The following is a 56,045-nucleotide window of genomic DNA, read 5'->3' as shown; positions in this document are numbered from 1 at the left end:
GCCCGCGGCGGGTCCCGGTCCTGGTCGTCCCGCATGCCCGCAGCCTATGCGGCGGGCGCGGGAACGCGCCGGGCGGGTGGGCCGCGGGAACGCGCCGGGCGGGTGGGCGGGGAATGCACAGCGCGGATGGCGGGTTCGCACCGGCATGGACGTGGACCAGCGCACGGAAGACGAGACGGTACGGCGGATCCTCACCGGCGCCGGCGACACCTGGGCCGTGGTGGGCCTGTCGAACAACCGCGGGCGGGCCGCCCACGGGGTGGCCGGGGTGCTGCGGCGGTACGGCAAACGGGTGGTGCCGGTGCACCCGAGGGCCGAGACGGTCGGGGGCGAACCCGGGTACGCGCGGCTGGCGGACATCCCGTTCCCGGTGGACGTGGTGGACGTGTTCGTGAACACGCACCTGGCAGGCGCGGTGGCGGACGAGGCGGTGGCCGTGGGGGCGAAGGCCGTGTGGTTCCAGCTCGGCGTGGTGGACGAGGACGCGTACGCGCGCGTCCGGGCGGCCGGACTGGACATGGTGATGGACCGCTGCCCGGCCATCGACATCCCCCGGCTGGGGTGAGCCGGCCCGGTCCGCGCCAGGGGCCCCGTCAGACGCCCAGCCCGTCGACCACGGTGGCGCCGGGGAGCGAGGCCAGGGCCTTGCCGGGCAGGATGAGCTTGCCGCGGCGGCGCCCGCTGCCCACGAGCACCCAGGGCAGCCCGGCGACGGCGGCGTCCACCAGCAGCGGCCAGCCGACGGGCAGCCCGACCGGGGTGATGCCGCCGTACTCCATGCCGGTCTCGCCGACCGCGGTGTCCTGCGGGGCGAAGGACGCCTTGCGGGCGCCGAGCTCGCGGCGCACCGCCCCGTTGACGTCCAGCCGCGTGGTGGAGAGCACCAGGCAGGCGGCGAGGCTCCGCTCGCCGGCCCGCTTGGCCGCGACCACGACGCAGTTCGCGGAGGTCCCCAGCAGGTCGCGCCCGTAGGTCTCGACGAACACGGCGGTGTCCGCCCGGTCCGGGTCGGTGTCGACGTAGAGCACCTGGTCGGCGGGGACGGCGCCGCTCCAGTGGCGCACCGCCTCGGCCACCGGTCCGGTGAGCAGTTCGAGGCAGGCCGCGGCCGGGCGGGCGTCGGCGAAGTCTCCGATGGGGGCGCGCATGACGGCACGCTAGCAGGGGTTCAGCGGGGGGCCGGTACGGCGACCGCCATGGTCATCTCCACCGGCTCCGCCCCCTCGTTGCGGTAGCCGTGCGGGACGTGCGACTCGAAGCAGGCGGAGGTGCCGGCGGGCACCTCGTGAGTGGTGCCGTCGGCGGTAAGGGTGAGCACTCCGGCGGTCACGTGCACCAGTTCGGTGGTGCCCTGGGGGTGCGGGTCGGAGTCGCTGCCCTCGCCGGGCATCAGCCGCCAGGACCACAGCTCCAGCGGTCCGGGCGCCTCGGTGCCGGCGAGCAGGGTGCTGTGGCTGCCGGCGTCGGTCTGCCAGAGCCGTACCGCCTGTTCCTCGGGGACCAGTCGCACCTGGGGCTCGCGGTCGAAGTCGAGCAGGGTGGTGATGCTGACACCGAGCGCGTCGGCGACCTTGACCACCGTGCCGACGCTCGGGTTGGTGCGGGCCTGCTCGATCTGGATGAGCATGCCGCGGCTCACCCCGGCGCGGGCGGCGAGGGCGTCCAGGGTGAAGCCGCGTTCCTGCCGCCAGCGCTTGAGGTTGCGCGCGAGCGACTGCGTCAGGTGGTCGAGGTCCGTCACGTACTACCGCACCGTCCAATATTCTGTATGACAGGGCTCAACCTGCTGTACTACGGTGAGCTGGACTCAAGCGTTCACCACACTGTACTGCGAGGTGCCCTCATGACCGCAGCCCTGGCCCTGGCCACCAGTCTCCTGTGGGGCCTGGCCGACTTCGGCGGCGGGCTGCTCACCCGGCGGATGTCCGCGCTGACCGTGGTGGTCGTCTCCCAGACGCTCGCCGCGGCCGTCCTCGGCGCGGTGGTGGTGGCGACCGGCGGCTGGAGCGCCTGGGGGCCGCAGCTCTGGTTCGCCGTGGCCGCGGGCGTGGTCGGGCCGGTGGCGATGCTCGCCTTCTACAAGGCGCTCGCCCAGGGCCCGATGGGCGTGGTCTCGCCGCTGGCCTCCCTGGCGGTGTTGGTACCCGTGGGAGCGGGGCTGGCACTCGGCGAGCGGCCGGGCCGGCTGCAGGCCGTGGGCATCCTGGTCGCGGTGACCGGCGTGGTGCTGGCCGGGGGCCCGGAGCTGCGCGGCGCCCCGGTGCAGCGGCAGACGCTGCTGCTGACCCTGGTGTCCGCGTTCGGCTTCGGCGCGGTCATGGCCCTGATCGAGCACGCCTCCACCTCCATGACCGGGCTCTTCCTGGCGCTCTTCGTACAGCGGCTCTGCAACGTCGCGGTGGGCGGCGCCGCCCTGCTGACGCAGCAGCGGCGCGGCACGCCGGCGCTGCCGGACGGCGGCCGGGAGGCGCTGGTCGCGGCGGTGCCCGCGCTGGCCTTCGTCGGCCTGGCCGACGTGGCGGCCAACGGCACCTACATGGTGGCCGCGCAACACGGCCCGGTGACGGTCGCGGCGGTGCTCGCCTCGCTCTACCCCGTGGTCACCGCGCTGGCGGCGCGGGGCGTGCTCCGCGAGCGGCTCCGTGCGGTGCAGACCGCGGGCGCCGGGCTGGCCCTCTTCGGGACGGTGCTGCTGGCCTCCGGCTGAGGCTTCGCGGGCGCCCGTCTGCGCCCCCCGGGCTCCGTTTCCGGGCTCCCTACGCGCCGGGGGTCAGTACCGCCGCACCACGTACAGCAGCAGTGCGACGCCCTGGAGGGCGATCACGATCGCCAGCAGGATGCGCAGCGTGCGGTCGTTCACGTCGCTCCTCCTCGGCACGGCGGCACGGGCGCGGCGGGCTCCGGGCCGCGCCCGGCTCACTCCGGGGCGGCCGGGTCCACCGCACATTCTCCCAAGGCGAGCAGCTCGCGTGGGGTCACGCCGTCCGGGACCGGCACCGGGGGCGGAGTGCGCAGCGGCGGCCGCCAGCCCTCCCCGGGGTCCCAGCGCCGTACGACCCGGGCCGGCGCCCCCGCGACGACGGCGTGGTCCGGCACCTCGCCGCGGACCACGGAGCCGGCGGCGACGACCACGTTGCGCCCGAGCCGGGCGCCCGGCAGGATCACCGCGCCCGCCCCCAGCCAGCTCCCGGGGCCGATCTCCACCGGGGCGGTGCGCGGCCACTGCCGGCCGACGGGCGTGTGCGGATCGTCGTACGAGTGGTTGGTCGAGGTGATGTAGACGTACGGGCCGCAGAACACGTCGTCGCCCACCGTGATCGCGGTGTCGGCGATCACGTGGCTGCCGCGGCCCAGCACCACCCCGCTGCCCAGGCGCAGCACGGTCTCCGCTCCGAGGTCCAGGTCCGGCATCATCCCGGCGGTCAGCGTGACGTCCCGTCCGATGACGCAGTGGTCCCCCAGCTCGATCCACGGCGTCCCGAAGAGGGTGCCCTGGGGGAACGCCAGCCGGGTGCCCCGGCCGATGGCGCGGAAGGCGTACGCCCCGGGGTGCTCTGCGGTCACGGCGCCGTACCGCTCCGCCCGGCGCCAGAGGGCGTGCACGGCGCGGGACGCGAGCGCGGAGAACGCGTTGCTCAGCGGGGACACCCGGACACGGTAGCCGCGGCGGCGCGCGGCGCACCGGTGCGCCGCCTGTGATCTTCCCCCCAGCGAGGCGCCCGGCCGTCGTCACTCCCCCGGGGTCTCCCGGTGCAGCCGCGCCAGCTCCCGGTACATCTCCGCGTTCGCCGGGATGCCCGCTCGTTCCTCCGGGGTGAGCTCGCGCTTGATGCGGGCGGGGACACCCGCGACCAGGGAGCCCGGCGGTATGTGCAGCCCCTGCGGCACCAGCGCCTGCGCCGCTACCAGCGATCCTGCCCCCACGTGCGCGCCGTTGAGCACGGTCGCGCCCATGCCGATCAGCACCTCGTCCTCGACCGTACAGCCGTGCAGGACCGCGTTGTGCCCCACCGAGACCCCGTCCCCCACCGTCACGGGGTAGCCGGGGTCCACGTGGACCGTGCAGTTGTCCTGCACGTTGCTGTCGGCGCCCAGCACGATCGGCCCGCAGTCGCCGCGCAGCACCGTGTGGTACCAGATGCTCGACCCCGGCCCCAGGATCACCTCACCGACCACCACGGAGGTGGGGGCGGTGAAGGCCTGCGGGTCGAGCTTCGGCTCCCGGCCGCCCACGCCTCTGATGAACGCACCTTCCGCCATCGCCGTCTCCTCGCCTCGTCTCCCGGACCCGCGTCCGGGCACCGTATGCGATCGCCGGCCGCGGCGACCCGTCGGTACGCGTACCCGCGGCACCCCGGCTCAATGAACGGCCCGCCGCACCCGGGCCGGCGCCGGTGCCGCACAATGGCCCGGTGGACGACGAACCGGCACCCGTGAGCCGCGCCGTGGACGGCGGCACCGCCCGGCTCCTGCCCGATCTGGACCGGAAGCGCGCGTGGCTGCTCACCGTGGAGGGCGCGCCGCAGTCGTACGTCGATCTGGACGACCCCCGCTGTCTGGAGTTCGAGTACGCACAGCGGCTCGGCCACCTGCTGGACCTGGCCGGGCCGTCCGGTCCGCTCGACGTGCTGCACCTCGGGGGCGGGGGGCTGACGCTGCCGCGCTACGTCACCGCCACCCGCCCGGGCTCCCGGCAGCGGGTGGTGGAGGCGGACGAGGGCCTGCTGGACCTGGTGGCCGAGCTCCTGCCGCTCCCGCCCGCGAGCGGGATCGAGCTGCTGTGCGGGGACGCCCGCGCGGTGCTGGACACCGAGCCGGCGGGCTCGGCAGACGTGATCGTCGCCGACGTCTACGGCGGGGCGCGCGTCCCCGCCGGGATGACGACGGTGTCCTGCGCCCGTGCGGCGGACCGGGTGCTGCGGCCGGACGGGCTGTGGGCGGCCAACCTGGCCGACGCCGCGCCGTTCGCCTTCCTCGGCTCCCAGCTCGCGACGTTCGGCACCGTCTTCCGGCACCTCTGCGTGGTGGCCGAGCCGGCGGTGCTGCGCGGGCGCCGGTTCGGCAACATCCTGCTGCTCGCCGGGCAGCGGGAGCTTCCGCTGGGCGCCCTCGCCCGGCGCACCGCCGGGGACCCGTTCCCGGCCCGGGTGGTCCACGGCGCGGAACTCGACGGGCTCGCCGCGGACGCGCAGCCGGTGCGGGACGGCGCCGCGGTGCCCTCGCCTCAGCCGCCGGAGGGCGCGTTCTCCCTGGGCTCCCTCGGCCCCCCGGACTCCCCCGGCGCGCCCGGCTGAGCCCCGCCCGGGGCGGAATCCGGAGCCGGGTCCCGGCTCCGGCGCTCCAGCCGGCGTACGTCCGGCACGAGGAGCACCGCGGCGGTCAGCAGCACCACCAGCGCGGAGCACCCCCAGAGCGCCGCGGGCCGCCCGACCGCGGCGGCGACCGGTCCGGCGGCCGCCGTGGCGACCGGCACCAGGGCGATCGAGCCCAGCCAGTCGTAAGAGGAGACCCGGGAGAACTTCTCCTCCGGCACCTCCTGGTGCAGCGCCGACATCCAGGTCACGGCGAACACCTCGACACAGACCCCCGTCGTGAACATCACAGCCACCAGCGCGGCGGCGGACACCGGCACGGCCAGCGCAGCCGAGGGCAGGGCGAGCGGGAAGACGCTGAGCGCGCCGGCGAGCAGGATGCGGCGCGGCCGCCAGCGGGTCATCACCAGGGCACCGCCGACGGTCCCCGCGCCGAACGCGGCGAGTGCGAGCCCCCAGGGTCGCGCGCCCCCCAGGTGCTCCTCGGCCACCAGCGGCCCGTACACCGCCTCCGCGGCGGCGACCACCGCGTTGACGACGGCGAACTGCACCACCACGGACCACAGCCAGGGACGGCCCGTCACCTCCCGCCAGCCGTCGCGCAGGTCGGCGAGGAGACCCGCCCCGGGTCCCCGGCGCGGCATCCCGCTGAGGTCCAGGAACGCCCGCAGGGCTCCCGCGACGGCGAAGGCCGCGGCGTCCAGAGCGAGCACCCAGCCCGGACCGGCAGCGGCGACGAGCGCCCCGCCCAGCGCGGCGCCGCCGATGTGGGCGCCGTTCATCCCGACGCGGAAGACGGCGAAGGCACGGGCGGACTGCTCGGCGGTGACGCTGGAGAGCACCATGCCCTCGGCGGCGGGCGCGAAGAACGCCTGCCCGGTACCGCCGAGCGCGGAGAGCAGCACCATCTGCCAGAGCCGGGGCTCGCCGGCCAGGACCAGGGCCGCGAAGACACCCTGTGAGGCGCAGTTGAGGGCGTTGGCGGCCACCATCACCCGGTGCCGGGGCACCCGGTCCGCCACCGCGCCGCCCACCAGCACGAAGAGCACCAGCGGCACCGTACGGGCGGCGGCGACCAGGCCCACGTCGGTGCCGTCGCCGCCCGCGGCGAGCACGGCGAAGGCCGAGGCGATCAGCGCCCCGGAGCCGCCCAGTCCGGTGATCACGGCGGCCGCACTCAGCAGGGTGTAGTTGCGCCCCGCCCAGGCAGGCCGGGCGGGGCGGCGAGGGCCGGGGGCGCCGGCCGGCGGAGAGGGCGGGGTCACCCCGGGACTATGGCCACCCGGTGCGCCCGCCGCCAAACGGTTTCCCGGCGGGCGCCGGCCGGGCGGGGTCAGCCGCGCGGGTCGGAGCCCTGCCCCGGCTCGCCGTAGTCGCGCAGGCTGTTCATCATCTTCTTGATCGTCGCGTCCGGCACCTCGTCCTTGACGCCGGCGTCGGCGAGGAAGACCCAGATGGTCAGGTCCTCGTTCTTGTTGATCCAGGAGACGGTGACGGCCTTGGCGTCGGGCACGTCGCACTTGCCGTCCGCCGGCGCTCCGGTGACCGTGGCGGTGGCGGTGTGCCCCTTGATGCCGTGGTCGTTCTCGAAGGGCTTGGCGCCGGACTGCTTCAGGGTGCCCTTCTGGTCCTGGTCGTAGCCGGCGAGCACCCAGTTCCCGGCGGCGATCTCGGCCGCCTCCTTGGTGTTCCGGGAGCCCTGGCCGCCCTTGGTGCCGACCATCGCCCGGCTGCTGTCCTTGCACCAGTCCTGCTTGTAGAAGGCGGGTGCGGACATCCCGACGAGGAGGTCCTGGGGCTTGTCGTCGTCCGAGAAGCCGACGATGGTGCCGGAGCTCGCGAGTTCCCAGTCCTCGGTGCCGGGCACGTCGAACGCCGAGAAGTGCTTCGGGTTGATCACCGTCTGCCAGCCCTCGACCACCGGGGCGCCGGCGTCCTCGGACGGCTCGGTACTCGGCTGGGTGCTCGGCTCGGCGTCTCCCGAGGCGCCGCCGTCCGGCGTGGCGTCCCCGGAGGCCGCCGGGCTCCTGTCACCGTCCGCGGTCTTCTTCTTCTCGTCGTCCGAGAGCAGCACGACGCCGGTGACCACGGCGGCGGCGATCACCGCGACGGCGGAGACGATCGCGATGGCCGCGGTCCTGCCCCGGCCGCCGCCGCCCTTCGGGGACTGCGGCGGGCCGGGGGTGCTCCACGGCTGCTGCCCGGGCTGCTGCGGGTAGCCGCCCTGCTGCGGGTATCCCCCTTGCTGCCCCGGCCCTTGGCCCTGTCCCTGTCCCTGTTGCGGATAGCCGTACCCCGGCTGCTGATACGGGTTGGGCTGCTGATACCCCGGCTGCTGATAGGGGTTGGGCTGCTGAGGATTCTGCCCGCCCCCGTGCTGATCTCCTGGCCACATGGCCAGCAAGCCTATGAGGCGAGCCGGTTGGGAGCCACGGCCGCCCCGGTTTCGGTACCGAGCCGCTACACGCCGGAGGACGGAGCCGGACACTTCCGGCGACCACGACCGCCGCCCCGGCGCGCTCCCGCAGCCCCGCCGCCGTGCGTCCCCGCATCGCGCTCCCGGCCGCCGGGGCTTCCCGACCCTTGTTACCGAGTGGTAACCTCCGGCTCATGCCCGCAGAAGCCCTGCCGTCCACCGGCGACATGATGGCGGCCTCCGTGCCGATGGTCCGCACCCTGAACCTCGAGTTCACCGAGACCACCCCCGAGCGCGCCGTGGTCGTGCTTCCCGACCAGAGCGCCTTCCACAACCACGTCGGCGGCCCGCACGCCGGCGCCATGTTCACCCTGGCCGAGTCGGCGAGCGGCGCCATCGTGCTGACGGCCTTCGGGGACCAGCTCTCCCGCGCGGTGCCGCTGGCCGTCCGCGCCGAGATCGGCTACACCAAGCTCGCCATGGGGCCGGTCACCGCCACCGCCGAGCTGGGGCGACCGGCGGCCGAGGTGGTCGCGGAACTGGACCGCGGCGCGCGCCCCGAGTTCCCGGTCCGGGTGTCGATCACTCGCGAGGACGGCGCGGAGACGGCCGCGATGACCATCGTGTGGACCCTGCGCCCCCAGAGCTGACCCCACGCACCCGGTCCGTGACCGGGAGGTGAGCCCCCTCACGGTCACGGACAAAACGGACGGATCAAAGGGACGAAAAGGACAAATCGGTAGGCGAAACGTAACCCACGTCACATCCGAGAAGCGAGGACGTGGTTTGCCCGCTTCCGTTACTCTCGCAGAGATGTCCGTCCCCGCAGCGCAGCCCGTCCCCGCGGGTTTCCCCGCCCGCCTGGTGCAGTGGCTGCTCTCCCCCTGGTCCCGGCTCGGCCTGCTGCTCGTGCTGATCGGCACGGCGGCGGCCGGCATGCTCCTCTACGAACCGCAGCGGTTCATCACCGGCGGTCTCACCGCCGAGTTCTCCGGCGCGCTGGCGGTGTTGCTGTTCGCAGGCGCGTACGGAGCGTGCACACTCGCCTTCGTGCCCCGTCCGCTGCTCAACCTCGGCGCCGGTGCGCTCTTCGGCGCCCAGATCGGCGTCGGCGCCGCGCTCGCCGGCACGGTGCTCGGCGCCGCGCTCTCCTTCGGCATGGGCCGCCTGCTCGGCCAGGACGCGCTGCGTCCACTGCTGAGAAAGCGGTTCCTCAACAAGGCCGACCGGCAGCTCAGCGACCACGGATTCCGCTCCGTCCTGGCCATCCGGCTGCTGCCAGGCGTGCCGTTCGCGCCCTCCAACTACGCCGCGGCGGTCTCCCGGATGGGCTGGATCCCCTTCCTGTCCGCGACGGCCCTCGGCTCCCTCCCGAACACGGCCGCCTACGTGGTGGCGGGCAGCCGGACGGAGGCCCTCACCTCGCCCGCATCGATCGGCGCCTTCGCCGTGATCGCCCTGTCCGTTCTGGCGGGCGTGGTCGTGGCCTGGCGCAAGCGGTCCCGGATCCGGACCGCCACCGCCCCCGCGGCGGCCTGACGGGCGCCCCGGCACCGTGTCCCGGCCGGGGCGTGCCCCCGCGCACGGCGCAGGCCCCCACCGTCCGCACGGCACGGCCCCCGCCACTCCCCGGCCGCGCCGCCCCCGCACCACCCCGCGCCCCGGAGCCTTCCGCAGGCTCCGGGGCGCGGCCGTTTCGGCGCGGGGGCGGCGGAAACCCGCCCGGCATGACTTCTGCCAGCCCTGATCTCCCTCTTCCGGACTACGACGAGCTCTCCGCCGGCGACCTGGAGCACCGGATCCGGTCGCTCTCCCGCGGCGAGCTGACCCGGCTGCTGGAGTACGAGCGGGAGCACGGAGCCCGTACGCCCGTCGTCGAGCTGCTGAACGCGCGGATCGCCCAGCTCGACGCCGGGAGCGAGCCCTCCCCGGGCGGTGCGGCGCCGGAGACGCCCGGCGCCGGACGGCACGGCTCCCCCGTCTCCCCCGCCACAGAGGGCCAGCCGGTGCACCCGCCGCCGCACGGCACCCCGCAGACGTACGCCCGGCCCAAGGCCGACAAGCGCCACTGACCGGCCGCACCGTGCGGCCCAGGATCGCGTCCCGGGCCGGCCGCGCATGCCGGCACGGCCGCACGCGCAGGCGTGACCCGCGCCCCGGCGTCCGGGTTTTCCGCGGGGGTGCGGGGTTACCCGGTCGCACATGACGGCACCGACTTCCATGACCTACGGCTACTTCCTGGCCTGCGAGGACTACGACCCCCAGGAGCTGGTCGAACAGGCCCGGATGGCCGAGCAGGCGGGCTTCACCTCGCTGTGGATCTCCGACCACTTCCACCCCTGGACGAGCGAGCAGGGCCACTCCCCCTTCGTCTGGTCCGTCCTCGGCGCCCTGGCCGAGGCCACGTCGCTGCCGGTCGAGACCGCGGTCACCTGCCCCACCGTGCGCACCCACCCCGCGGTCGTCGCCCAGGCGGCCGCGACCTCGGCGGTGCTGCTGGGCGACGGCCGCTTCCGGCTCGGCGTGGGCAGTGGTGAGGCCCTCAACGAGCACATCCTGGGCACGGCGTGGCCGCAGGCGCCGGTCCGGCTGGAGATGCTGGAGGAAGCCGTCGGCGTCATCCGGCAGCTCATGACCGGCAAGGAGATCAGCCACTTCGGCAAGCACTACCACGTGGAGAACGCACGGCTGTACGACGTGCCGGACGAGCCGGTCCCGATCGACATCTCCGGGTTCGGGCCGGCGGCGGTGGAGCTGGCCGGCCGGGTCGGTGACGGCTTCATCACCATGGCTCCCGACGAGGAGGGCGTCGCCCGTTTCCGCCGGAGCGGAGGCGGACAACAGCCGGCCCGGGCCGGCACCAAGGTCTGCTACGACACCGACCGCGACAACGCCGTACGCACCGTGCACCACCGGTGGCCGAACATGTTCCTGCCCGGCGAGCTGTCGCAGGTGCTCCCCACACCCGCCCACTTCGAGCAGGCCGCACGACTGGTGACCGAGCAGCAGGTCGCCGATTCCCCCGTGGTGTGCGGGGACGACCCCGACGAGCACATCCGGGCGCTGCAGGAGTTCCGTGCCGCGGGCTTTGACGCCGTCCACGTCAACCAGATCGGGCCCGACCTGCGGGGCTTCTTCGACTTCTACCGGACCAAGGTGCTGCCGCAGCTCACCGAGTGACCCCCGCCGGGTCCGTCCGGCGGGCGGTCCGCCGGGCGGACGGGAGCGTCGAGCCGGACCTGGGGACGGGCGGCACGGGAGAAGACGCTACGCTGCCCCACGGCTGATGCGATCACCGTGCATCCGCCACGGCGTGAGCCGTCCCGTACCCCGTCCCTTTCGCCTGACGACCCGTCAGCCCGTCGCCACCTCCCGGATCGCATCGTCTTCATGTCTTGGTTCGAATCATTCATCCTCGGGCTCGTCCAGGGGCTGACCGAGTTCCTTCCCATCTCCTCCAGCGCGCACCTGCGGCTCACCGCGGCCTTCGCGGGCTGGGAGGACCCCGGGGCCGCCTTCACCGCGGTCACCCAGATCGGCACCGAGACCGCCGTGCTGATCTACTTCCGCAAGGACATCGCCCGCATCCTCTCCGCCTGGACACGCTCGCTCTTCGACAAGGCCATGCGCCGGGACCACGACGCGCAGCTCGGCTGGCTGGTGATCGTGGGGTCGATCCCCATCGGCGTGCTCGGCCTCACCTTCAAGGAGCAGATCGAGGGCCCCTTCCGTGACCTGCGGCTGATCGCCACCACCCTGATCGCCCTCGGTATCGTGCTGGGCATCGCCGACCGGCTGGCGGCACGCGACGCCCAGGGGGGCAGGCACCGCGCGGTCCAGCAGCGCAAGGGGCTGGAGGAGCTGACGGTGCGGGACGGCCTGCTCTACGGACTGGCGCAGTCGCTCGCTCTGGTGCCCGGCGTCTCCCGCTCCGGCGCCACCATCAGCGGCGGTCTCTTCATGGGCTACCGGCGGGAGGCCGCGGCACGCTACTCGTTCCTGCTGGCGATCCCTGCGGTGCTGGGCTCCGGGCTGTTCGAGCTGACCGAGATCGGCGAGGGCCATGTCTCCTGGGGGCCGACGATCTTCGCCACCGTGCTGGCCTTCCTGGTGGCCTACGCCGTGATCGCCTGGTTCATGAAGTTCATCTCCACCCGCAGCTTCATGCCCTTCGTGATCTACCGGGTGCTGCTGGGAGTGGCGATCTTCGTCCTGATCGCCCTGGGCGTGCTCGACCCGGACGCGGGCGAGGCCGCCAGCGGCTCACACTGACCGCAGGCCGGTCGGGGCCGCCCGCGCCCGGACGTCCCGTGCGGCGGCCCGCCGGGCGGCACAAGCCGCCGCGGGCCACCGCGGGAAGAGGGCCGGGGGCAGCCGGGTTCACTGGACGGCCACCGCGCCTGTCGTCATTCGCTCGTTCGGCGACAGGCAGCCGCCGCGCCGGGTGATGTCGTCGGGACGGACTGCTGTCTGCCCTCGGTGAACACCACCCCGAGCGGGCGCAACGGTCATTACCGTCCCCTCGCATGACGACGGTCACGACCCGTACGGTCGCATACCCGGCCGACAACCTGACGATGATCGGACACCTCGCGCTCCCGGCCGGTGCCGAGCGCCGGCCCGCCGTCCTGATCGGTCCCGAGGGGATGGGGCTCAGCGATGTCGAGCGCCGGCGGGCCGAGGCGCTGGCCGAGCTGGGGTACGTGGCGCTGGCCTTCGACCTCCACGGCGGACGCTATGTCGCAGACCCAGAGGAGATGTTGGCCCGCTGCATGCCGCTGCTCGCCGATCCCGACCGCATGCGAGGAATCGGTCACGCCGCGCTCAGCGTGTTGCGTGCCGAACCACGGGCCGACCCCGACCGGACCGCCGCCGTCGGTTACGGCACCGGTGGCGCAGTCGCACTGGAACTCGGTCGCGACGGCGTCGACCTGCGCGCGATCGGGACAGTCAACGCACTGACCACGGGCCGACCGGGCGAGGCGGCACGCATTCGCTGCCCGGTATGGGCCGGGGTCGGGTCGGAAGACCCGATCATGCCGCCCGCGCAACGGGAGGCGTTCACCGCAGAGATGCAGGCCGCGGGCGTCGACTGGCGCCTCGTGGTCTACGGAGGTGCCCTTCACGCCTTCCACCACCCACCGGTCGACCACGCCGCGCCTCCCGGCGTCGGCCACCACCCACGGCACGCACAGCGAGCCTGGCGTGACATCGTCGCCCTGCTCGCCGAGTGCCTGCCCGTCACGGATTGAGCTGGGCCCCACCTGGAACCTCGATGTCGATGACCATGACGAAAGGACTCGCTGACTGCCCGATGGGCAGCCTTCTGTCTGGAGTCAGCGGAAGCTCGCAGTCACAAGACGAGGTCACACAGCAGAGAGCGAGACTCCCGGACATCACTGTCCGTCACCTCCTCAGACCGTGAACACCCTCGGCTGACGCATACGCGACACCTCACCATGCGCGCTCACCAGTCCCGAGGCCGTCAGCGGCCCATGGTCAGGCCGTCCTGCGCGGCGCCGCGGCTCAGCACCGCCTCCCGGATCGTGCGGCGTGCCTCGGCGTACTCCGGGCGCCCCGCCTCCCGGCCCTCCGGCCCGGCCAGGCCGACCAGCCGGAACCGCGGCTCGCTCACCATCAGGAAGGGGACGTACTCCGCCTTCCGCACCCGCCAGGACGCGTCCTTCCCGCGCGGCGGCGCGAAGGTGAAGCGGGCGGCCGTGCCCATGCTGCCGCGCGGGTCGTTCATCACGCCGGCGACCTGGTCGCCGAGCCCGTAGACCACCCAGGTGCCGTTGACCTTCTCGTACGGCTGCGGCACATGGTTGTGGGTGCCGAGGATCAGGTCGATGTCGCGCCGGCCGTCCGAGCGCGAACGGGTCAGCCGCCGGGCGAGCTCCCGCTGCCGCGCGTCGGGCTTCTGCTGCCACTCGGTGCCCCAGTGCAGGCTCACCACGACCACGTCGGCACCCGCCCGGCGCGCGGCCCGGGCGTCCGCGACGATCCGCTCGGGGTCGATCAGGTTGACCAGCCAGGGCTGGTCCTCGGGCACCGGGATGCCGTTGGTGCCGTAGGTGTAGGAGAGCTGAGCCACCGTCGCGGTGCCGGCCTTCAGCACCGCGGGCTTCTTCCGCTCGGCCGCGGAACGGGCCGAGCCGGCGTGCCGCAGCCCCGCCTCGTCCATGGCCCGCAACGTCCGGCGCACGCCTTCCGGCCCGTCGTCCAGGGTGTGGTTGGAGGCGGTCGAGCAACTGTCGTAGCCGGTCTCCTTCAGCCCCTGTGCGACCTGCGGCGGGGTGCGGAAGGCCGGGTAGCCGGAGAAGGGGCCGCCGTCCCGCCCGTACACCGTCTCCATGTGACAGACGGCCACATCCGCCGGCGCGACGACGGGTTCGGCGCCGGCGAGCATCCGGCGGAAGTCGTAGGGCCGCCCGGAGCCGGCCGCGTCCTCTCGGGCCTGGGCGATGATCGAGTCGTGTGCGAGGACGTCGCCGGTGGCGACCAGGGTGAACCCGCGCTGGCCGGCGCTCTCCGCGACGGGCCGGGCGGACTCACCGTCCCCGGTCCCGGCCGCGCGGGGCCGTCCGGAGTGGCCGCCGCAGCCGGCCAGCGCGCCGAGCAGGGCGGCGGCCAGCAGTGCGGCGAGGGGGCGTGCGTGACGCTTCATGACGCGATCTCCCTGGATGGGGGGCTGATGAGGTGGACGGGACCCGGAGAGGCGGTGCGGGTGGGGCGGCGGGGACGGTCAGCCGGCCTCGCGGAGCCCGTCCTCGGCCGCGCCCCGGCTGAGGACCGCCTCCCGCACGCGCGCGTGGACCTCGGGGAAGCGTTCGGGCGTGGCCCGCACCACGCGGAAGGGCGGCCCGGTGTCGGAGTGCCCGACCAGGAACTCGGCGCGGGAGACCTTCCAGGCCGCGCCGTCCCGGCGGGGCGGGGTGAAGGTGAAACGGGCCATCGAACCCTCGTTGCCCCGGTACATCGAGGGGATGAAGCTGGCGACCTGGTCGCCGAGCCCGTAGACCACCCAGGTGCCGTTGACCTTCTCGTACGGCTGCGGCACATGGTTGTGGGTGCCGACGATGAGGTCGATGTCGCGCCGGCCGTCCGAGCGCGAACGGGTCAGCCGCCGGGCGAGCTCCCGCTGCCGCGCGTCGGGCTTCTGCTGCCACTCGGTGCCCCAGTGCAGGCTGGCCACCACCACGTCGGCACCCGCCCGGCGCGCGGCCCGGGCGTCCGCGACGACGCGGTCGGCGTCCAGCATGCTCACCGCCCAGGGCTTGCCCTGCGGGCGGGGGATGCCGTTGGTGCCGTAGGTGTAGGAGAGCTGAGCCACCGTCGCGGTGCCGGCCTTCAGCAGCGTCGGCTTCTTCCGCTCGGCCGCGGAACGGGCCGAGCCGGCGTGCCGCAGCCCCGCCTCGTCCATGGCTCGCAACGTCCGGCGCACGCCCTTCATGCCGGCGTCCAGGGTGTGGTTGGAGGCGGTCGAGCAACTGTCGTAGCCGGTCTCCTTCAGCGACCGGGCGAGCTGCGGCGGGGAGCGGAAGAGGGGATAGCCGGTGAAAGGACCGTCGGCGTCCCCGTAGGGGGTCTCCATGTGACACAGGGCCAGGTCCGCCTTGTGCACCACGGGCTTCACCCCCGCGAAGATCCGGGTGAAGTCGTACCCGTCACCGCCGGCGTCCCGGCGCGCCTGCTGCATGATCGACGGATAGGGGATGACGTCCCCCGTGGCCACCAGGGTGAAGGGGCGCTGCTCCCCCGCCGCGGCGGCCGCGCTGTCGGCACGCCCGTCCGGAGCTGCGCCGGAGTCGTCCTCCGGCCCCGCACAGGACGCCAGCAGCGCCCCCAGGGCCAGTGCCGCGGCGGCCCGTGCGGGCCGTCTTCTGCATCCCATCTCGCTCTCCTCGGACAGGCCGCCGGCACGGTGCCGCCGGTACCGCTTCGTCACTTCGCACCCTGAAACGGGCGGGACGATCGCGACAGCCGGGAGGGCCGTAGGGGGGACGGGAGGGTGCCAACCGGGGGACCGGGGACGCCGGGGGGACCGCGATGATCCATCCGCTGCCGGTCGTACTCCGCGGGCACGGTGTACTCCTCTGGCTGTACGCCGGGACCGGACCGCCAGACGACGACAGGGAGCACCGGGGAGAGGGAGGGTGGAGATATGAACGGGACGTCCTCTCTCCGCCGGAACCGGCCGTGAGCCCGCTGCTCGCCTCGATCCTGCTCTCCGTGCTCTCCGCGGTGGCCTACGCCGCGGCCGCCGTGCTGCAGGAGCGGCTCGCCGCGACCACCGCGCCCAGCCGGTACGCGCTGCTGCGCCGCGGGCGCTGGTGGCTGGCGGTGGTGCTGAACGGCGCGGGCGCCCTGCTGCACGTGGCCGCGCTCGGCCTGGGTCCGCTGACCGTGGTGCAGCCGCTCGGCGTGCTCACCATCGTGGTCGCGGCGCCCATGGGGGCGCTGCTGGTCGGGCGCCCGGTGACGGCGGCCGCGTGGCGCGGCGTGGTGCTGGTCTCGGTGGGGCTCGCGGGGGTGCTGCTCTTCACCGGGGCCCGCGCGTCGCGGCCGCTGACCGGTGCGGAGCAGTACGGGGTGGCCGGGGCGGCCGCCGCGGCGATCGCGCTGCTGGTGGCGACGGCGGCCGCGCTGCGCGGGGCCCGCCGCGCCCGGGCCCGCAGCGTGGCACTGGCCGTGGCGGCCGGGATCTCCTTCGGCACGGCCTCCGTCTGTGTGAAGGCGGTCGCCGAGGGCTGGGCGCTGACGTCGCTGACGGCGGCGCTGCCGGTGCTGGGGCTGATCGCGGTGTTCGCCGTCACCGGCCTGGTGACGGCCCAGGCGTCCTACCGCGGCGGCGGGCTCGCCGCCCCGCTGGCCACCACCACCGTGGTCAACCCCGTGCTCGCCGCGGCCGTCGGTCTGATGCTGCTCGACGAGGGGTTCCGGCACGGTACGGGCGGGGCGCTGACCGCGCTGGGGGCCGCCGTGCTGGCCGGCTGGGGACTGGTCGTCCTCACCCGGGACAGCGTCGCCCGCCGCGCGGCGGAGGGGGCGGAGCCGGTGGAGCCGGGGCCGGTGGTCATCCCCGCGCCCGCCCAGCGCCCGGAGCACGCTGTGGAGCACCGCCCGGAACCCCCGCGGCACGGTGTCCCGGTGCCGCTCCCGGCCGCGCACCGGGGCTGGGAACCCTCCGGCGGGCGGGGCCGGCCGGCCCGCGTCACCCCTCCGGGCCCCGCACCGGGCACGCTGCCCGGACCGTTTCCGCCGGAACGGCACGAGCGGGTGCCGGTGCCGGTCCGGCCGGGCTGACCGCGCGGCCGCGGGCGGGCTGCTCCCGCCGCCCCCCGCCGGCGTGGCCCGAGGAGACGGTCTCTGCGGCCCGCCGCTGCTCCCCGCCGCCGGGGCGTGCGCGGGCACACCGAGGGGCGCGCGGGGGCGCACGCGGAGGCACGTGCCCCCAGGCGGTCTGGCGTGCCGTCCGGGCAGGGAGCAGCCTGTGCCCGCGGCCGCGTCAGGGCGGGGCGGCCACGGGAGGTGACCCATGACCGGACCCGGCACGGAGCGGGCGGTGGTGCTCGGCGCCGGAGTGGCCGGGCTGCTGGCCGCGCGCGTGCTCGCCGAGACCCATGACGAGGTGCTGGTCGTGGAGCGCGACCCGGACCCCGGTACCGGGGTCCAGCGGCGCGGGGTGCCGCAGGGCCGGCACATTCACGGGCTGCTGGCCGCGGGCCAGCGGGTGCTGGACGCACTCTTCCCCGGGCTGACCCGGGAGCTGGCCGCGCGGGGTGCGGCGGTGGGCGACCTGCAGGCCGACGTGCGCTGGTTCATGGGCGAGCGGCCGCTGCGGCGTGCCGCGTCCGGGCTGACCGCGGTGGGCGTCGGCCGGCCGCTGCTGGAACGGGTGATACGGGACCGGGTGGCCGGGCTGCCGGCGGTGCGGCTGCTGCCGGGGCGGGACATCGCCGCGCTGACCGCCACCCGGGACGGCTCCCGGGTCACCGGCGTGCGGGTGCTCGCCCGCCGGCCCGGGCGGGGGCACGGCGCGGAGGAGTACCTCGCCGCCGGCCTGGTGGTCGACGCCACCGGCCGCGGCTCACGGACCCCGGCGTGGCTGGCCGAGCTGGGATACCCGCGCCCCCCGGAGGACCGGGTGCGGATCGGCCTGGTGTACGCCTCGCGCAGCTACCGGCTGCGGCGGGGCGCGCTCGGCGGCGATCTCGCCGTGCTGCTGCCGCCTGTGCCCGGAGCCCCGCGGGGCGGCGCGGTGGCGCGGGTCGAGGACGGCCGTGCGCTGGTCACGCTCTCCGGGGTGCTGGGCGAGGCGCCGCCCACCGACCCCGAGGGCTTCCACGCCTTCGCCCGCTCGCTGCGCAGCCCCGACATCGAACGGGCGCTGGAGGACGCCGAGCCGCTGGGCGACCCGGTCCCGCACCGCTTCCCGGCGAGCCTGCGGCGCCGCTACGAGCGGCTGCCCCGGCTGCCGGAGGGCCTGCTCGCCCTCGGCGACAGCGTGTGCAGCTTCAATCCGGTCTACGGGCAGGGCATGAGCGTCGCCGCGCTGGAGGCGGAGGCGCTGCGCCGGCTGCTGGCCCGGGGTGCCCCGCCCGCGCCGCGAACCTGGTTCCGTACCGTCGCGCGGGCGGTGGACGTGCCCTGGGAGCTGGCGGCGGGTGCGGACCGGGCCTTCCCCGGCGTACCGGGTGAGCGCACCCGGCGGGACCGGCTGCTGCACGCGTACGTCACCCGGCTGCAGGCCGCCGCGGCGCACGACGCCCGGCTCGGCGGTGCCTTCCTGCGGGTCACCGGGCTGGTGGCGCCGCCGTGGACGCTGCTGCACCCGGCGGTGGCGGTGCGGGTGCTGCGCGGGGCGCCGGCCTGACGGCCGCTCGCGCACATGCACAGCCGGGGCACAGCCGGGGCACAGCCGGGGCACGGCCGAGGCGGGCCCGGCGCCCCGGCCGGCGGCGTATCGTCGGAGGCCACGGCACCACGAGGGACACGACGAACACGTGAACGCGGGGCACACGAGACATACGCCCGGGACACGGAGCGGCGGGCCCGGCCGGTGGACGGAGACGGGTCAGGCTCCGAGGCGAGGGGGTGCGGCATGCGGCGGGCGCCGGGACCGCGGTGGGCACGGAACGCAGCGGCGACGGGCGCGGGCGCGCTGCCCGCGCTGACCTTCCCGGCGCCGTCCTGGTGGTGGCTGGCACCGTTCGCGCTGGTTCCCTGGCTGCTGCTGCTGCGCACCGCGGAGACCGGGCGCCGGGCCGCGGTGGAGGGCTGGCTCGGCGGCACCGCCTTCATGGTGGCCGTACACCACTGGCTGCTGCCGAACGTGCATGTCTTCCTGTTCGTGCTGGCCGCGCTGCTGGGGCTGCTCTGGGCCCCCTGGGGGTGGCTGGCGCGCCGGCTGTTGCGACCGGCGGAACCCGGACCCGTGTCCGCCCCGCTGGGGGCGCTGCTGCTGGTGCCGTCGGGCTGGCTGGTGGTGGAGCTGGTGCGCTCCTGGGAGTACCTGGGCGGTCCCTGGGGACTGCTCGGGGCGAGCCAGTGGCAGGTCACGCCGGCGCTGCGGCTGGCCTCGGTGGGCGGGGTGTGGCTGGTCAGCTTCCTGCTGGTGGCCGTGAACACCGCGGTGGTGCTCGTGTGCTGCCTGCCGCGCGCCCGGGCCGGCGCACTGCTCGCCCTGGGCGGGATCGCGGCCGCCACCGCGGCGGCATGGGCGGCGGACCCGGTGCCGCGGCGCACCGGGGAGGTGCGGGTGGCGGTGGTGCAGACGGGCGGCACGCCCTCCGCGGAGAGGCGTTTCGCCCGCAGCGCGGAACTGACCCGGGAGCTGGCCGGGAGCCGGCCGGACCTGGTGGTGTGGGGCGAGAGCAGCGTGGGCTTCGATCTCACGGCCCGGCCGGACCTGCGCGGGCGGCTGGTCCGGCTCTCCGCCGCGGTGGGCGCGCCGCTGCTGGTCAATGTCGACGCCCGGGCGGCGGACCGGCCCGGGATCTACAAGTCCTCGGTCCTCGTCCGCCCGGACGGCGTGTCCGGCGAGCGGTACGACAAGATGCGCCTGGTGCCCTTCGGCGAGTACATCCCGGCCCGCTCGGTGCTCGGCTGGGTCACCTCGGTCGGGCGCGCCGCGGGCGAGGACCGGCGGCGCGGCACGGAGCCGGTGGTGATGGAGGCCGGCGGGGTCCGCGTCGGCCCGCTGATCTGCTTCGAGACGGCCTTCCCCGACATGAGCCGGCATCTGGCCGCCGAAGGCGCGGAGCTGCTGGTGGCCCAGTCCTCGACCTCCACCTTCCAGGAGAGCTGGGCGCCGGAGCAGCACGCCTCGCTGGCGGCGCTGCGCGCGGCGGAGACCTGGCGGCCGGTGGTGCACGCGACGCTCACCGGGGTGAGCGCGGTGTACGGCCCGCGCGGCGAAGCCGTCGGGCGACGGCTGGGCCGGGACGGCGGGGCCACCGCGGTGTACCCGGTGCCGCTGGCCGCCGGGACCAGCCCGTACGTCCGGCTGGGCGACTGGCCGGTGCTGCTCGCGCCGGCCCTCCTCGCCGGGTACGGCGGGACGCTGGCCGTGCGGGCGTGCCGGGGCGCCCGCGTGGAGGTCAGGAGCCCTGCTCGGCCGCGGTGATGACGACCCGTTCGCACAGCTCGTGGGTGCGCAGCGCGTCGTCCGCGGAGAGGAACCGGCCGGCGCGGACCGCGTCCAGGAAGTCGAGCACGATCTGCTCGATGCCGCGCTGACGGGCCACCGGTACCCAGTCGCCGCGGCGGCGGAGACTCGGCTGGCCCTTGTGGTCCACGATCGCGGCGAGGTCCCGCACCTCGCGCTTGGAGTCCTGTCCGGAGACCTCCAGGATCTCCTCGGCGGAGCCGGAGAGCCGGTTCATGGCGCCGACGGCGGTGAAGCCGTCGCCGGAGAGCTGGAGCACCACGTGGTGCAGCAGGCCGTCCCTGACGCGGGCCCGGACGTCGATGTGGTCGGGCGTGCCGGGGACGAGGAAGCGCAGGGTGTCCACGACGTGGATGAAGTCGTCGTACACCATCCTGCGGGGGTCCTCGGGGAGCCCGACGCGGTGCTTCTGCAGCAGGATCAGGTCCCGGGGGTGCTCCAGGCACTGGGTGTAGCCCGGGGCGTAGCGGCGGTTGAAGCCGACGCGGAGGGAGACCCGGCGCTCCTCGCCCAGCCGCACCAGCCGTTCCGCCTCCGGCAGGGTGGCGGCCAGCGGCTTGTCGACGTAGACCGGGACGCCCGCCTCCAGCAGCCGTCCCGTCAGCGCCGGGTGGGCCTCGGTGGCGGCGTGCACGAAGGCGGCGTCCGGGCCGGCCGCCAGCAGGTCGTCCAGGCTGCCGTGGCGGTGCGCGTGCGGAATGCGGTAGGTGTCGCCGAGGCGCTCCAGCACCTGCGGGTCGCGGGTCACGAGGTGCGGCTCGACCCCCGGCTGTGCGGTGAGCACGGGGAGGTACGCCTTCTCGGCGATGGCGCCGAGCCCGATGATGCCGACCTTCACTTGGCTCCCTGACCTCCGGGTGACGCGGTGCGGTGTGCCCCGGAAGCATACGCGGCGGGAGCGGGCGCGACCCGCGGCGGATCCCGGTGCCGGCGCCGGAGCCGGGAATCACCCCTGCGGGGAATGGCGTGGGAGGCGGGATACACCGAGAGTTGGGCAGATGGGACGGATGGGACGGCTGACATGGGCCGTGACGCTGGCAGGGGTGACGGTCTCGGCCCTCGGAGGGTGCGTGACGGTACCGGGCCCGGAGCGGCAGGGAGGGGAGTCTCCGGGGCCGGGCCCCGGAGCAGCGCGGCCGGGGCCCGCGGGGGCCTCCGAAGCGGTCGCGCCTCCGGGGGACGCGGGGAGCGGGCCCGCCCCGCGCGAGCACCTCTCCCGGCCGCTGCCGCCGGGGGCCGCGGAGGGCCGGAAGCGGAGCGGGGGACCGGGACCCGGGACGAGCGCGGAGCGCCCGTCCGGCGGCGGGAGGCCGGGGGCACCGGCCGCCGGGCCGGAGGCCGGGCGGGGCGCACCGGGTGCGGGGCCGCAGGCCCGCCCCGGTGCCGGCGGACCGGGTGCCGCGCCGGAGCGTCCGGCGCGGGAGTCTTCGCCGCCCGTGCGGGCGGATCTCCCGGCCGGGGACGGGATCTGCGGGCTCGGGCGGCGGTTCGGGCGCTGGCCGGCGGGCAGCGACCAGGAGCGCCTCTGCCGCGGTGTCTACGGGCCCTGACGGGCCCGGCCGGGATTCACGGGGTGCGCACGCCCGTCGGCGGCAGCCGCCCTACGGCCGCGGGCCGGGGTCCGCCAGCCGCAGCTCCAGCCGGTCGAGGGCCGCGCGGACCCCGTTGCCGTAGGCGTCGTGCGCCAGGTCCCCGGCCAGGCGCCGGGCGTCGGCCAGCTCCCTCCGGGCGGCCTCCGCGTCGCCGAGCTTCACATGGTCCGCGGCCAGGTTGAGGTGGAGGGAGGGGTAGAAGCCGCGCACCGTGGCCACGGCCTCCTCTCCCGCGGCCCCGGGGTCGGACGTGACGGCGTCCGCCGCCGCGAGGGCACGGCGGTCCCAGCGGAGCTCCTCCACCGGGTCGTCCTGGGTGTCGGCCAGGTAGTGGGCGATGGTGCAGCGGTGCAGCGGCCGGTCCGCGGACTCCTCCCACAGGTGGTGCAGGCGGTTCCCGGCCTCCTCCCGGTCCCCGCCGTGGAGCAGGACGATCGCCTGTCCGATACGGGTCGTGAGCGCGTCGGGCGACGCGTCCTGCGGCTGCTCCGGCACGGGTGCCTCCCGGTGGTGAGTGCGGTCCGCTCTGCCGAGCGAGAGGGTGCGGAGCCGACGCTAGCCGGAGCCGGCGGCGATCCCGCGGAGGCGGCGTCCCGGCCCGGTCGGGGCCGGGGGTGCCCGGGTGCTGCGCTTCCGGTCAGGCCCGGGGCCCGGTCACGCCCCGAGGTCGGGGATCCGCCAGTCGACCGGGGTGTGCCCCTGCGCGGCCAGTGCCGCGTCGATCGCGCTGAAGGGACGGGACCCGAAGAACTTCTTCGCGGAGAGCGGGGAGGGATGGGCGCCCTCCACCACCGCGTGCCGTCCGGTGTCGATCAGCGGCCGCTTCTTGCGGGCGTGGGCGCCCCAGAGCACGAAGACGGCGGGCTCGGCGCGGCCCGAGACAGCCCGGATCACCGCATCGGTGAACTGCTCCCAGCCCTTGCCCTTGTGCGAGTTGGCCTCGCCCGCGCGCACGGTGAGGACCGCGTTGAGCAGCAGCACGCCCTGGCGGGCCCACGGCGTGAGGTGGCCGTTGTCCGGGACGGGGTGGCCCAGGTCGTCGCGGAGCTCCTTGTAGATGTTCCGCAGGGACGGCGGGGTGCGCACGCCGGGGCGGACGGAGAAGCTCAGCCCGTGGCCCTGGCCTTCGCCGTGGTACGGGTCCTGGCCCAGGACGAGGACCTTGACCCGGTCGAACGGCGTGGCGTCCAGCGCGGCGAAGACCTCCTCGCGCGGCGGGTACACCGGCCCGCCGGCCCGCTCCTCCTCGACGAACTCGGTGAGCTCCTTGAAGTAGGGCTTCTCCAGCTCCTCGCCGAGGACGTCCTGCCAGGACTGGGGCAGCATGCCGTTCACGCGTCAACCTCCGGGGTGGGCGGGCTCGTTCGTCTCAGGTGCCACCGAACGTACCGCCCGCCGCCGACAACGACGGGCGCGGCCCGCCCGGCAGCCGGTGGAACCGGGTGCCGGACGGGCCGGTGCGCGCCGCGGAGCCGTACGGCTACCAACTGGCCTTCTTGTGCAGCTCCCACATCCGCATGATGGTCGACGGGTCGATGCACCACTCCACGCCCGCGATGTCCGTGTGCGAGGCGACGTAGACCTTGCCCTGCCAGAGCGGGAGCAGCCGCGCGTCCTCGGCGAAGATCTTCTGTGCCTTGGTGAAGGAGTGCCCGGCCACGCCGCGGTCGCTCTCCCGGCGGGACTGCGGCAGCAGCTCCTCGGTCAGCGTGGCGCTCTCGTACGGTGTGCCCAGGGCGTTCTTCTCACCGACGAACGGGGTGACGTAGTTGTCGGCGTCGGGGAAGTCGGGGAACCAGCCGCGCCCGAAGACCGGGTACTCGCCGTTGAGGTAGCCCTCCTGGAACTCGTTCCAGGGACGGCCCTTGACACTGATCTCGAAGAGGCCGGAGCCCTCGAGCTGACGCTCGATCTCCTCGAACTCCTTCTGCATGGTCGAGCCGTAACGGTCGGTGGTGTACCAGAGGGTGAGCGGCACCGGCTCCTCGAAGCCGGCGTTGCGCAGCAGGCTCTCGGCCTTGCTGCGGCTGGGCTCGCCGTAGACGTCGAAGAAGGCGTTGGTGTGCCCGGTGAGGCCCGCCGGGACCATGGAGTAGAGCGGCTCGGCCGTGCGGTTGTAGACGTTGCGCACCAGGGCCTTGCGGTCGATGAGCTGGGCGATGGCCTTGCGCACCGCCTCGTTCCCGGCGTTGTCGAACTTGGGGTTGAAGACGAGATAGCGGATCTCGGTACCGACGACCTCGCTCAGCTCGACGTTGTCGTTGCCCTCCGCGGTGGCGTCCTGGAAGTCGCTGATCTGGGCGGGGGTGAGCCCGCGGAAGGTGATGTCCAGCTCGTTCCGCTTGAACGCCGCCACCATTTTGCGGGAGCTCTTGAAGTAGTCGATGGTGACCGAGTCGTTCTTGATGTCCGCCGCACCCTGGTAGTCCGGGTTGCGCTTCAGCACGGCGATCTCGTTCGCCTTGTACTTCTCGAGGGTGTACGGACCGGAGCCGGCGATCTTCTCACCCTCGAGCAGCGTGTCGGCCGGATAGGTCTCCGGGTCCACGATGGACCCGGCGGGCGTGGCGAGCACGTACGGGAACGTGGCGTCGGACTTCTTGAGGTGGAAGACGACGGTGTTCTTCGCGGGCGTCTCGATCCGGTCGAGGCTGCCCATGAGACCGGCCGGGCCGGTCTCGGCGTCGATGGTCAGCACCCGGTCGAGGGAGTACTTGACGGCCCGGGCGTCCAGCGGGTTGCCGTTGGAGAAGGTGAGCCCCTCGCGCAGGGTGCAGCGGTAGACCTTGCTGGCGGAGTCGGTGAACTGGCAGCGCTTGGCCGCCTCCGGCTCGGGCGAGCTGCTGGAGTTCGGGAAGTGCAGCAGCGTCTGGTAGACGTTCCGGAAGAGCTCCCAGGACTGGTCCCAGGCACCGGCGGGATCCAGGACGCTGGGCGCGCTGGTGGTGCCGACCACGATGGACTGTTCCTCGTCGCTGTCGTCACCGGACAGCACGCTGCACCCGGCGAGCAGAACCGTTATGAGCACGGTCGCTGTGATTCTCAGTCCGTTCCGGTCGAACACGTACGAGCTCCTCAGTCGGCGGGGCCACTACTGATGATGCGATGGTGGAGGATGGTGCCCGTCGGCCGGTTGTTAGCGCTCTCTTGCACTCGCGGGAGGACCCCGAGTGCCACACGCGGACCCGCTGGCCGGAGGCGAGAGAGACCCTACCGCAGCAACGGCCCCCGAAGCATGAACAGATCAACTATTTGTGGCCGCCTTTGCGCGGGCGTCACAGTTCTGATGCCGCCCCATTGCGGAGCGGCATCAGAACCGTACGCAGCGCTGTCCGGTCATCGACAGCGGGTCATCGTCAGACGCCCGCGTTGAGGAAGAGCCCGCCGTCCACGACGAGCGTCTGCCCGGTGATCCACCGGGACTCCCCGGAACTGAAGAACACGGCCGCTCCGGCGACGTCCTCCGGGGCGCCGAGGCGCTGCATCGGGTAGCGGGCCACGGCCTCGGCCTCCCGGCCCTCGTAGAGGGCGGCGGCGAACCTGGTCTTGACGACGGCCGGTGCGAGCGCGTTGACCCGCACCGCGGGAGCCAGCTCCTGGGCGAGCTGCTGGGTGAGGTTGATCATCGCGGCCTTGCTCATGCCGTACGCGCCGACGAACGGCGAGGCGGAGAGCCCGGCGATGGAGGCGATGTTGACGACCGTACCGCCGTTCTCGCGCTGCCAGGCGGCCCAGGTGCGCTGCGCGAAGCCGAGCGCGGAGACGACGTTGGTCTCGTAGATCTTGCGGGCGACGCCCAGGTCCAGTTCGGCGAGCGGCCCGAAGACCGGGTTGGTGCCGGCGTTGTTGACCAGGTGGTCGACGCGCCCGTAGGCCTCCATCACCCGGTCCACGGCGGCGGCCTGGTGCTCCTCGTCGTGCGCCTTGCCGGCGACGTACATGGCGCGGTCCGCCCCGAGCTGTTCGACGGCCTCCTTCAGGGAGTCCTCGTTGCGCCCGGTGATGCAGACCCGGTCACCGCGGGCGACGAGTGCCTCGGCGATGCCGTAGCCGATGCCGCGGCTGCCTCCGGTGACCAGGGCGACCCGGCCGGTGTCCTGCTGTGTCATGTCGGTCCTCTCAGTTCAGCGGGCCGCCGGCCACGTACAGCACCTGGCCGGAGACGTACCCCGCCTCCTCGCCCGTGAAGAAGGCGATGGCGTGCGCGATGTCCTCGGGGCGGCCGACGCGCTGGACCGGGATCTGCGAGGCGGCGGCGGCCTGGAACTCCTCGAAGCCCATGCCGACCCGCTCGGCGGTGGCGGCGGTCATCTCCGTGACGACGAAGCCGGGCGCGACGGCGTTGGCGGTGATCCCGAACTTGCCGAGCTCCTTGGCCAGCGTCTTGGTGAGACCCTGCATGCCGGCCTTGGCGGCGGCGTAGTTGATCTGGCCGCGATTGCCCAGCGCCGAGCTCGACGAGAGGTTCACGATGCGTCCGAAGCCTTGGTCGACCATGTGCTTCTGGCACTCGCGCGACATCACGAAGGCGCCGCGCAGGTGCACGTTCAGCACCGTGTCCCAGTCCGAGTCGCTCATCTTGAACAGCAGGTTGTCCCGCAGCACGCCGGCGTTGTTGACCAGGATCGTGGGCGCGCCCAGCTCCTCGGCGACGCGGGCGACGGCGGCGGCCGCCTGCGCCGAGTCGGAGACGTCGCAGCCGACGGCGAGGGCCCGGCCGCCCGCCGCGGTGATCTTCTCGACGGTCTCCTTGCAGGCCGCCTCGTCCAGATCGAGTACGGCGACGGCCCGGCCCTCGGAGGCCAGCCGGACCGCGGTGGCCGCGCCGATGCCTCGGGCTGCGCCGGTCACGATCGCGACGCGCTGCTCGGTGGTGGACATGTGCTTCTCCTCGCCCTGTCTGTGGTGAGCAACCGCTTAGTATCTACGGTTGTCGTGACGCTAGAAGCCCTGGCACTCCGTGTCAACGGTGCCCCGCTCGTCAGCGCACCAGCAGCCCGAGCAGCCGCTCGGCCTCCACGACGGGGTCGTCGGTGAGCCCGGTGTGCACCGGGCCGGGCTGCACGACGGTGCTGCGCGGAGCGACGAGCCACCGGAAGCGACGCCCTGCGTCGTCCGCGGCGCCCTGCCCCGCGGCCTCGCCGCCGTGGCAGAAGTCCTCCACCGCCCGCAGCGCCGCCCGCACCGCGGCGGTGTCCGCGTCCGGGTCCAGCGCCCGGAGCCGTTCCTCGTCCAGATGGACGCGGGCCACCACGCAGGACCGGGCACGGCAGTAGACGACCACGCCGGCGTTGATCCGCTCGCCGCGCTCGACCCGGGGCACCACCTGGAGCAGGGCGTACTCGAAGACCTCACGCGTCACCGGGCGTCCCCCGTCCGCTCGTCCGGTCGCCCGGTGAGCCAGCCCGGGGCCCGGGACGGCCGGGGCACGCTCGGCGGCCCCAGGGTGATCCGCTCGTGCACCCCGGCGGCACGCTCGGCCAGCACTCCGGTGTACGCGCGGCGTACCGCGTCCGGGCCGTCGAAGCCGGGCTCGTCCGCGAGCCACACGTCGGGGACCTGAGCGGCGCACCCGTCCAGCAGTTCCGGTGTCACACGGGGCCCCAACTCGGCGGCAGCGGCCGCGACGTCCGGCGCGAAGGGGGCCAGAGCGTGGTCGGAGGCGTCGTAGGGGCGGGCGGCCGCGGTGGTCGCGCCGGGCCAGTTGTGGTGCCAGATGAGGCAGGCCCCGTGGTCGATGAGCCACAGCTCGCCGTGCCAGACCAGGAGGTTGGGGTTCCGCCAGGAACGGTCCATGTTGCCGACGAGCGCGTCGAACCACACCACACGCCCCGCCTCGACCGGGTCCACGCGAAAGGCGAGCGGGTCAAACCCGAGAGCCCCGGGGAGGAAGTCCATGCCGAGATTGAGGCCGCCGCTGGCCCTCAGCAGGTCCTGGACCTCCTCGTCCGGCTCAGCCCGGCCCAGCACGGGGTCCACCCGCACGCCGACGAGCTCCGGCACCCGCAGCCCCAGGCTCCGGGCGAGCCCACCGCAGATCACCTCGGCGACCAGGGTCTTCCGGCCCTGCCCCGCCCCGGTGAACTTGGTGACGTAGGTCCCGAGATCGTCGGCCTCCAGCAGGCCGGGGAGCGAACCGCCCTCCCTCAGCGGGGTGACGTAGCGCGTGGCGGTGACTTCGGGCAGCATCCCCCCAGGTTAGAGGCCGGGGAGGCCGCACGGGGCGCTCGCGGCGCGTTCCGGTTCGTTCTCCGCGCGTTCTCCGCGCCCGTTTCCGCGTCGTTGAACACCCGGGCGGTGCGGGCCGTAAGAAGCTGTGGACGTTTCCCCGGACGAACAGAGGAAGTGCCACCATGAACGCACCCTTCACCTCCCGCCGCACCGTGCTGGCCGCGGCCGGCACCGTGTCCCTGGCAGCCGCCGTGACCGCCTGCGGCGGTTCGGACGACGGCGGCGGCGACGGCGGGACCGGCGGGGCCTCGCCCGGCACCGGGCAGGAGACGGGCGGCAGCACGCAGCCGGACGAGGGCGGCGGGGCCGAGCTCGCCGAGGTCTCCGAGATCCCGGAGGGCGGCGGCAAGATCCTCAAGGAGGAGAAGGTGGTGGTGACCCAGCCGTCCGCCGGCGAGTACAAGGCCTTCTCGGCCGTCTGCACCCACCAGGGGTGCCTCGTCACCTCGGTGGGGAACGGCACCATCGACTGCGCCTGCCACGGCAGCCGGTTCGACATCGCGGACGGCAGCGTGACCCGCGGCCCGGCGCAGCAGGCGCTGCCGCCGGTGAACGTGTCGGTGGAGGGGGGCAGCATCCGGAAGTCCTGACGGGACAGGCGCCCCGGCACCGGCCCGGGCACCGCCCTCCTGCTGCCCGGCCTGCGGCGACCGGGCGCGCGGCCGCTGCGGTCAGCCGTAGCGGCGCGGGGCCGCAGGCCGCAGCGCATCCGCCACGTCCCGGGCGAGCGTCCCCTCCTCGCCCGGGGCCAGCGGCGACACGGTCAGCCGCAGGCCCGGCGGGGAGGCCAGGCGGTAGCGGGCGCCCGGCGCCGCGGCCCAGCCGGCCCGCAGCAGCCGGCCCACCGCGCCGGTCTCGTCGGGTACCGGCACCCAGACGTTCATGCCGCTGCGCCCGTGCGCGGCGACGCCGTGCGCGGCCAGTGCGCGCACCAGCGCGTCCCGGCGCGCGCCGTAGGAGCGGGCCACGGCACGGGAGTCGACGGCCCCGGAGGACCACAGCCGGACGACGACGTCCTGGAGGAGTCCGCTCACCCAGCCCGGACCGAGCCGCTGGCGCCCGGCCACCCGGTCCACGGTGACCGCGTCCCCGGTGAGCACGGCGAGCCGCAGGTCCGGCCCGTAGGCCTTGGCGACGGAGCGCACCAGGGCCCAGTGCCGGGTGACGCCGGCCAGCGGACGGAGCGGCAGGTCCACGATGCCGTGACCGTGGTCGTCCTCCACGAGCAGGGTGCCGGGCCGGTCGGCGAGCACCCCGCGCAGCTCGTCCGCCCGTGCCCCGCCCACCGCGGCCCCGGTGGGGTTCTGCGCCCGGCCGGTGACGACGAGCGCGCGGGCGCCGCGCCGGAAGGCACCCTCCACCGCCTCCGGAAGCGGCCCGTCGTCGTCCACGGCGACCGGCACCGGGCGCAGCCCGAGGGCCGGTACCAGGTCCAGCAGGGCACCCCAGCCGGGGTCCTCCACGGCGACCGTGTCCCCCGGGCGGAGATGCGCCCCGAGCACGCGCTCGATGGCGTCCAGGGCACCGGAGGTGACGGCCAGCGGCCCGCCGGGCACGCCGTCGGCCTCCAGTCCGGCGCGGGCGGCGGCCGCGAGCCGCTCGTCCACGGCGGGAGCCCCGTAGAGCACCGGCCTGCGGGCGTGGCGGGCGGCTGCTGCGGCCAGCGCCTCCTCCAGCGGGGGGAGCAGGGCCGGGTCGGGGTTGCCCTGGGTGAGGTCGCGGACTCCCGGCGGCACATCGGCACGGAGCTCCTCCCGGGGCGTGCTGGCCGGACGCTGCCGGACGCGGCTGCCACGCCGTCCCCCGGTCTCGATGACGCCGCGGTCGCGCAGCATGCGGTAGGCCGCGGCGACGGTGTTCGGGTTCACCCCCAGCGTGGCGGCGAGTTCGCGCTGCGGAGGCAGCGCCTGCCCCGGGGCCAACCCTCCCGAGCCCACGCCGTTCTCCACGCTGGCGGCGATCTCGGCTGCGCCCCGACCCTCGATCCGGTAATCTCCTAGCACAAAGCACATTATGCACTAGTGCAATGTCCCCGCAAGGCCCCGCACCGACGACCGCGAGGAGATCAGGTGACCGCGCCCACGACCCCGGACGACTCCCCCGCCCCGCACGCTGCGTACACGGCGTGCACGGGGTATACGGCGAACAGCCGCACCACGCCGACCCGCGGCCGCCACCGCGCCTCCTACGACCGGGAGCTGGTGCACGCGATCCTCGACGAGGGATACGTCTGCCATCTGGGCTTCGTCCGCGACGGCGCCCCCGTCGTGCTGCCCACGCTCTACGCCCGCACCGGCGAGCGCCTCTACGTGCACGGCTCCACGGGATCGCGCCCGCTGCGGGCCGCCGGCGAGGAGCCCGGTCTGCCGGTCTGCCTGACCGTGACCCACGTCGACGGGCTGGTACTCGCCCGCTCGGCCTTTCACCACTCCGTCAACTACCGCTCGGTGGTGGTGCACGGCACCGCCCGCCCGGTCACCGGCGACACGGAGCGCCGGGCCGCGCTGGACGCCCTGGTCGACCACGTACTGCCCGGCCGGGCGGCGGACTGCCGGCCGGCCGACGCCCGGGAACTGGCCGCCACGGCGGTGCTGGCCCTGGATCTCGCGGAGGCCTCCGCCAAGGTCCGCGAGGGCGGCCCCCACGACGACCCCGAGGACCGGGAACTACCCCACTGGGCGGGTGTGCTGCCGGTCGCCCCGGCCTACGGCGACCCGGTGCCCGCGGAGGACCTGGCGCCGGGCGTCTCCCGGCCCCCGTATCTCGTCCGGGAGCGGCGCGCGGGGTGAACCGGTGCCGCCTGGCGCCCGGCGCGCCGACTCCGCCCGCCGGGGGCACGGCACCGGAGCTCTGCGCGGGGCCCGGGCCGCCCGGGAAGCCGGGCCCCGGTACCTCCCCGGGCCGGACCGACCAGGGGCGACCCGTCAGCGACCCCGGCGGGCGTTGAGCCGGGCGGCCTGGCGCGTCAGGTGGTCACGCTCGGCGAGGTTCGGTGCCGTGTGGGCCGCCTCGGCGTACAGCCGAGCCGCCGTCGCCAGGTCGCCGTCACGCTCGTGGAGATACGCCGCCACCGCGGCGTGGCGCGGCAGTGAGGCGTCCAGCCCGGCGAGTGCCGCCAGGCCGGCGCGCGGCCCGTCGGCCTCCCCGACGGCGACCGCACGGTTGAGGCGCACGACCGGACTGCCGGTCAGGCGCGTGAGCTCGTCGTACCACTCGACGATCTGCACCCAGTCGGTCTCCCCGGCGGTGGGCGCGTCGGCGTGCAGCGCCGCGACGGCGGCCTGGGCCTGGAACTCGCCCAGCCGGTCACGGGCGAGGGCAGCCTGGAGGATCCCGACCCCCTCGGCGATCAACGCGGTGTCCCAGCGGCCGCGGTCCTGCTCGGCGAGCGGCACCAGGCTGCCGTCGGGCGCGGTCCGGGCGGCGCGCCGGGCGTGGTGGAGCAGCATGAGGGCGAGCAGCCCGGCCACCTCGGGGTGGTCGATGCGCGCCGCGAGCTGCCGGGTGAGGCGGATGGCCTCCGCCGCCAGGTCGACGTCACCGGAGTAGCCCTCGTTGAAGACGAGGTAGAGGACGCGCAGCACGGTGGCGACGTCACCGGGCCGGTCGAAGCGCACGCCCGAGACGGTGCGCTTGGCCCGGCTGATGCGCTGCGCCATGGTCGGCTCGGGCACCAGGTAGGCCTCGGCGATCTGGCGGGTGGTCAGCCCGCCGACGGCGCGCAGCGTGAGCGCGACGGCCGAGGCCGGTGTCAGCGACGGGTGGGCGCAGAGGAAGTAGAGCTGGAGCGTGTCGTCCACCGCGTGCGCCGGGCCGGGCGCCGGCTCCTCCTGGACGCGCTCCTCACGCCGGCGGCGGGCGGCGTCGGCGCGCGTGGCGTCGAGGAACCGGCGCCAGGCCACGGTGACCAGCCAGCCCTTGGCATCCCGCGGAGGGCCGGCCGCCCAGACCCGGAGCGCCTCGACCAGTGCGTCCTGCACGGCGTCCTCGGCCGCCGCGAAGTCGGCCCCGCGGCGGACGAGGACGGTGAGCACGCTCGGCGTGAGGCTCCTCAGCAGGACCTCGTCCACCGGTGCGGACCCCGGTGAGTCCATCGGTGGCGTCACTCCGTGACGGTGGGCGGCGCGGTCAGGAACGGGCGCACCTCGAGCCACTCGTGGATCGGCTCGCCGCCCGCCCCGGGGGCGGCCGACAGCTCCCCGGCCAGCTCGACGGCGCGCTCGTAGCCGTCGACGTCGATGATCATCCAGCCGGCGATGAGGTCCTTGGTCTCCGCGAACGGTCCGTCGGTGACCGGCGGGCGCCCCGCACCGTCGTAGCGGACCCACGCTCCCTCGGGGGCGAGCGCCTGACCGTCGACGAACTCGCCGGTCTTCTCCAGCCGGGCCGCGAAGTCGTTCATGTACTGCACATGGGCGGAGATCTCCTCCGGGCTCCACTGGTCCATCGGCACGTCGTTCACCGACGCCGGGGCGCCGCGGTAGTGCTTCAGCAGCAGGTACTTGGCCATCGTGGTTCTCCTCGGTGCTCGTACGACCCATTGTGGTCGCGTTCACCCCGGGGACGGAGCCGGACACGGGTTCTCGACATCGCCGGCCGGTTCTTCCGGGCCCACCCCCGCGTCTCCGGCACGGCCAGGGCCTTTCCGGCCCCCGTGCCTGTCCGCCTCTAGGTGCGCGGCGTGCCCGCCGCCACGCCTGTCTCCCCGGCGGTACCGGACGGGCCTGCCCCGGTGGCCGGCGGCGCCCCGGCGGCCGTACCGGGGCCCGCGGCGACCGGCTCCGCCGCGGCCCGTGCGGGGGCGGAACTCTGTGCGATGAGCGCACCGGCCAGTACCACGGCACCGCCGAGGAGCTGGGGCGTGGAGAGGTGCTCGCCCAGCAGGAACCAGGCCAGCACCGTGGCGATGACCGCCTCCAGGCACGCGACGACGCCGGCGACCTGCGGCGAGAGCCGCCGTACGGCGACCACCCCGGTCAGGTAGGCGGCGACCGTCGTGACCAGCACGATCCAGCCGAGCAGCAGCAGGGCGGGCACCGGGGCGCCGTCCATCCGCGCGTCGGCGGCGAGCACCGACCACTCCATCCGCCAGGGCCGGGTCACGACGGTGAGCACCAGCGCGCCGGCCAGCAGTCCGTAGGCGATGACGCCCAGCGGGTCCGGTACCTCCTCCCCGGTGCGGGCACCGTGCTCACCCGCGTGTCCGCCCCCGTCGGTGCCGTGGTCGGAGAGCACGAAGTAGCCGACCTGGCAGCAGGCGGCGCCCAGCGCGAGCACCAGGCCCAGCAGGTCGAACCGGAGACCGGCCCAGACCTCCACCACGCAGGCCAGGCCGCCGACCGCCAGCACGACGCCCAGCGCCGCGGCCCGGGTGACCGGGCGCCGCTGGACGAAGCGCACCCAGCCCAGCACCAGGGCCGGCGCCAGGTACTCGATGAGCAGGGCGACCCCTACCGGGATGCGGGAGATCGCCGCGAAGTAGCACGCCTGCACCCCCGCGACCGCCAGCAGCCCGAAGCCGGCGAGCAGTCCCGGGCGGCGGCGCAGCAGGGCGCGGTACCGCCAGGCGAGCGGCAGGGTCACGAGCGCGGCTCCGGCGACCCGGAGCCAGGTCACGTGCAGCGGGTCCAGGCCCGCCTCGATCAGCGGCTTGGCCGCGGGGCCGGAGCCGCCGAAGGCGAAGGCGGAGAGCAGGGCGAGGCCGAGGCCGACGCCACGGCCGCCGGCGGGGCGTGCGGGACGGGAGGTGTCGTGCATCCGCATATCATGCCAACGGGCGACAGGAGTGTCATCCCCAATGACGCCTGTCAGGGACCGGGAGGCGCAGGCACCCACGGCCCTACGGAGGCCCTCGCACCGGCGGCGCAGCGCATCGCCTTCCGGCACCCCGGCCGCCGCTCCCGCCCGGGCACCGGCACCGGACCGCCGACCGGAACGGGCGACGAACCGGCTCCGGGCGGCGGCCGCACCGCCGTCCGGGCTCAGTCCTCCTCGGCGAGGATCAGATAGAGCCGCTTGCGCGCGTCGTTGACCACACCGAGGGCCTTCTCCCGCTGCTCCGGACTGCCCGTCGCCCAGACCTGCCGGAAGGCCTCGATCAGGCCGCCACCCGCCTTGCGGATCTCGTTCATGGCCTCCCAGTCGATGCCGCGGCCGGCCTCCTCCCAGGGAGCGTCCGGCCCCGTGCCGGCCTCCGCGCGGCCGGCCTCGGTGAGGGCGAACAGCCGCTTGCCGCCGTCGTTCTCACTGGCGATCAGCCCCTCGTCCTCCAGGAGCTGCAGCGTCGGGTAGACCGAGCCGGGGCTCGGCTTCCAGGCGCCGCCGCTGCGCTCGGCGATCTCCTGGATCATCTCGTACCCGTGCATCGGGCGGTCCTTCAGCAGGGCGAGGATCGACGCCCGCACATCGCCCCGGCGCGCCCTGCCGCGCCCGTGACCCCGGCCGCCGAAGGGCGGGCCCTCACCGAACGGCGGCCCGAACGGGCCGAACGCCGCTCGCCCGTGCTCCCACGGCGCACCGCAGGACCCTCCGCGGTGCCCCCGGCCGCGCTTGCCGCGACCGCCCTCATGTTCCGTCGCACACATGTCGCACCCTCTTTCTGCGATTGTTCGCGATGCCTCAACGATATATCGAGACACTTCGTTCGCCAAGCCCCTGCCGAACCCGTTGCGGTCCACCGCGGCGGAATGGGACGTGCCGCACGCACCCGGGCGCGGCTAGCCTCCCGATCATGCGCATCCGTACCGTCGACGCCTTCACCGACCGCCCCTTCGCCGGCAACCCGGCAGCCGTCGTCCTGCTGGAGGACGGCCCCTTCCCCGGCGACGACCGGCTGCAGCGCCTCGCGGCCGAGCTCAACCTCTCCGAGACGGCGTACGCGCACCCGCTGCCGGACGACCCCGGCGCGGACTGGGCGCTGCGCTGGTTCACACCTCGCACCGAGGTCGACATGTGCGGCCACGCCACGCTCGCCACCGCCCACGTGCTGCACGCCGACGGGCGGGCCCGGGGGCGGGTGCGCTTCCGCGCCCGGTGCGGCGTGCTGACCGCCGTGACGGCGCCCGACGGCACCGTCACACTGGACTTCCCCACCGCCCCGCTCTCCCCCGTACCGGTGCCGGAGGGCCTCGCGGCCGCGCTCGGCGCGAAGGTCCTGAGCGCCCACGACACCGGCCCGCACGTGGGCGATCTGGTGGCCGAGCTGCCGGACGCGCAGACGGTACGGGAACTCGCCCCGGACGCGGCCGCCCTGGAGCGGCTCCCGCACCGCGGGGTCATCGTCACCGCGCGGGCAGGCACGGACGACGCGGACCACGACTTCGTCTCGCGGTTCTTCGGGCCCGCCGTCGGGATCCCCGAAGACCCGGTGACCGGCAGCGCCCACACCGCGCTGGCGCCCTTCTGGTCCCCGCGGCTGGGCCGCGACACGCTCACCGGGCGTCAGCTCTCGGCCCGCGGCGGCCTGGTGCGCACCACTCTGCGCGGGGAGCGCACGGAGCTGGCGGGCCGGGCGGTCACCATGCTGGACGCGGAGCTGCGGGCGGAGTTCTGAGGCGGCCACCCGGCGGCGAGCCGGGCCGCGGGGCCGGTGGACCGCGCCCGGCGCAGGTCGCAGGCGCCGGGTCCGGTACGTCCCCGGGGCGCAGGCTCGCCGCCCCTCCCCCGCGCCCTGGCCCTGTGGTCAGCCCGTGGGCAGCCAGTCCACCCGGCCGGCCAGCAGCGCGTAGCCGACGAACGCCACGATGTCGATCAGCGCGTGCGCGGCGACCAGGGGTCCCACCCGGCCCCACCGGCGGTAGAGGAGCACGAAGATCACGCCCATCGCCATGTTCCCCAGCAGCCCGCCGATGCCCTGGTAGAGGTGGTACGTGCCGCGCAGTACCGCACTGGCGGCCAGCGCCGCCGTGGGGCTCCAGCCCAGCCCGTCGAGGCGGCGCAGCAGATAGCCCACCACGATGACCTCCTCCACCAGGGAGTTCTGCACGGCCGAGGCGATGAGCACCGGGATCTTCCACCAGACGTCCGGCAGGTTCTCCGGCACCACGGTCAGATTGGCCCCGGCGGCCCGCGCCCCGAGGTAGAGCAGCAGGCCCGTCCCCCCGATGCCGGCCGCGACCACCGCGCCCCGGGAGACGTCGAAGGCCGGGCGGCGCAGGTCGCAGCCGACCGCCCGCAGGCCGCCTGCCCCCTCGCGGAAGAGCAGATGGGCGACGAGGGCCACGGGGACCAGCGCGGTGGCGATGCCGAAGAGCTGCCAGGCCAGGTCCAGCCAGGGACGGTCGGGCGCGCGCGAGGAGTTGAGCCGGGCAGCCTGGTCCGCCAGGCCACCCGGCGCGGTCAGCGAGCCGGTGAAGCTGATCAGCGCCGAGACCGCGCTGGCGCCGAGCGACAACGCGAGGACGAGCAGCGTCTCCCGGCGCAGCACCGGCGCTGCCGCACCGCCCCCGGGGACGGCGAGCCCGGTGTCTCCGGTCGGCGAACCCACACCTTCCTCCACTTCCACGATCCGGCCTCGTCGGCCTGCCCCCGACGCTAGGGTCTGCGCAGCACACCGGAGACCGCGCGCGCCGGCCGGGGGCGCGCGCCGCGCCCGCCGGGCACACCGGCCCGGTCCCCCGGCACGACCGACAGGCCGCACGGAGGGTCGTACGCCATGGGACGTCACAGCTTGCCCGATGACTCCGCCCGCGCGGGCAGAGGGTCCCCGCTTCCGCCGGAAGAACGCGCGGAACGCTCCGGGAGGCGCCGCCGTACGGGTGCCGTGCTCACCGTCTCCCTCCTGCTGGCGGGTGCGGCCACGGCGGTCGCGGCCCGCACCGGCTGGCAGCCCTTCGCGGAGCCGTGCGGCGACGGCACCGTACGGCTGCGGGTCGCCGCGGAGCCCTCGGTCGCACCCGCGCTGCGCACCGTCGCGGAGCAGGCCCGGGAGCGGCACGTCACCTCGGACGGGCGGTGCCTGGACGTGCGGGTCACCGCCCGTACCGGTGCCGAGACGGCCGCCGCCCTCGCCCGCGGCGAGGACACCGGGCACCAGGTGTGGGTGCCGGACTCCGCGCTGTGGGTGCTGCACGCGGCCTCCTCGGGCCGGGCACCGCAGCTCGACACGGCGGGGAACGTGGCGAGTACCCCCCTGACCCTGGCGGCGGTGCCCCCGGCGGCGAAGACGCTGGGCTGGCCGGAGAAGACCTACGACTGGGCGGAGCTGGCCGCGGCCGTCACCGGACGGGACGCCCTGCGCGCCGGGGCCGCGGACCCGGCGCGCAGCGCCACCGGGCTGCTCGCGCTGGCCCGGGTGCGCAGCGCCGCCACCGCGGCGGGCGGGACGGACGCGGGGCTCCGCGCGGCCGCGACGGCGCGGGCGCTGGCCCGGCACACCGCCCCCGGCGACGCGCAGGTCCTGGCGACGCTGCCGCGTGACGCCTCCCGCGCCGAGCTGCACCATCCCCAGCGCAGTCAGGTGCTGTTCCTCTCCGAGCAGGCGGCGTACGCGCACAACCGCTCCGGCGGGGCCCGGCAGCGGCTGCGGCTGTTCTATCCGCGGGACGCGGCCACGGTGCTGGACTACCCGTACACCCTGCTGGACGCCGCAGGGCTGAGCACCGGGCAGACCCGGGCCGCATCCCGCTTCCAGACGCTGCTGGGCGGCGCCGAGGGCCGCTCGGTGCTGCGCCGGCACGGCTTCCGCCCGCCGGGTGCCCAGGCCGACCCGGAGCTGGTGCGGACCGCGGGCGGGCGGGAACCGCAGCCCACCACCGACGCCCCCGTCGAGCCGCCCTCCGCGGAGGAGACGGACGCGGCGCGCGGTCTGTGGACGGTGACGATCCAGAGCGAGCGGATCACCACGGTCGTGGACGCCTCCGCGTCGATGGCGCAGCCGGTGCCGGGCCGTCCGGGGCAGACCCGGATGGACGTCACCCGGTCGGCGCTGATCCAGGCGCTGGGCCAGTTCACCGCGGACGACGAGATCGGACTCTGGGAGTTCGCCCTGCGGCTGGACGGTGACCGGGACCACCGCACCCTCGTGCCGGCCGCACGGCTCGGCGACCCCGCCGGGGACGGCGGCACCCAGCGGGACCGGCTGCTGACCGCACTGGCCGGGCTGCGCACCGTCCCGTACGGCGCCACCGGACTGCACGACACGGTGCTGGCGGCCTACGAGCAGGCCCGGAAGGGGTATGCGGAGGGGCGGTTCAACGCGGTGGTGGTGCTCACCGACGGCGCCGACCAGGACCCGGACGGCGCCTCGCTGCGCGCGGCGGTGCGCGGGCTCCGGGAGTCGGCACGGCCCGGGCGGCCGCTGCCGCTGATCGTCATCGCCATCGGCCCGGACGCCGACGAGCGGTCCTGCCGGCGGCTGGCGGAAGCGACCGGCGGTTCGGCGCACCGGGTGGACGACCCGGCGCAGATCCACCGGGTGGTGCTGGAGGCGATCACGGTGGCCGGCAGCCGTACGGGCGGCTGAGGGGTGCGTCGTCAGGGGCCGGGAGGCCAGGTGTGCACCGGCTCCTCCGTGCGGACCAGCTCGCAGTACCGCCGGGTCACCGCGGCCAGCGCCTTCTCCCGGTCGAGGCCCGCTTCGAGGCCCCGGTGGTACGCGGTGGCCTGCCAGGACGCGCCGTTCACCCGGCGCCGGCAGCGCTCCTCGATCACCGTCAGGTAGCGGTCCCGGTCCGCGGGCTCCACGCCCCAGGCGTCCAGCCCGGCGGCGGCCAGCGGCAGCAGTTCCTCCCGTACGAGCCGGGTCGCGGGCCGGGCGGTGACGCCGCCGCGCCCGTGCCGCGGCCAGTGCAGCTCGGCATCGATCCCGTGCCGGCAGGCGGCGTCGAAGTTCGCCTGCGCGGCGGCGAAGGGCATGCGGGTCCACACCGGGCGCTGCTCGTCGGCGAGGGCCCGTACCAGGCCGTAGTAGAAGGCGGTGTTGGCGAGGACGTCGGTGACCGTCGGGCCCGCGGGCAGCACCCGGTTCTCCACCCGCAGGTGCGGCACGCCGTCCATCACGCCGTAGACCGGCCGGTTCCAGCGGTAGACGGTGCCGTTGTGCAGGACGAGTTCCGGGAGCCCGGGGGTGCCGCCCTCGTCCAGCACCCGCAGCGGGTCCTCCTCCTCGCAGATCGGCAGCAGGGCCGGGAAGTAGCGGAGGTTCTCGGCGAAGAGCTCGCGCGGTGAAACGATCCAGCGCTCCCCGAACCAGGTGCGGGGCCGCACGCCCTGCACGGCGAGCTCGGGCGGCCGCGTGTCGGTGGCCTGCAGGAACAACGGGGGGCGGGACTCGCGCCAGAGCTCCCGGCCGAAGAGGAAGGGGGCGTTCGCTCCCGTCGCGACCTGCGGTCCGGCGACGGCCTGCGCGGCGTTCCACACGTCCGCGAACCGGGCCGGGGTCACCTGGAGGTGGAGCTGCACCGAGGTGCAGGCGGCCTCGGGGGCGATCGACCCGGAGGTGTAGGTGAGCCGCTCCACGCCCTCGATGTCCAGCACCACGTCCTCCCCGCGGGAGGCCATGATCTGATCGTTGAGCAGCGTGTAGCGGTCGACGGCGGAGAGGTTCGCGGAGACGAGGTCCTCGCCGGTGAGGGTGGGCAGGATGCCGATCATCACGATGCGCGCGTCGACCTCCCGCGCCTGCCGGTCCGCGTAGGCGAGCCCGGTGCGGAGTTCCTCGGCGAGCTGGTCCAGCACCCGGCCGTGCAGCCGGTGCGGCACGATGTTGACTTCCAGATTGAACTGCCCGAGCTCGGTCTGGAAATCCCGGCTGCCAATGCGTTCCAGAACCTCCAGGTTGGTCATGCGCGGCATGCCGTCGGCGTCCGCCAGATTCAGCTCGATCTCCAGTCCCATGAGATTGCGCGGGCGGTCGAACCGCTTCTCGTCCAGCATCCGCTCCAACGCCTCCAGGCACCGGCGTAGCTTGTAGCGGTGACGCTGCCGAGCCGACAGGTCGAACCTGTCGGCCGCGACCTTCTCACCCATCGGGGCGTGCCTCCTCGGTCGGACTGCCCGCGGCGACGGCCGCGGTTACGGACGATGATGCCCGCCCGTCCGCCCGCCAACCTCCCCGGACGGCACCGCGGAAAGGTAATCTGACCGCGGGGGTCGCGGCTGGCACATTCCGTCGGCATACGGCGCAGCCGTCCGGCCGCACACGGATGCCATGGAAAAGGACAGGCGGAACTCGGCCGACCGCATTCGCGGAGAAGCCCGAGGCAGCCGGCGCGGGCCCGGTACACAGGGGGAGGAATTGCCCCGGCAAAGCGACCGGAAGTCGCCTTGCCGGAAATACGGGGGCGCGCTAGCAGAAACCCGATGGGAACATACGTCGTATAAACTTCCGGGACGAGGCAGAGACTTGACGCCCGCACCGGCCGCTCGACGCCGGCGCCCTCCGGCCGCACCGCCGCGGCCCGCGCCCGGCGAGGCCCGTTCGCGTCCCGCCCCCGCCCCGCCCCAGCGTGTCTCCCAGTGAGAGGCGACCCATCATGCCCCTGCGTGTCCCCCCGGCTCCCGCCCCCGCACTCCGCAGCGTCACCGCCGCCCTGCGATCCCGTGCCGCCGACGGCCGGCCCGCCCTGCGCCCCGCCCGCGCGCTGCCGGTCCACGAGCTCGACCAGGTGCGCCGGGAGGGCCCGCCGCGCACCCGGCTGACCGGCTGGCGCTTCCTGCTGTGCGCCGCGGACGCCGACGCCGCCGACGGCGCGGACCGCGGGCACGGCACGGACGCCGAATCCGGTGCGGCCGCCGCCGCGGCGGCGGACGCGCCCGCCGTGGGCGCCGCGGAGGCCATGCTCACCGCGGACGGCTGGGCCTTCGCGCACTTCGGCGGCGGACCGTACGTCGCCTCGGCCGAGCGGGCGCTGCGGCAGGCCGAGGTCCTGCCGCTGCCCTACCAGCCGCGGCTGCTGTCGGTCCCCGAGCTCTACATGCTGACGCTGTGGCTGCACGGCGACGCCGAGGCGGACGCCGCTGCCGGCTCACCCGGTCCCTCGGACCTGCTCGTCCCGCTGGCGCCCGCGCCCCCCGGCATCGCACCGCACCTTCCGCAGCGGGTGGACGTCCTGCTCCCGCTCCTCACCGACCGCCTGCCGGCCGCACCGCTGCTGCGCGCCTCCGCCTGAACGGCACGGGCATCCCCGCACCGGCCCCCCCGGCCCCGCCGGGGGGCCGCTCGCGCCCCCCGGGCCCTTCGTGCTCCCCCAGGCCCCCGTACGCCCCCTGCCGCGCGGGGCCGTACGGCAACCACTCGTCCGGGTGAGGCGTCCTCTTCCGGTGAGAAAGCTGCCCCGAAAAGCCTGCGGGGGCCTCTCCGCAACGCCACACTGGAGGACGGACCGACACCCACGGGGGGACCGATGGAATCCGTACCCAGCCGACGGCCGGCGGACGCAGCCGGCCCGGCGCACACAGAGAAGACCGCACGCACCATGACACCGACGATGTGCCGACACCAGCCGCCGTGCCCCAGCGCGGACTCCGCCGACCGCGAGGCCGCACACCTCGTGGCGCACTGCCCGGAGCAGGGGTGGAGCCTGCTGTGCAACGGGGTGCTCCTCTTCGAGGACACCGGTGAGCTGCTGCCGGACGGCAAGATCATCGGCCCTCGCCGGCCACTCGACGCCGGAGGCGTCACCACCGCCGCCTGAGGAGGTCCGCGCCCCCCGGGGAGGTCCCGCGGGAGCCGCGGAAAGCACCGGGGCCGGCCCGGCGAGTCCGCCGAACCGGCCCCGTCCCGTGCCGCGGGTCAGCCGTCGTACGCCTCGACCGGCGGGCACGAGCAGACCAGGTTCCGGTCGCCGAAGGCCCCGTCGATCCGCCGCACCGGCGGCCAGTACTTGTCCGAGGCCGCCACGCCGGCCGGGAAGGCCGCCTCCGCGCGGCCGTAGGGGAACTCCCACTCCCGTCCGAACTGCGCCGCGGTGTGCGGCGCGTTGCGCAGCGGGTTGTCCTCGACGCTCCACTCCCCCGAACCGACCTTGTCGATCTCGGCCCGGATGGCGATCATCGCCTCGCAGAAACGGTCCAGCTCCGCCAGGTCCTCGCTCTCGGTGGGCTCGATCATCAGGGTACCGGCGACCGGGAAGGACATGGTCGGCGCGTGGAAGCCGTAGTCGATCAGCCGCTTCGCCACGTCGTCGATGCTCACCCCGGTGGCCTTGGTCAGCGGCCGCACGTCGATGATGCACTCGTGCGCCACCAGGCCGTGCGGGCCGGTGTAGAGCACCGGGTAGTGCGGCTCCAGCCGCTTGGCGATGTAGTTCGCGCCGAGCACGGCGACCTGGGTGGCCCGGCGCAGCCCCTCGCCGCCCATCAGCCGCATGTACGCCCAGGAGATCGGCAGGATGCCCGCCGAGCCCCAGGGAGCACCGGACACCGGCCCGATGCCGGTCTCCGGGCCCGCGGCGGGCTGCAGCGGGTGGTTCGGCAGATACGGCGCCAGGTGCGCCCGCACGCCCACCGGCCCGACGCCGGGCCCGCCGCCGCCGTGCGGGATGCAGAAGGTCTTGTGCAGGTTGAGGTGGGAGACGTCCGCGCCGAAGCGGCCGGGGCGGGCCACGCCGAGCAGCGCGTTGAGGTTGGCGCCGTCCACGTACACCTGGCCGCCCGCGTCGTGCACGGCGGCGCAGACGTCCGTGATGTGCTCCTCGAAGACGCCGTGGGTCGAGGGGTAGGTGACCATCAGGACGGCCAGCTCGTCCCGGTGCTTCTCGATCTTCGCCCGCAGGTCGTCCAGGTCCACGTCCCCGTCCTCGCCGGTGGCGACGATGACCACCCTCATCCCCGCCATCACGGCGCTGGCGGCGTTGGTGCCGTGCGCGGAGGACGGGATGAGGCAGACCGTGCGGCCGTCTTCGCCGTTCGCGCGATGGTACGCACGGACGGCCAGCAGCCCGGCCAGTTCGCCCTGGGAGCCGGCGTTGGGCTGGACGGAGACCTTGTCGTAGCCGGTGACCTCGGCGAGCCGCTCCTCGAGCTCCCGGATGAGCGTGAGGTACCCCTCGGCCTGCTCGGTGGGGGCGAAGGGGTGCAGGGTCCCGAACTCCGGCCAGGTGACCGGTTCCATCTCGGTGGTCGCGTTGAGCTTCATGGTGCAGGAGCCGAGCGGGATCATGCCGCGGTCCAGCGCGTAGTCGCGGTCGGCGAGCTTGCGCAGGTACCGCAGCATCGCGGTCTCCGAGCGGTGCGTGCGGAAGACCGGGTGGGTGAGGTAGTCGCCGGTCCGCAGCAGAGCCCCGGGAAGCGCGTCGGCGGTGGCGGCGTCCAGCTCCCCGGCGTCGGCCTGCACCCCGAAGGCGCCCCAGACCTCGGTGAGCCGCTCCCGGGACGTCGTCTCGTCACAGCTCACGCCCACGTGGTCGGCATCGACGTGCCGCAGGTTCACCCCCGCCGCGCGCGCCGCCTCGACCACCTCGCCGGCACGGCCGGGCACGCGGGCGGTGACGGTGTCGAAGAAGGCGTCGTGGACCACCTCCACGCCGCCGGCCCGCAGCCCCGCGGCGAGCAGCGCGGCGTACCGGTGCGTCCGGCGGGCGATGGCGGCGAGCCCGTCCGGGCCGTGGTAGACGGCGTACATGCCGGCCATCACGGCCAGCAGCACCTGGGCGGTGCAGATGTTGCTGGTGGCCTTCTCCCGGCGGATGTGCTGTTCACGGGTCTGCAGGGCCAGCCGGTAGGCCTGGTCGCCGTCGGCGTCCTTGGAGACCCCGACCAGGCGGCCCGGCAGGCTGCGGGCGAACTTCTCCCGTACCGACATGTAGCCCGCGTGCGGGCCGCCGAAGCCCATGGGCACACCGAAGCGCTGACTGGAGCCGACGGCGATGTCCGCGCCGAGCTCGCCGGGCGGGGTGAGCAGGGTGAGCGCCAGCAGGTCGGCCGCGACGGTCACCACCGCGCCGAGCTCGTGGGCCCGCTCGATCACGGCCCGCGGGTCCCGTACGGCCCCGGAGGCCCCCGGGTACTGCAGCAGCACGCCGAAGACGCCGCGCTCGGCGACGTCGGACGGGATGCCGCCGGAGAGGTCGGCGACGACCACCTCCACGCCGGTGGGCTCGGCGCGGGTGCGCAGCACGGCCACCGTCTGCGGAAGGCAGTCGGCATCGACGAGGAAGACGCCCTCCTTGACCTTGCCCACCCGCCGGGAGAGCGCCATGGCCTCCGCGGCGGCGGTGGGCTCGTCCAGCAGCGAGGCGCCGGAGGTGGGGAGGCCGGTGAGGTCGGCGACCATGGTCTGGAAGTTGAGCAGCGCCTCCAGCCGCCCCTGGGAGATCTCCGGCTGGTAGGGGGTGTAGGCGGTGTACCAGGCCGGGTTCTCCAGGACGTTCCGCAGGATCACCGGCGGGGTGAAGGTCCCGTGGTAGCCGAGTCCGATCATGGAGTGGAGGACGGTGTTCCGCCCGGCGAGCGCGCGCAGTTCGGCCAGCACGTCGGCCTCGCTGCGGGCGGCGGGCAGGGCGAGCCGGTCGGTGCTCTTGATCACGTCGGGCACGGCCGCGGCGGTCAGCTCGTCGAGCGAGCCGTAGCCGACCTGGGCGAGCATCTTGGCCCGGGCCTCGGCATCCGGACCGATGTGCCGGTCCTCGAACGGCGTGCCGCGTTCCAGCTCGGCGAGGGAGATGCGGTGGGCAGTCATCTGCGGGGGCCTCCTGGTCTGTGCGACCTGCGAGGGGCACCACTGGGGTGCCCGGACGGCCTCCCCCTCTGTCATCTCAACCTGAGAGTTTCACCGGCCGCACCGCCCGGAGCGCCCGGCTTTCACCGTCGGTGAGGAGGGGCTCCGGCTCGGGACCGTGACCCGCCCTGCTTTCCAGAGTGACCTCGTCCGTACGGTACGTGTGCCTGAGAGATTCCGGGGAGGATTTGCTCCTTCGGCGCCCCCGGCGGCACCGGGGGACTCTCCCGTACGGGGTCGACAGCCGTCTTCGAGACTACCAGCGACACCCCCGGCGGGAACCGGGCCCGCATGCGACCGGCCGGAGGCGGTGGGGTGCCGTTCCGTGGAAAATCTGTGAGAAGGGGTACCCGTGCGGTTCAGGCGACCCGTTGGAGGGACCGTGCAGACCGACATCGACCCGCGCACCCTGATCGGCCGCAAGGCCTTCGACCGCGACGGCGCCAAGATCGGCACCGTCGACGAGGTCTACCTCGACGACGCCACCGGAGTGCCCGAATGGGCGGCCGTCCGCACCGGGCTCTTCAGCCGTGACGCCTTCGTGCCCCTCGGGCCGAGCGAGCTGGACGGCGGGACGCTCCGAGTGCCCTTCGCCCGTGTACTGATCAAGGACGCCCCGGACTTCGGCGTGGGGCGCCACCTCTCCCCGGAGCAGGAGCTGCAGCTCTACCACCACTACGGGATGGACCTGCCGGCCGGCGGCGAGGGTTCCCCGCCCCCCGAGGACCGGGACTTCGGCCGCGTCGCGGGCTCCGAGAGCTGACCGGCCGGCCCGCCGCCCGGCGCGACCGGCATGGCGGGCTCCGCGGGGGCCAGCTCCGGGTCGTCGACAGGGAACGTACGGACCCTGCCGGGCGGGGTGCCGGGCTGCTCGAAACGGACGGTGACGCGGCCGATGCCGCTGCCCTGTACCCACCCGGGCCCCCACCGGGCGTGCCGCACGTCCAGCCCGGGCAGCCAGCGGCGCTGCGGCGGGGTGTCCACGGGCTCCGGGCGGGTGACGCCCGGAGCCTCCTCGGCCGCGCCTCCGGACGGCGTCCCGGCGCCCGCGGGCGGCTCCGGGTCGTCCGGACCCGGCGGTGCGGCGGCACGCGCCGCCGTCGCCTGCGCGAAGAGGTCCTCCTGGGTGAAGTCGGCCAGCCCGGACACGCCCACGCCGAGCAGCCGCACCCCGGCCGTGGTGTCCACGCCCTCCAGCAGCCGGGCCGCGGCCTCCCGGACCACGGCCGGGTCGTCCGTGGGGCCGCGCAGCGTCTCCGACCGCGTGAGGGTGGAGAAGTCGTAGCTGCGCACCTTGAGCACCACGGTGCGCCCGGAGCGCCCGGCGGCCCGCAGCCGCCGCACACAGCGGTCGGCGAGCCGGGCGACCTCGGTGTGCACCCGGGTGCGGTCGGTGAGGTCGGTGTCGAAGGTGTCCTCCACGGAGACGGACTTGGCGTCCCGCTCGGCCACCACCGGCCGGTCGTCGAGGCCGTTCGCCATCGCGTACAGGCCGGCGCCGTGCGCCCGGCCCAGCAGCCGCAGCAGCTCCGCCTCACCGGCCTCGGCCGTCTCCCCGACGGTGGTGATGCCCGCCCGGCGCAGCGTCTCCGCCGTCGCCGGGCCCACGCCGGGCAGGGTGCGGACCGGCAGCGGGGCGAGCAGCTCCCGCTCGGTGCCGGGGGCGATGACGACCAGCCCGTCCGGCTTGGCGTCCTCGGAGGCGATCTTGGCCAGCAGCTTGGAACCGGCGAGCCCCACGGATCCGCTGAGCCCGGTGGCCGCCCGGATCGCGGCCCGCAGGCGCTCCCCGACGGTGCGGGCGGCCGCCGTGGTGGGCGGAGTGCCGCCGGCCTCCAGGTCGACGAAGGCCTCGTCGAGGCTGAGCGGCTCCACCAGCGGTGAGAGGCCGGCGAGCAGCTCCATCACCATGTCGCTGACCTGCCGGTAGAGGCCGAAGCGGGGGGTGAGATAGGCGGCGTGGGGGCAGAGCCGGCGGGCCTGGCCCATGGGCATCGCCGAGTGCACGCCGAAGCGCCGGGCCTCGTAGGAGGCGGTGGCCACCACACCCCGCGGACCCAGACCGCCGACGATCACCGGCTTTCCGCGCAGGCTGGGCTTGGTCGCCTGCTCGACGGCGGCGTAGAAGGCATCCATGTCCAGATGCAGGATCGTCGGTGCGCCTCTCACATCTTCCGATGCTGCCGCACGGCACCGACAGTCCCCGCCACGGCCTCAGCCGGCGTTGCGTTTACGGCGCCGGGCCAGCTCGTCCTCGGGGTGCCGGCCGACCAGGGGCTGCTGCTCCACCGCGTCCTCGTCGCCCGTCTCCACCCGCTCGGCGTGCAGTCCGGACAGGGCGCCCTCCACGTCCTTCCAGACAACGCCGACGGCGATGCCGAAGACGCCCTGGCCGCCCTGGAGCAGGTCCACGACGTCGTCGGGCGAGGAGCACTCGTAGACCGTGGCGCCGTCGCTCATCAACGTCATGCGGGCCAGGTCGGTCCGGCCGCGGGAGCGGAGGTGCTGCACGGCGGTGCGGATGTTCTGCAGGGAGACGCCGGTGTCCAGGAGCCGCTTCACGATCTTGAGCACGACGATGTCGCGGAAGCTGTAGAGCCGCTGGCTGCCGGAGCCGTAGGCGGCGCGGATGCTGGGCTCGACCAGGCCCGTGCGCGCCCAGTAGTCGAGCTGGCGGTAGGTGATGCCGGCCGCGGAGCAGGCGGTGGGGCCGCGGTAGCCGACCTGCTCGGGGGACGCACCGGCCGCCCCGCTCCCGGAAGATCCTGCTTCCGCACCGCCGGAGGCCCCGGCGGCCTCGCCGCCGGAGGGCACGGTGCCCGCCGGGGAGGGCTGCACGGGTGAGGGGTGGGACGGAGGGGAGCCTCCCGCTGCCATGCCGTCGCTGCCGGTGCTTCTCACGCCGACCTCCGTCCTTCACATTCCGGGGAGAGCGCCCCGGAACCCGCCCGATTGACGGTAGGCAGTCACCAGGGGTGCGTCAACGATCGCCACACTCGCCACGCCGGGTGATAATCACCCAACGAGTGGTTTCCCGTGCCCCGGGAGGGGGCAGAGATGTCCGGATGGCCGGGAGCAGCGGGTCACTGGCTGCTGGAGCCGAAGTCCTCCGGCGAGATCTGGTCGAGGAACTCGCGGAACTTCTCCACCTCGTCTTCCTGCTCGTCCGGGATGGCGATGCCCGCGTCGTCCAGCACCCCGTCACTGCCGTAGATCGGCGTGCCGGTGCGCAGCGCCAGCGCTATGGCGTCGGAAGGCCGCGCGCTCACTTCGACACCGCTGGCGAAGACCAGCTCGGCGTAGAACACGCCCTCACGGAGATCGGTGATGCGGACAGCGGTCAGCTCCTGGCCCACCGCCTCCAGGACATCCTTGAACAGATCATGGGTCAGCGGGCGGGCGGGCGTCATGCCCTGCTGCGCGAAGGCGATCGCAGTCGCCTCCCCGGGTCCGATCCAGATGGGGAGGTACCGGTCGCCCCCGACTTCTCGCAGGAGGACGATCGGCTGGTTGGAGGGCATTTCAACCCGGACACCCACGACGTCGAGCTCGTTCACACAGCAACCCTAGGACCTGCCCGGCCCGTTTGGGTAGTCGGGCACCCTTTCGGTGCGGGCATCCGTGTACCGTTCAGGGTTCGCGCAGACCCAGCGCGGACCGCACCAGGACGGCGTGCAGCCGGGCAGCGAGCGCCCCGAGTTCCCGGGCCTCGGTCTCCGCACCCGCCCTGACCTGCGCATCCCGGTGCCTGCGTCGCGGTGCGAGCAGCTGCTCGATCAGCGCCGCCTCGCGCTCCGCCGCAATTCTCACCATGCGTAGATGGCGTGCCTCCAGTCCGTGCCCGCCCAGCGCAGCGAGAAGCCGGGCGATCTCCACCTGCCCGGCCCCGTACCGGCCGTCGTCGCCCGGGCCGAGCAGCCCGTACGCCTGCCACTCCGCCGCCTCCTCCGGGCCGGCGCCCGCGGCGGCCGCCAGCTCGGCCCGGCCGAGCCGCATCTCCGGTTCCCGCCGGGCCGGGGCACCGGCGGTCTCCCCGGACACCCCGGGCGGCCGCGGAGCGTCTCCGGCGCCTGCCGCTCGCCCGGCCGGCAGGCCGTGCTCCCCGGCGGTCTCCAGGTGTTCCCGGATGACCCGCAGCGGCAGGCAGTGGTCCCGCTGCAGGCGCAGCACCCGGGTCAGCCGGTCCACGTCTCCGGGACGGAACCTCCGGTGCCCGGAGGGCGCCCGCTCCGGCTTAACCAGCCCCTCGGCCTCCAGGAAGCGGAGCGTGGCGAGTGTGATCCCGGGGAACTCGTCCCGCAACGCCTGCAGCACCGCGCCGATGCTGCGGGTCCCGCGGGCCCCGGGGGCGGTGCCGGTGGCGGCACCGCCCGGTGACGGGTGCGGCATGGGTCCCCTTTCCGTCAGGCGGGCCCCGGGCCGGGTCACGCCCCCTGCTGGCTCGCGAAGAAGACCAGCCGGTACTTGCCGATCTGCACCTCGTCGCCGTTGGCCAGCGGGATCGGTGTCTCGATCCGCTCCCGGTTGACGTAGGTGCCGTTCAGGCTTCCGACGTCGGTGACGGTGAAGACGCCGTCGGAGCCGCGCCGGAACTCCACGTGACGGCGCGAGACCGTGACGTCGTCCAGGAAGATGTCGCTCTCCGGGTGGCGGCCGGCGGTGGTCAGCTCACCGTCCAGCAGGAAGCGGCTGCCGGAGTTCGGGCCGCGCCGCACCACCAGCAGGGCCGACCCCATCGGCAGCGCGTCGACCGCCGCCTGCGCCTCGGGTGGCAGGGGCGCGACATGCTGCCCGGTGGTCTCCGAGTCGTACGCCTCCAGCCCCGAGATGGAGATGGTGGACGTCGTCTCGGAGGACGCCTCCGGGGCGGGGACCCCGCCCCGCAGCGGCGCCCCGCACTGGGAGCAGAAGCGGCTCTCCTCTGCCACCCGGGTCCCGCACCTGGAACAGACCGGCAAGGCAGGCCCTCCGCCCGTACTCGTGGTCGCTGGTTCCCCGGAACCTATGCGGCCCGTGGTGGCGGGGTCAACAGAAACCGGGCCGTGACCACCCGAACTGCCGCCTCCCGGGCCCTCCACCTGATCGCGGAAGAGGGGCCGCTCGGGCGCGTCGGAGCCCGCGGCCCCGGGCCGCCCGGCGCGGTGCCGCGCCGGGCGGTCACCGTCCTTACGGCTCTTGCCGAACAACTTCGAAAGAAAACTCACGGGCGATTCCCCTCGCACGAAACAGACCCGCCCGTGGGGCAGGACAGACCCTCGATGATCTCATTGGCCACGTCGGACATCAGGACAACGTCCCCGGCCTCGGCACAGTTTCCCCGACCCCGTCCCGCGTCCCCCCGTCGGCCCCCTGCAAGCCTCATCGTCACCTCACTGTGATGACCGAGCGTAGTCAGGGCGCTTCGCCGACCGCAAGGCGTCCACGACGATCTTCTCCGAGCGGGTCACCTCCACGGTGGCCTGCTCCTTCTCCAGCGTCTGCACGACACCGCCGGGGATGTTCAGCGCAGGCTCCAGGTCCTTCGGCTCTCCGATGACCTCGAAGTTGAAGGGCTGGCTCACCCGGTGGCCGTCGATACGGACCCTGCCGCCCTGGTCGGTGAAGTAGGTGCCGGCCACGACCCGGACGTCGTTGATCTCGATCGCCTCGGCACCGGCCGCGCGCAGCTCCTGGATGGTGTCCAGCAGCATATCGGCCTCGACGGCACCGGACGGGTCGAGAACGGTGATGTGCAGCCCCGGACCCTCGGCGGCGACGGTGCCGGCGAGCACGCCGAGCTGCTGCTGCTTCTGCCTGGTCTGCCTCCGCGCCTCCTCGGCCTGGTCCGAGCTGTTCTCCAGTTCCCTGCGCTGGTCCTCCAGACGTTCCCGCTCGTCTTCCAGGCGGGCGGAACGGTCGTCCAGCTCGTCGAGGATGCGGACGAGGTCCTCCTGCCGGGCCCCGCGCAGCGGACTGCTCTCGCTGGTCGAGCGTACCTGGATCGCCAGCCCCAGGCCGAGCACGAACAGCAGCACGGCGACGATGATTTGGGCCCGCGTCATGCGCGGAGGCCAGACGGCCGCCACCAGCCGCTGCCGGCCCGTCCGGCCGTCCCCGCCGGACACGCCGGTGTCCTCCTCCGGCGGCCCGTCGCCGATGTCGGCCCCGCGCGGCTCACCGGCCGGCGCCGGGGCGTCCTGCGGAGACCGGGGCGCCTCCGGAGGGAGCTCGGCGGGGCGCCCGGCCGGTCGCTCCACCGGGGTGCGCTCCGGGGTCTGTTCCGAGCGCTCGCCGGGGCGCCGGTCCGGCTGCCCCTCGGGCTGCCGGTCCCGCCGGGTGCCGGGGCGCTCGTCCGGCTGCTCGTCCGGCCGGCGGTCCGGCCGGTCGTCCGGTGTCCTCGCGTCGTCGCTCATCGGTCTCACGCCCGGAACACATGCCGGCGGATGGCCGCCGCGTTGGAGAAGATGCGGATGCCCAGGACCACCACCACGCCGGTGGACAGCTGGGCGCCGACGCCGAGCTTGTCGCCCAGGAAGACGATCAGCGCGGCGACGACCACGTTGGAGAGGAAGGACACGACGAACACCTTGTCGTCGAAGATACCGTCCAGCATGGCCCGCAGGCCGCCGAAGACGGCGTCCAGCGCCGCGACCACGGCGATCGGCAGGTACGGCTCCACCACCGTCGGCACCACCGGCCGGACGACGAGTCCGGCCACCACTCCCACGATGAGGCCCAGTACGGCGATCACGATGTGCTGCCCTTCCCTGTCTTCACGGGCTCTGCGGTTCGGATGATCAGGCTCTGAGCGGCCGGCAGCCGCACCTCGTCCTGTACGGCGACGGTGTAGCGCACGCCGTAGTTCTCGTGCAGCACCTCCAGGTACTGACCGTCCTCGCTGTCGTCGAAGTCCTCCCGGAACTCGCGGCCGTTCCCCACCGCGAGGATGGTGTACGGGGGCGCCAGCGGTTTGTTGTCGACCAGTATCGCGTCACCGGCCGCCCGGATCGCCGAGAGGGCCGTCAGCCGCTGCCCGTTGACGGACACCGCCTCCGCCCCTGCGGCCCAGAGGCCGTTGATCACCCGCTGCATGTCGCGGTCGCGCACCCGGCCGGTGTCGGAGAAGCCGGTGCTCTGCCGGGGACCGTCGCCGTCGCCGCCGCCGGCGTCCTCGGCGTCGTCGATCACCAGCTTGATCCCGGGGCCCTTGACGGGTGTGGCGCCGGCCAGCAGTGCCGTACGCTCCCCCTGGTCCCCTCCGTGCCGCTCCAGGGCCTTGCGCTGCATCTCCTGGACCGTCTCCCGGAGCTGGTCCACCCGCTCCGCCAGTGCGTCGGCGGCAGCCGTCTCCGTCTCGACCCGGTCGATGAGCTCCTCGCGCTCCTTGGCGAGGGCCGGTGCGTCGACCCGCGCCTGCACCGCCCCCACCGTGACCACGAGCGCGGCCAGCACCAGGCCGGCGGCGAGGCCGAGCTTGGCACGCACGGTGCGCGGCAGGCCCGAGCGCCCCTCCACACCGCGGCGCGCGGCCGCCTCCGCGTATCCGTCGTCGAGGCTGTGGTCCATGACGTTGGTCAGCAGCGACATGGAGGCGTCGGGCCGCGCAGACCGCGGTGCGGTACTCCGAACGGGGGGCTGCTGCGACATGCCGCACATCGTCGCACGTCGCGCCCCGTACCGCCGAACGGGCCCACCGGTGCGCCGTACGGCGGCACCCGGCCACCCCGTCCGGGTGCCGCCGTACGGCTCCCGTCAGCGGCCCGCGCTGTCCACCACGGCCGCCCACTCGTCGAGGAGGGACAGCGTCGAGGCGTCGTCCGGGCCCTCCGCCCACAGGTGGGTGACGGCCTCGGCCGGGTCCGGCAGCACCATCACCCAGCGGCCGTCCGACTCCACGATGCGCACCCCGTCGGTGGTGTCGACGTCGCGATCCCCGGCGGCCTCGACGACCCGCCGCATCACCATGCCCTTGACGGCCCACGGTGTGGTCAGGTCCCGGCGCTGCACGTGCGCCTGCGGGATGCGGGCGTCGATCTGGCTGAGCGTGAGCTGGGTCCGCGCGACCAGCCCGAGCAACCGTACGAACGCCGCCGTGCCGTCGAACACGGAGCTGAACTCCGGCACGATGAAGCCGCCGCGCCCGTCGCCGCCGAAGATCGTGGCGTCCTCCCGGCCGACCCGGGTGAGGTCGTCGGGCGAGGTCGTCGTCCACTCCACCTGGGTCCCGTGGTAGGCGGCGACCTGTTCGGCGATGCGGGTGGTGGTCACCGGCAGCGCCACCTTGCCGCTGCGGCGTTCCGCGGCGACCAGGTCGAGCATCACCAGCAGGGCGCGGTGGTCCTCGACGATCCGGCCCTTCTCGTCGACGAGCGAGAGCCGCTCGCCGACCGGGTCGAAGCGCACGCCGAAGGCCGCCCGGGCCGACGCCACGATCTCGCCGAGCCGTACCAGGCCGGAGCGGCGCGTCTCGGCCGTCTCGGTCGGGCGGGCCTCGTCCAGACCCGGGTTGATGGTCAGCGAGTCGACACCGAGCCGGCCCAGCAGGCTGGGCAGGACGAGCCCGGCGCTGCCGTTGGAGGCGTCGACGACGACCTTGAGGCCGGACTCGGCGATGCCCTCGGTGTCCACGGCGCGCAGCAACGACCCCGTGTACGAGTCGAAGACACTCGCGGGGAAGCGGAGATCGCCGATCTCCCCGGGAAACGCCCTGCGGTACTCCTGGCGGGCGTAGACCCGGTCGAGCTTCCGCTGCGCGGCCTGGGAGAGGTCGGCGCCGCGCTCGTCCATGAACATGATGTCGACGGAGTCCGGCACCCCGGGCGCCGTACGGATCATGATCCCGCCGGCGCTGCCGCGGGCCGTCTGCTGCCGGGCGACCGGCAGCGGGACGTTCTCCAGGTCCCGTACGTCGATCGCGCTGGCCTGCAGCGCGGAGATCATGGCGCGCTTCAGCGCACGGGCACCGCGGGAATGGTCGCGGGCGGTGGTGACCGTGGACCCCTTCTTGAGCGTGGTGGCGTAGGCCCCCGCGAGTCGCACGGCGAGCTCGGGGGTGATCTCCACGTTGAGGATGCCGGAGACCCCGCGGGCGCCGAAGAGGTGCGCCTGGCCACGCGACTCCCAGATCACGGAGGTGTTGACGAACGCACCCGCCTCGACGGTCTTGAAGGGGTAGACCCGCACGTTGCCCTGGACGATGGACTCCTCGCCGATCAGGCACTCGTCGCCGATCACCGCCCCGTCCTCGATGCGGGCGGCCCGCATGATGTCGGTGTTGCGGCCGACCACACAGCCCCGCAGGTTCGACTGGGGGCCGATGTAGACGTTGTCGTGGACCACCGCACGGTGCAGGAAGGCCCCGCTCTTCACGACCACGTTGGAGCCGATGACGGAGTGCTCGCGGATCTCGGCGCCCGCCTCCACCTTGGCGTAGTCGCCGATGTAGAGCGGGCCGCGGAGCTGCGCGTCGGGGTGCACCTCGGCACCCTCGGCGACCCACACGCCCGGGGAGATCTCGAAACCGTCGATCTCCACGTCGACCTTGCCCTCGAGCACGTCGGCCTGCGCCTTGACGTAGCTCTCGTGGGTGCCGACGTCCTCCCAGTAGCCCTCGGCGACATAGCCGTAGACCGGCTTGCCCTCCTTCATCAACTGCGGGAAGACGTCACCGGACCAGTCGACGGGCACATCGGGGTCGACGTAGTCGAAGACCTCGGGCTCCATCACGTAGATGCCGGTGTTCACGGTATCCGAGAACACCTGGCCCCAGGTGGGCTTCTCGAGAAAGCGCTCGACTCGGCCGCCCTCGTCGAGAATGGTGATCCCGAATTCCAGCGGGTTGGGTACCCGCGTCAGGCAGACGGTGACCATGGCACCGCGCTCCCGGTGGAAGTTCACCAGATCGGTGAGGTCGAAGTCGGTGAGGGCGTCCCCGGAGATGACGAGGAAGGAGTCGTCGCGGAGCGCCTCCTCCGCGTTCTTCACGCTCCCGGCCGTGCCGAGCGGCTTCTCCTCGTTGGCGTAGCTGAGCTCCATGCCGAGCTCCTCGCCGTCGCCGAAGTAGTTCCGGACCAGAGAGGCCAGGAATTGCACGGTGACGACGGTCTCGCTGAGGCCGTGCCTCTTGAGCAGCCTCAGTACATGCTCCATGATCGGACGGTTCGCCACGGGGAGCAGCGGCTTGGGCATGCTCGCGGTCATCGGGCGAAGACGGGTTCCCTCCCCGCCTGCCATCACGACGGCCTTCATCTTGGAAGCGTCCTCCTCGCACAGAGATGACGGATGTGCCGACTGCGCCCCGAGGGCGGCCCACAACTCCGGAACCCGGGCGCCCGGCCTCTGCGACGGTGGAAAGGCTGGCTCAGTCGGGTGCGGCGGCGTCCGCGCGCACCAGCCGGCGGACCTGAACCACGTAGAGGATTCCTGCCCACCAGTACAGGGCTGTACCCCATCCCGCGAAGGCCCAACCGAAAACGGCGGCGACCGATGCCATCCAGCCGTTTCCGTCACTCAGCAGCAGCAGCGGAAAGGCGTACATGAGGTTGAACGTGGCGGCTTTGCCGAGGAAGTTCACCTGCGGCGGCGCATATCCGTGCCGGTCCAGCACCCAGACCATGACCAGCAGGAGCAATTCCCGGGCCAGCAGGACGCCGGTCAGCCAGAGCGGCAGGATGTCCCGCCAGGTCAGCCCGACGAGGGTGGAGAGGATGTAGAGCCGGTCGGCCGCGGGGTCGAGGATGCGGCCGAGATCACTCACCTGGTTCCAGCGCCGTGCGAGCTTGCCGTCCAGGTAGTCGCTCACACCGCTGAGGGCAAGCACCAGCAGAGCCCAGCCGTCGCCGTTCGGGCCGCCGAACTCGGGCCACAGAATCAGCCACAGGAAGAGAGGCACACCGACGAGACGGGCCATGCTGAGGACGTTCGGGATGGTGAGGACCCGGTCCGTCTGCACCCGCGTCTCCTGGACCTCCACCTGGCCTCCCGTGCTGAGGTGAGCCACCGACGATGACGACCCGACCTTACCCCGCCCCCGGCGGCGCCCCACGCGGCGGGGCGGGCCTACCGCACCCGGCGACCCGGGGAACGCGAAAAGGGGTCTCGCCGGCCATGGCCGGCGAGACCCCTCTCCCAAAGATTGTTCGGCGGCGTCCTACTCTCCCACACACTCCCGCATGCAGTACCATCGGCG

The 56,045-nt window shown here is 74.3% G+C and carries 54 protein-coding genes and 1 riboswitch (1 of these 55 running past the window's edge); of the genes, 19 read left to right on the top strand and 35 right to left on the bottom strand.

Features of this window, described 5'->3' with window-relative positions:
- Positions 1-35 carry the 5' portion of a YigZ family protein gene (locus HOY81_RS15010; protein ID WP_237320855.1) on the bottom strand. Its footprint begins 649 nt before the window's first position, so the window shows 35 of its 684 coding nt (coding positions 1-35); it begins with the start codon at positions 33-35; its stop codon lies beyond the left edge, outside the window.
- 110 nt (positions 36-145) lie between these two features.
- Between HOY81_RS15010 and HOY81_RS15005 the strand changes: the two genes are divergently transcribed.
- Positions 146-565 carry a CoA-binding protein gene (locus HOY81_RS15005; protein ID WP_237320854.1) on the top strand — a complete coding sequence of 140 codons (420 nt, stop codon included), beginning with the start codon at positions 146-148 and terminating at the stop codon, positions 563-565.
- A 28-nt stretch (positions 566-593) separates the two neighbouring features.
- Here HOY81_RS15005 and HOY81_RS15000 read toward each other — a convergent pair whose 3' ends face one another.
- Positions 594-1,148 carry a YbaK/EbsC family protein gene (locus HOY81_RS15000; RefSeq protein ID WP_237320853.1) on the bottom strand — a complete coding sequence of 185 codons (555 nt, stop codon included), beginning with the start codon at positions 1,146-1,148 and terminating at the stop codon, positions 594-596.
- A gap of 20 nt (positions 1,149-1,168) precedes the next feature.
- A complete protein-coding gene (locus tag HOY81_RS14995) occupies positions 1,169-1,741 on the bottom strand; it encodes a helix-turn-helix domain-containing protein (protein ID WP_237320852.1) in 573 nt (190 codons plus the stop codon).
- 102 nt (positions 1,742-1,843) lie between these two features.
- Here HOY81_RS14995 and HOY81_RS14990 point away from each other — a divergent pair, with 102 nt between their 5' ends.
- Complete coding sequence (locus tag HOY81_RS14990) at positions 1,844-2,707, top strand: DMT family transporter (protein ID WP_237320851.1); 864 nt, start codon at positions 1,844-1,846, stop codon at positions 2,705-2,707.
- A gap of 209 nt (positions 2,708-2,916) precedes the next feature.
- On the opposite strand, the gene HOY81_RS14985 is transcribed toward HOY81_RS14990, so the two are convergent.
- Positions 2,917-3,639 (bottom strand): DapH/DapD/GlmU-related protein, encoded by a 723-nt coding sequence (locus HOY81_RS14985; RefSeq protein ID WP_237320865.1) that lies wholly within the window; start codon positions 3,637-3,639, stop codon positions 2,917-2,919.
- Between the two features lie 90 nt (positions 3,640-3,729).
- Positions 3,730-4,260, bottom strand: coding sequence for a gamma carbonic anhydrase family protein (locus HOY81_RS14980; RefSeq protein WP_237320850.1), 531 nt, complete (start codon positions 4,258-4,260; stop codon positions 3,730-3,732).
- Between the two features lie 134 nt (positions 4,261-4,394).
- On the opposite strand from HOY81_RS14980, the gene HOY81_RS14975 reads away from it, so the two are divergent.
- Positions 4,395-5,294, top strand: coding sequence for a spermidine synthase (locus HOY81_RS14975; protein ID WP_237320849.1), 900 nt, complete (start codon positions 4,395-4,397; stop codon positions 5,292-5,294).
- On the opposite strand, the gene HOY81_RS14970 is transcribed toward HOY81_RS14975, so the two are convergent.
- Together HOY81_RS14970 and HOY81_RS14965 are read right to left on the bottom strand one after the other, a co-directional pair.
- Positions 5,225-6,577 carry an MFS transporter gene (locus HOY81_RS14970; RefSeq protein ID WP_237320848.1) on the bottom strand — a complete coding sequence of 451 codons (1,353 nt, stop codon included), beginning with the start codon at positions 6,575-6,577 and terminating at the stop codon, positions 5,225-5,227. The genes HOY81_RS14975 and HOY81_RS14970 overlap by 70 nt on opposite strands.
- A 68-nt stretch (positions 6,578-6,645) precedes the next feature.
- Positions 6,646-7,707: a hypothetical protein gene (locus HOY81_RS14965; RefSeq protein ID WP_237320847.1), complete on the bottom strand. Its 1,062-nt coding sequence runs from the start codon at positions 7,705-7,707 to the stop codon at positions 6,646-6,648.
- A gap of 215 nt (positions 7,708-7,922) precedes the next feature.
- Between HOY81_RS14965 and HOY81_RS14960 the strand changes: the two genes are divergently transcribed.
- The 6 genes from HOY81_RS14960 to HOY81_RS14935 all read left to right on the top strand — a co-directional run bounded on the left by HOY81_RS14960 (position 7,923) and on the right by HOY81_RS14935 (position 12,980).
- Positions 7,923-8,378: a DUF4442 domain-containing protein gene (locus HOY81_RS14960; protein ID WP_237320846.1), complete on the top strand. Its 456-nt coding sequence runs from the start codon at positions 7,923-7,925 to the stop codon at positions 8,376-8,378.
- A gap of 163 nt (positions 8,379-8,541) precedes the next feature.
- A complete protein-coding gene (locus HOY81_RS14955) occupies positions 8,542-9,267 on the top strand; it encodes a TVP38/TMEM64 family protein (protein WP_237320845.1) in 726 nt (241 codons plus the stop codon).
- Between the two features lie 188 nt (positions 9,268-9,455).
- Positions 9,456-9,800 (top strand): hypothetical protein, encoded by a 345-nt coding sequence (locus HOY81_RS14950; RefSeq protein ID WP_237320844.1) that lies wholly within the window; start codon positions 9,456-9,458, stop codon positions 9,798-9,800.
- A 148-nt stretch (positions 9,801-9,948) separates the two neighbouring features.
- Positions 9,949-10,908, top strand: a complete 960-nt coding sequence (locus HOY81_RS14945) for a TIGR03557 family F420-dependent LLM class oxidoreductase (RefSeq protein ID WP_237320864.1) — start codon at positions 9,949-9,951, stop codon at positions 10,906-10,908.
- A 210-nt stretch (positions 10,909-11,118) separates the two neighbouring features.
- On the top strand, positions 11,119-12,000 hold the full coding sequence (locus HOY81_RS14940) for an undecaprenyl-diphosphate phosphatase (protein ID WP_237320843.1): 882 nt from the start codon (positions 11,119-11,121) through the stop codon (positions 11,998-12,000).
- Positions 12,001-12,254: 254 nt separating this feature from the next.
- Positions 12,255-12,980, top strand: a complete 726-nt coding sequence (locus tag HOY81_RS14935) for a dienelactone hydrolase family protein (RefSeq protein ID WP_237320842.1) — start codon at positions 12,255-12,257, stop codon at positions 12,978-12,980.
- Positions 12,981-13,213: 233 nt separating this feature from the next.
- Here HOY81_RS14935 and HOY81_RS14930 read toward each other — a convergent pair whose 3' ends face one another.
- A complete protein-coding gene (locus HOY81_RS14930; RefSeq protein ID WP_237320841.1) occupies positions 13,214-14,395 on the bottom strand; it encodes a CapA family protein in 1,182 nt (393 codons plus the stop codon).
- A gap of 78 nt (positions 14,396-14,473) precedes the next feature.
- Entirely contained in the window at positions 14,474-15,622 is a 1,149-nt protein-coding gene (locus tag HOY81_RS14925) for a CapA family protein (protein ID WP_237320840.1), read from the bottom strand.
- 305 nt (positions 15,623-15,927) lie between these two features.
- Here HOY81_RS14925 and HOY81_RS14920 point away from each other — a divergent pair, with 305 nt between their 5' ends.
- The 3 genes from HOY81_RS14920 (at position 15,928) to lnt (ending at position 20,356) form a co-directional block, all read left to right on the top strand.
- The gene (locus HOY81_RS14920; RefSeq protein ID WP_237320839.1) at positions 15,928-17,034 is read left to right on the top strand and encodes a DMT family transporter; all 1,107 of its coding nucleotides are present in this window, start codon (positions 15,928-15,930) and stop codon (positions 17,032-17,034) included.
- 232 nt (positions 17,035-17,266) lie between these two features.
- Positions 17,267-18,604, top strand: a complete 1,338-nt coding sequence (locus HOY81_RS14915) for an NAD(P)/FAD-dependent oxidoreductase (RefSeq protein ID WP_237320838.1) — start codon at positions 17,267-17,269, stop codon at positions 18,602-18,604.
- A 228-nt stretch (positions 18,605-18,832) separates the two neighbouring features.
- On the top strand, positions 18,833-20,356 hold the full coding sequence (lnt, locus tag HOY81_RS14910; protein WP_237320837.1) for an apolipoprotein N-acyltransferase: 1,524 nt from the start codon (positions 18,833-18,835) through the stop codon (positions 20,354-20,356).
- On the opposite strand, the gene HOY81_RS14905 is transcribed toward lnt, so the two are convergent.
- The 8 genes from HOY81_RS14905 to HOY81_RS14870 all read right to left on the bottom strand — a co-directional run bounded on the left by HOY81_RS14905 (position 20,331) and on the right by HOY81_RS14870 (position 28,179).
- On the bottom strand, positions 20,331-21,236 hold the full coding sequence (locus HOY81_RS14905; RefSeq protein WP_237320836.1) for a Gfo/Idh/MocA family protein: 906 nt from the start codon (positions 21,234-21,236) through the stop codon (positions 20,331-20,333). The genes lnt and HOY81_RS14905 overlap by 26 nt on opposite strands.
- A 763-nt stretch (positions 21,237-21,999) precedes the next feature.
- A complete protein-coding gene (locus tag HOY81_RS14900; protein ID WP_237320835.1) occupies positions 22,000-22,485 on the bottom strand; it encodes a hypothetical protein in 486 nt (161 codons plus the stop codon).
- Positions 22,486-22,644: 159 nt separating this feature from the next.
- Complete coding sequence (ung, locus tag HOY81_RS14895; protein WP_237320863.1) at positions 22,645-23,316, bottom strand: uracil-DNA glycosylase; 672 nt, start codon at positions 23,314-23,316, stop codon at positions 22,645-22,647.
- Between the two features lie 154 nt (positions 23,317-23,470).
- A complete protein-coding gene (locus tag HOY81_RS14890) occupies positions 23,471-25,054 on the bottom strand; it encodes an ABC transporter substrate-binding protein (protein WP_237320834.1) in 1,584 nt (527 codons plus the stop codon).
- Positions 25,055-25,346: 292 nt separating this feature from the next.
- On the bottom strand, positions 25,347-26,099 hold the full coding sequence (locus tag HOY81_RS14885; RefSeq protein WP_237320833.1) for an SDR family oxidoreductase: 753 nt from the start codon (positions 26,097-26,099) through the stop codon (positions 25,347-25,349).
- 10 nt (positions 26,100-26,109) lie between these two features.
- The gene (gene fabG, locus HOY81_RS14880; RefSeq protein WP_237320832.1) at positions 26,110-26,871 is read right to left on the bottom strand and encodes a 3-oxoacyl-ACP reductase FabG; all 762 of its coding nucleotides are present in this window, start codon (positions 26,869-26,871) and stop codon (positions 26,110-26,112) included.
- A gap of 100 nt (positions 26,872-26,971) precedes the next feature.
- Positions 26,972-27,352 carry a DUF3037 domain-containing protein gene (locus tag HOY81_RS14875; RefSeq protein ID WP_237320831.1) on the bottom strand — a complete coding sequence of 127 codons (381 nt, stop codon included), beginning with the start codon at positions 27,350-27,352 and terminating at the stop codon, positions 26,972-26,974.
- Positions 27,349-28,179, bottom strand: coding sequence for a HipA family kinase (locus tag HOY81_RS14870; RefSeq protein WP_237320830.1), 831 nt, complete (start codon positions 28,177-28,179; stop codon positions 27,349-27,351). Before HOY81_RS14870 ends, HOY81_RS14875 begins: the two co-directional genes overlap by 4 nt.
- 164 nt (positions 28,180-28,343) lie before the next feature.
- On the opposite strand from HOY81_RS14870, the gene HOY81_RS14865 reads away from it, so the two are divergent.
- A complete protein-coding gene (locus tag HOY81_RS14865; protein ID WP_237320829.1) occupies positions 28,344-28,811 on the top strand; it encodes a Rieske (2Fe-2S) protein in 468 nt (155 codons plus the stop codon).
- Between the two features lie 81 nt (positions 28,812-28,892).
- Here HOY81_RS14865 and HOY81_RS14860 read toward each other — a convergent pair whose 3' ends face one another.
- On the bottom strand, positions 28,893-30,224 hold the full coding sequence (locus tag HOY81_RS14860; protein ID WP_237320828.1) for an aminotransferase class I/II-fold pyridoxal phosphate-dependent enzyme: 1,332 nt from the start codon (positions 30,222-30,224) through the stop codon (positions 28,893-28,895).
- A 66-nt stretch (positions 30,225-30,290) separates the two neighbouring features.
- Between HOY81_RS14860 and HOY81_RS14855 the strand changes: the two genes are divergently transcribed.
- Positions 30,291-31,010 carry a pyridoxamine 5'-phosphate oxidase family protein gene (locus HOY81_RS14855; RefSeq protein ID WP_237320827.1) on the top strand — a complete coding sequence of 240 codons (720 nt, stop codon included), beginning with the start codon at positions 30,291-30,293 and terminating at the stop codon, positions 31,008-31,010.
- A 135-nt stretch (positions 31,011-31,145) separates the two neighbouring features.
- Here HOY81_RS14855 and HOY81_RS14850 read toward each other — a convergent pair whose 3' ends face one another.
- From HOY81_RS14850 to HOY81_RS14835, 4 genes are all read right to left on the bottom strand, one after another.
- Positions 31,146-32,291 carry an RNA polymerase sigma factor gene (locus HOY81_RS14850; RefSeq protein ID WP_237320862.1) on the bottom strand — a complete coding sequence of 382 codons (1,146 nt, stop codon included), beginning with the start codon at positions 32,289-32,291 and terminating at the stop codon, positions 31,146-31,148.
- 32 nt (positions 32,292-32,323) lie between these two features.
- Positions 32,324-32,731: a YciI family protein gene (locus HOY81_RS14845; RefSeq protein WP_237320826.1), complete on the bottom strand. Its 408-nt coding sequence runs from the start codon at positions 32,729-32,731 to the stop codon at positions 32,324-32,326.
- A 158-nt stretch (positions 32,732-32,889) separates the two neighbouring features.
- Positions 32,890-33,984: a DMT family transporter gene (locus HOY81_RS14840; RefSeq protein WP_237320825.1), complete on the bottom strand. Its 1,095-nt coding sequence runs from the start codon at positions 33,982-33,984 to the stop codon at positions 32,890-32,892.
- Positions 33,985-34,202: 218 nt separating this feature from the next.
- Positions 34,203-34,871, bottom strand: a complete 669-nt coding sequence (locus tag HOY81_RS14835; RefSeq protein ID WP_237320824.1) for a PadR family transcriptional regulator — start codon at positions 34,869-34,871, stop codon at positions 34,203-34,205.
- Between the two features lie 80 nt (positions 34,872-34,951).
- On the opposite strand from HOY81_RS14835, the gene HOY81_RS14830 reads away from it, so the two are divergent.
- A complete protein-coding gene (locus tag HOY81_RS14830) occupies positions 34,952-35,773 on the top strand; it encodes a PhzF family phenazine biosynthesis protein (RefSeq protein ID WP_237320823.1) in 822 nt (273 codons plus the stop codon).
- A gap of 129 nt (positions 35,774-35,902) precedes the next feature.
- On the opposite strand, the gene HOY81_RS14825 is transcribed toward HOY81_RS14830, so the two are convergent.
- Positions 35,903-36,706, bottom strand: a complete 804-nt coding sequence (locus HOY81_RS14825) for a CPBP family intramembrane glutamic endopeptidase (protein ID WP_237320822.1) — start codon at positions 36,704-36,706, stop codon at positions 35,903-35,905.
- Positions 36,707-36,982: 276 nt separating this feature from the next.
- On the opposite strand from HOY81_RS14825, the gene HOY81_RS14820 reads away from it, so the two are divergent.
- Complete coding sequence (locus tag HOY81_RS14820; protein WP_308341043.1) at positions 36,983-38,683, top strand: substrate-binding domain-containing protein; 1,701 nt, start codon at positions 36,983-36,985, stop codon at positions 38,681-38,683.
- A gap of 11 nt (positions 38,684-38,694) precedes the next feature.
- Here the strand turns inward: HOY81_RS14820 and HOY81_RS14815 are convergent, their stop codons facing one another.
- A complete protein-coding gene (locus HOY81_RS14815) occupies positions 38,695-40,188 on the bottom strand; it encodes a glutamate--cysteine ligase (protein WP_237320820.1) in 1,494 nt (497 codons plus the stop codon).
- 506 nt (positions 40,189-40,694) lie between these two features.
- Here HOY81_RS14815 and HOY81_RS14810 point away from each other — a divergent pair.
- Together HOY81_RS14810 and HOY81_RS14805 are read left to right on the top strand one after the other, a co-directional pair.
- Positions 40,695-41,330: a hypothetical protein gene (locus HOY81_RS14810; protein ID WP_237320819.1), complete on the top strand. Its 636-nt coding sequence runs from the start codon at positions 40,695-40,697 to the stop codon at positions 41,328-41,330.
- A 318-nt stretch (positions 41,331-41,648) separates the two neighbouring features.
- Positions 41,649-41,855, top strand: a complete 207-nt coding sequence (locus HOY81_RS14805; RefSeq protein ID WP_237320861.1) for a DUF5999 family protein — start codon at positions 41,649-41,651, stop codon at positions 41,853-41,855.
- Positions 41,856-41,953: 98 nt separating this feature from the next.
- On the opposite strand, the gene gcvP is transcribed toward HOY81_RS14805, so the two are convergent.
- Positions 41,954-44,839, bottom strand: coding sequence for an aminomethyl-transferring glycine dehydrogenase (gcvP, locus tag HOY81_RS14800; RefSeq protein ID WP_237320818.1), 2,886 nt, complete (start codon positions 44,837-44,839; stop codon positions 41,954-41,956).
- A 184-nt stretch (positions 44,840-45,023) separates the two neighbouring features.
- Positions 45,024-45,118, bottom strand: a riboswitch (glycine riboswitch).
- A gap of 142 nt (positions 45,119-45,260) precedes the next feature.
- Between gcvP and HOY81_RS14795 the strand changes: the two genes are divergently transcribed.
- Entirely contained in the window at positions 45,261-45,641 is a 381-nt protein-coding gene (locus tag HOY81_RS14795) for a PRC-barrel domain-containing protein (RefSeq protein ID WP_237320817.1), read from the top strand.
- On the opposite strand, the gene HOY81_RS14790 is transcribed toward HOY81_RS14795, so the two are convergent.
- The 10 genes from HOY81_RS14790 to HOY81_RS14745 form a co-directional block, all read right to left on the bottom strand.
- Positions 45,554-47,047 carry a DNA polymerase IV gene (locus HOY81_RS14790; RefSeq protein WP_237320816.1) on the bottom strand — a complete coding sequence of 498 codons (1,494 nt, stop codon included), beginning with the start codon at positions 47,045-47,047 and terminating at the stop codon, positions 45,554-45,556. The two genes, HOY81_RS14795 and HOY81_RS14790, sit on opposite strands and share 88 nt — an antisense overlap.
- Positions 47,048-47,092: 45 nt before the next feature.
- Complete coding sequence (locus tag HOY81_RS14785) at positions 47,093-47,779, bottom strand: MerR family transcriptional regulator (RefSeq protein ID WP_237320815.1); 687 nt, start codon at positions 47,777-47,779, stop codon at positions 47,093-47,095.
- Positions 47,780-47,961: 182 nt separating this feature from the next.
- Complete coding sequence (locus HOY81_RS14780; RefSeq protein ID WP_031222224.1) at positions 47,962-48,435, bottom strand: bifunctional nuclease family protein; 474 nt, start codon at positions 48,433-48,435, stop codon at positions 47,962-47,964.
- Positions 48,436-48,508: 73 nt separating this feature from the next.
- Positions 48,509-49,267 (bottom strand): MerR family transcriptional regulator, encoded by a 759-nt coding sequence (locus HOY81_RS14775; RefSeq protein WP_237320814.1) that lies wholly within the window; start codon positions 49,265-49,267, stop codon positions 48,509-48,511.
- Positions 49,268-49,302: 35 nt separating this feature from the next.
- Positions 49,303-50,124, bottom strand: coding sequence for an FHA domain-containing protein (locus tag HOY81_RS14770; protein WP_237320860.1), 822 nt, complete (start codon positions 50,122-50,124; stop codon positions 49,303-49,305).
- 123 nt (positions 50,125-50,247) lie between these two features.
- Complete coding sequence (locus HOY81_RS14765; protein WP_237320859.1) at positions 50,248-51,270, bottom strand: DUF881 domain-containing protein; 1,023 nt, start codon at positions 51,268-51,270, stop codon at positions 50,248-50,250.
- A 5-nt stretch (positions 51,271-51,275) separates the two neighbouring features.
- Complete coding sequence (locus tag HOY81_RS14760; protein ID WP_027750352.1) at positions 51,276-51,608, bottom strand: small basic family protein; 333 nt, start codon at positions 51,606-51,608, stop codon at positions 51,276-51,278.
- The gene (locus HOY81_RS14755) at positions 51,605-52,513 is read right to left on the bottom strand and encodes a DUF881 domain-containing protein (RefSeq protein WP_237320813.1); all 909 of its coding nucleotides are present in this window, start codon (positions 52,511-52,513) and stop codon (positions 51,605-51,607) included. Before HOY81_RS14755 ends, HOY81_RS14760 begins: the two co-directional genes overlap by 4 nt.
- A 96-nt stretch (positions 52,514-52,609) precedes the next feature.
- Positions 52,610-55,105, bottom strand: a complete 2,496-nt coding sequence (locus tag HOY81_RS14750; protein ID WP_237320812.1) for a mannose-1-phosphate guanyltransferase — start codon at positions 55,103-55,105, stop codon at positions 52,610-52,612.
- A gap of 112 nt (positions 55,106-55,217) precedes the next feature.
- Complete coding sequence (locus HOY81_RS14745) at positions 55,218-55,829, bottom strand: CDP-alcohol phosphatidyltransferase family protein (protein ID WP_237320858.1); 612 nt, start codon at positions 55,827-55,829, stop codon at positions 55,218-55,220.
- Positions 55,830-56,045: the final 216 nt, after the last annotated feature.

It is taken from the genome of Streptomyces sp. JJ36, assembly GCF_021696945.1.
Taxonomy (GTDB): Bacteria; Actinomycetota; Actinomycetes; order Streptomycetales; family Streptomycetaceae; genus Streptomyces.
Note: the sequence above shows the minus strand (reverse complement) of the source record. Positions and strands in the feature narration are given on the sequence as shown.

Coding starts and splice junctions, on each gene's coding strand:
- HOY81_RS15005 (WP_237320854.1), top strand. CDS start 146: ATGGACGTGGACCAGCGCACGGAAGACGAGACGGTACGGCGGATCCTC.
- HOY81_RS15000 (WP_237320853.1), bottom strand. CDS start 1,148: ATGCGCGCCCCCATCGGAGACTTCGCCGACGCCCGCCCGGCCGCGGCC.
- HOY81_RS14990 (WP_237320851.1), top strand. CDS start 1,844: ATGACCGCAGCCCTGGCCCTGGCCACCAGTCTCCTGTGGGGCCTGGCC.
- HOY81_RS14980 (WP_237320850.1), bottom strand. CDS start 4,260: ATGGCGGAAGGTGCGTTCATCAGAGGCGTGGGCGGCCGGGAGCCGAAG.
- HOY81_RS14965 (WP_237320847.1), bottom strand. CDS start 7,707: ATGTGGCCAGGAGATCAGCACGGGGGCGGGCAGAATCCTCAGCAGCCC.
- HOY81_RS14960 (WP_237320846.1), top strand. CDS start 7,923: ATGCCCGCAGAAGCCCTGCCGTCCACCGGCGACATGATGGCGGCCTCC.
- HOY81_RS14955 (WP_237320845.1), top strand. CDS start 8,542: ATGTCCGTCCCCGCAGCGCAGCCCGTCCCCGCGGGTTTCCCCGCCCGC.
- HOY81_RS14950 (WP_237320844.1), top strand. CDS start 9,456: ATGACTTCTGCCAGCCCTGATCTCCCTCTTCCGGACTACGACGAGCTC.
- HOY81_RS14945 (WP_237320864.1), top strand. CDS start 9,949: ATGACCTACGGCTACTTCCTGGCCTGCGAGGACTACGACCCCCAGGAG.
- HOY81_RS14940 (WP_237320843.1), top strand. CDS start 11,119: ATGTCTTGGTTCGAATCATTCATCCTCGGGCTCGTCCAGGGGCTGACC.
- HOY81_RS14935 (WP_237320842.1), top strand. CDS start 12,255: ATGACGACGGTCACGACCCGTACGGTCGCATACCCGGCCGACAACCTG.
- HOY81_RS14930 (WP_237320841.1), bottom strand. CDS start 14,395: ATGAAGCGTCACGCACGCCCCCTCGCCGCACTGCTGGCCGCCGCCCTG.
- HOY81_RS14925 (WP_237320840.1), bottom strand. CDS start 15,622: ATGGGATGCAGAAGACGGCCCGCACGGGCCGCCGCGGCACTGGCCCTG.
- HOY81_RS14915 (WP_237320838.1), top strand. CDS start 17,267: ATGACCGGACCCGGCACGGAGCGGGCGGTGGTGCTCGGCGCCGGAGTG.
- lnt (WP_237320837.1), top strand. CDS start 18,833: ATGCGGCGGGCGCCGGGACCGCGGTGGGCACGGAACGCAGCGGCGACG.
- ung (WP_237320863.1), bottom strand. CDS start 23,316: ATGCTGCCCCAGTCCTGGCAGGACGTCCTCGGCGAGGAGCTGGAGAAG.
- HOY81_RS14885 (WP_237320833.1), bottom strand. CDS start 26,099: ATGACACAGCAGGACACCGGCCGGGTCGCCCTGGTCACCGGAGGCAGC.
- fabG (WP_237320832.1), bottom strand. CDS start 26,871: ATGTCCACCACCGAGCAGCGCGTCGCGATCGTGACCGGCGCAGCCCGA.
- HOY81_RS14870 (WP_237320830.1), bottom strand. CDS start 28,179: ATGCTGCCCGAAGTCACCGCCACGCGCTACGTCACCCCGCTGAGGGAG.
- HOY81_RS14865 (WP_237320829.1), top strand. CDS start 28,344: ATGAACGCACCCTTCACCTCCCGCCGCACCGTGCTGGCCGCGGCCGGC.
- HOY81_RS14845 (WP_237320826.1), bottom strand. CDS start 32,731: ATGGCCAAGTACCTGCTGCTGAAGCACTACCGCGGCGCCCCGGCGTCG.
- HOY81_RS14840 (WP_237320825.1), bottom strand. CDS start 33,984: ATGCGGATGCACGACACCTCCCGTCCCGCACGCCCCGCCGGCGGCCGT.
- HOY81_RS14830 (WP_237320823.1), top strand. CDS start 34,952: ATGCGCATCCGTACCGTCGACGCCTTCACCGACCGCCCCTTCGCCGGC.
- HOY81_RS14815 (WP_237320820.1), bottom strand. CDS start 40,188: ATGGGTGAGAAGGTCGCGGCCGACAGGTTCGACCTGTCGGCTCGGCAG.
- HOY81_RS14810 (WP_237320819.1), top strand. CDS start 40,695: ATGCCCCTGCGTGTCCCCCCGGCTCCCGCCCCCGCACTCCGCAGCGTC.
- HOY81_RS14805 (WP_237320861.1), top strand. CDS start 41,649: ATGTGCCGACACCAGCCGCCGTGCCCCAGCGCGGACTCCGCCGACCGC.
- gcvP (WP_237320818.1), bottom strand. CDS start 44,839: ATGACTGCCCACCGCATCTCCCTCGCCGAGCTGGAACGCGGCACGCCG.
- HOY81_RS14775 (WP_237320814.1), bottom strand. CDS start 49,267: ATGCCGCACCCGTCACCGGGCGGTGCCGCCACCGGCACCGCCCCCGGG.
- HOY81_RS14765 (WP_237320859.1), bottom strand. CDS start 51,270: ATGAGCGACGACGCGAGGACACCGGACGACCGGCCGGACCGCCGGCCG.
- HOY81_RS14755 (WP_237320813.1), bottom strand. CDS start 52,513: ATGTGCGGCATGTCGCAGCAGCCCCCCGTTCGGAGTACCGCACCGCGG.
- HOY81_RS14750 (WP_237320812.1), bottom strand. CDS start 55,105: ATGAAGGCCGTCGTGATGGCAGGCGGGGAGGGAACCCGTCTTCGCCCG.